Origin of the sequence: Gilvimarinus polysaccharolyticus, assembly GCF_001187555.1 — a bacterium.
GTDB classification, from domain to species: domain Bacteria; phylum Pseudomonadota; class Gammaproteobacteria; order Pseudomonadales; family Cellvibrionaceae; genus Gilvimarinus; species Gilvimarinus polysaccharolyticus.
In genome coordinates, this window is sequence record NZ_LFIJ01000001.1 from 970,555 (window position 1) to 1,028,225 (window position 57,671).

General features: G+C 49.3%; 45 protein-coding genes and 3 tRNA genes (1 of these 48 running past the window's edge). 31 read left to right on the forward strand and 17 right to left on the reverse strand.

Annotated elements, in window-relative coordinates; translation table 11 throughout:
- The first annotated feature begins 165 nt into the window (after positions 1–165).
- The 12 genes from pyrF to GILYN3_RS04090 all read left to right on the forward strand — a co-directional run bounded on the left by pyrF (position 166) and on the right by GILYN3_RS04090 (position 13,132).
- Positions 166–912 carry an orotidine-5'-phosphate decarboxylase gene (pyrF, locus tag GILYN3_RS04035; RefSeq protein ID WP_049722550.1) on the forward strand — a complete coding sequence of 249 codons (747 nt, stop codon included), beginning with the start codon at positions 166–168 and terminating at the stop codon, positions 910–912.
- Positions 905–1,579, forward strand: coding sequence for a (d)CMP kinase (gene cmk / locus GILYN3_RS04040; protein WP_049721664.1), 675 nt, complete (start codon positions 905–907; stop codon positions 1,577–1,579). The genes pyrF and cmk overlap by 8 nt, the downstream gene beginning before the upstream one ends.
- Positions 1,580–1,829: 250 nt before the next feature.
- On the forward strand, positions 1,830–3,191 hold the full coding sequence (locus GILYN3_RS04045; protein WP_232305501.1) for a phosphohexomutase domain-containing protein: 1,362 nt from the start codon (positions 1,830–1,832) through the stop codon (positions 3,189–3,191).
- Between the two features lie 30 nt (positions 3,192–3,221).
- The gene (gene galU, locus GILYN3_RS04050) at positions 3,222–4,115 is read left to right on the forward strand and encodes a UTP--glucose-1-phosphate uridylyltransferase GalU (RefSeq protein WP_049721666.1); all 894 of its coding nucleotides are present in this window, start codon (positions 3,222–3,224) and stop codon (positions 4,113–4,115) included.
- A gap of 286 nt (positions 4,116–4,401) precedes the next feature.
- A complete protein-coding gene (gene rpsA, locus GILYN3_RS04055) occupies positions 4,402–6,084 on the forward strand; it encodes a 30S ribosomal protein S1 (RefSeq protein WP_049721667.1) in 1,683 nt (560 codons plus the stop codon).
- Positions 6,085–6,283: 199 nt separating this feature from the next.
- The gene (gene ihfB, locus GILYN3_RS04060; protein WP_269745930.1) at positions 6,284–6,589 is read left to right on the forward strand and encodes an integration host factor subunit beta; all 306 of its coding nucleotides are present in this window, start codon (positions 6,284–6,286) and stop codon (positions 6,587–6,589) included.
- 39 nt (positions 6,590–6,628) lie between these two features.
- On the forward strand, positions 6,629–6,928 hold the full coding sequence (locus GILYN3_RS04065) for a lipopolysaccharide assembly protein LapA domain-containing protein (protein WP_049721669.1): 300 nt from the start codon (positions 6,629–6,631) through the stop codon (positions 6,926–6,928).
- 4 nt (positions 6,929–6,932) lie between these two features.
- Positions 6,933–8,120 (forward strand): lipopolysaccharide assembly protein LapB, encoded by a 1,188-nt coding sequence (gene lapB, locus GILYN3_RS04070; RefSeq protein ID WP_049721670.1) that lies wholly within the window; start codon positions 6,933–6,935, stop codon positions 8,118–8,120.
- Positions 8,121–8,254: 134 nt separating this feature from the next.
- Positions 8,255–9,640 (forward strand): UDP-glucose dehydrogenase family protein, encoded by a 1,386-nt coding sequence (locus GILYN3_RS04075; RefSeq protein WP_049721671.1) that lies wholly within the window; start codon positions 8,255–8,257, stop codon positions 9,638–9,640.
- Positions 9,641–9,724: 84 nt separating this feature from the next.
- A complete protein-coding gene (locus tag GILYN3_RS04080) occupies positions 9,725–11,149 on the forward strand; it encodes a mannose-1-phosphate guanylyltransferase/mannose-6-phosphate isomerase (RefSeq protein WP_049721672.1) in 1,425 nt (474 codons plus the stop codon).
- Positions 11,139–12,113: an NAD-dependent epimerase/dehydratase family protein gene (locus GILYN3_RS04085; protein ID WP_049721673.1), complete on the forward strand. Its 975-nt coding sequence runs from the start codon at positions 11,139–11,141 to the stop codon at positions 12,111–12,113. The genes GILYN3_RS04080 and GILYN3_RS04085 overlap by 11 nt, the downstream gene beginning before the upstream one ends.
- On the forward strand, positions 12,110–13,132 hold the full coding sequence (locus GILYN3_RS04090) for an MraY family glycosyltransferase (RefSeq protein WP_198147276.1): 1,023 nt from the start codon (positions 12,110–12,112) through the stop codon (positions 13,130–13,132). The genes GILYN3_RS04085 and GILYN3_RS04090 overlap by 4 nt, the downstream gene beginning before the upstream one ends.
- A gap of 23 nt (positions 13,133–13,155) precedes the next feature.
- Here GILYN3_RS04090 and GILYN3_RS04095 read toward each other — a convergent pair whose 3' ends face one another.
- Entirely contained in the window at positions 13,156–15,075 is a 1,920-nt protein-coding gene (locus GILYN3_RS04095; protein WP_049721674.1) for a polysaccharide biosynthesis protein, read from the reverse strand.
- A gap of 244 nt (positions 15,076–15,319) precedes the next feature.
- Here GILYN3_RS04095 and GILYN3_RS04100 point away from each other — a divergent pair.
- Both GILYN3_RS04100 and htpG read left to right on the forward strand, forming a co-directional pair.
- Positions 15,320–15,396: transfer RNA gene (locus tag GILYN3_RS04100), tRNA-Val, on the forward strand.
- Positions 15,397–15,783: 387 nt separating this feature from the next.
- The gene (gene htpG, locus GILYN3_RS04105; RefSeq protein WP_049721675.1) at positions 15,784–17,688 is read left to right on the forward strand and encodes a molecular chaperone HtpG; all 1,905 of its coding nucleotides are present in this window, start codon (positions 15,784–15,786) and stop codon (positions 17,686–17,688) included.
- Positions 17,689–17,787: 99 nt separating this feature from the next.
- Here the strand turns inward: htpG and GILYN3_RS04110 are convergent, their stop codons facing one another.
- From GILYN3_RS04110 to acnB, 3 genes are all read right to left on the reverse strand, one after another.
- A complete protein-coding gene (locus tag GILYN3_RS04110; protein WP_049721676.1) occupies positions 17,788–18,255 on the reverse strand; it encodes a methylglyoxal synthase in 468 nt (155 codons plus the stop codon).
- Between the two features lie 9 nt (positions 18,256–18,264).
- A complete protein-coding gene (locus tag GILYN3_RS04115; RefSeq protein ID WP_049721677.1) occupies positions 18,265–19,101 on the reverse strand; it encodes an SDR family oxidoreductase in 837 nt (278 codons plus the stop codon).
- Between the two features lie 70 nt (positions 19,102–19,171).
- Complete coding sequence (gene acnB, locus GILYN3_RS04120; protein ID WP_049721678.1) at positions 19,172–21,790, reverse strand: bifunctional aconitate hydratase 2/2-methylisocitrate dehydratase; 2,619 nt, start codon at positions 21,788–21,790, stop codon at positions 19,172–19,174.
- A gap of 278 nt (positions 21,791–22,068) precedes the next feature.
- Between acnB and GILYN3_RS04125 the strand changes: the two genes are divergently transcribed.
- From GILYN3_RS04125 to miaE, 3 genes are all read left to right on the forward strand, one after another.
- Positions 22,069–23,043, forward strand: a complete 975-nt coding sequence (locus GILYN3_RS04125; protein ID WP_084005086.1) for an SMP-30/gluconolactonase/LRE family protein — start codon at positions 22,069–22,071, stop codon at positions 23,041–23,043.
- Between the two features lie 98 nt (positions 23,044–23,141).
- Positions 23,142–23,600, forward strand: a complete 459-nt coding sequence (locus GILYN3_RS04130; protein ID WP_049721679.1) for a DUF1289 domain-containing protein — start codon at positions 23,142–23,144, stop codon at positions 23,598–23,600.
- 13 nt (positions 23,601–23,613) lie between these two features.
- A complete protein-coding gene (gene miaE, locus GILYN3_RS04135) occupies positions 23,614–24,219 on the forward strand; it encodes a tRNA-(ms[2]io[6]A)-hydroxylase (protein ID WP_049721680.1) in 606 nt (201 codons plus the stop codon).
- A gap of 73 nt (positions 24,220–24,292) precedes the next feature.
- Here the strand turns inward: miaE and GILYN3_RS04140 are convergent, their stop codons facing one another.
- Together GILYN3_RS04140 and GILYN3_RS04145 are read right to left on the reverse strand one after the other, a co-directional pair.
- Positions 24,293–24,796: a DUF934 domain-containing protein gene (locus tag GILYN3_RS04140; RefSeq protein ID WP_049721681.1), complete on the reverse strand. Its 504-nt coding sequence runs from the start codon at positions 24,794–24,796 to the stop codon at positions 24,293–24,295.
- Entirely contained in the window at positions 24,780–26,444 is a 1,665-nt protein-coding gene (locus GILYN3_RS04145; RefSeq protein ID WP_049721682.1) for a nitrite/sulfite reductase, read from the reverse strand. The genes GILYN3_RS04140 and GILYN3_RS04145 overlap by 17 nt, the downstream gene beginning before the upstream one ends.
- A 721-nt stretch (positions 26,445–27,165) precedes the next feature.
- Between GILYN3_RS04145 and GILYN3_RS04150 the strand changes: the two genes are divergently transcribed.
- Positions 27,166–27,630: a MarR family winged helix-turn-helix transcriptional regulator gene (locus GILYN3_RS04150; RefSeq protein WP_049721683.1), complete on the forward strand. Its 465-nt coding sequence runs from the start codon at positions 27,166–27,168 to the stop codon at positions 27,628–27,630.
- Positions 27,631–27,749: 119 nt separating this feature from the next.
- Here GILYN3_RS04150 and GILYN3_RS04155 read toward each other — a convergent pair whose 3' ends face one another.
- Complete coding sequence (locus tag GILYN3_RS04155; protein ID WP_049722553.1) at positions 27,750–27,977, reverse strand: DUF2970 domain-containing protein; 228 nt, start codon at positions 27,975–27,977, stop codon at positions 27,750–27,752.
- 75 nt (positions 27,978–28,052) lie between these two features.
- Here GILYN3_RS04155 and GILYN3_RS04160 point away from each other — a divergent pair, with 75 nt between their 5' ends.
- The 3 genes from GILYN3_RS04160 (at position 28,053) to nfuA (ending at position 30,323) form a co-directional block, all read left to right on the forward strand.
- Positions 28,053–28,727, forward strand: a complete 675-nt coding sequence (locus GILYN3_RS04160) for an RluA family pseudouridine synthase (RefSeq protein WP_049721684.1) — start codon at positions 28,053–28,055, stop codon at positions 28,725–28,727.
- 40 nt (positions 28,728–28,767) lie between these two features.
- A complete protein-coding gene (locus tag GILYN3_RS04165; protein ID WP_084005088.1) occupies positions 28,768–29,595 on the forward strand; it encodes an ion transporter in 828 nt (275 codons plus the stop codon).
- 140 nt (positions 29,596–29,735) lie between these two features.
- Positions 29,736–30,323: a Fe-S biogenesis protein NfuA gene (nfuA, locus tag GILYN3_RS04170; protein ID WP_049721685.1), complete on the forward strand. Its 588-nt coding sequence runs from the start codon at positions 29,736–29,738 to the stop codon at positions 30,321–30,323.
- A 97-nt stretch (positions 30,324–30,420) separates the two neighbouring features.
- On the opposite strand, the gene GILYN3_RS04175 is transcribed toward nfuA, so the two are convergent.
- From GILYN3_RS04175 to GILYN3_RS04185, 3 genes are all read right to left on the reverse strand, one after another.
- Complete coding sequence (locus GILYN3_RS04175; RefSeq protein WP_049721686.1) at positions 30,421–31,506, reverse strand: 3-deoxy-7-phosphoheptulonate synthase; 1,086 nt, start codon at positions 31,504–31,506, stop codon at positions 30,421–30,423.
- Between the two features lie 156 nt (positions 31,507–31,662).
- Positions 31,663–35,160 (reverse strand): UvrD-helicase domain-containing protein, encoded by a 3,498-nt coding sequence (locus GILYN3_RS04180; protein ID WP_049721687.1) that lies wholly within the window; start codon positions 35,158–35,160, stop codon positions 31,663–31,665.
- A complete protein-coding gene (locus tag GILYN3_RS04185) occupies positions 35,157–37,871 on the reverse strand; it encodes a PD-(D/E)XK nuclease family protein (RefSeq protein WP_049721688.1) in 2,715 nt (904 codons plus the stop codon). The genes GILYN3_RS04180 and GILYN3_RS04185 overlap by 4 nt, the downstream gene beginning before the upstream one ends.
- A gap of 186 nt (positions 37,872–38,057) precedes the next feature.
- Here GILYN3_RS04185 and GILYN3_RS04190 point away from each other — a divergent pair, with 186 nt between their 5' ends.
- The gene (locus GILYN3_RS04190) at positions 38,058–41,060 is read left to right on the forward strand and encodes an EAL domain-containing protein (RefSeq protein WP_049721689.1); all 3,003 of its coding nucleotides are present in this window, start codon (positions 38,058–38,060) and stop codon (positions 41,058–41,060) included.
- Positions 41,061–41,080: 20 nt separating this feature from the next.
- Here GILYN3_RS04190 and murI read toward each other — a convergent pair whose 3' ends face one another.
- Positions 41,081–41,917: a glutamate racemase gene (gene murI / locus GILYN3_RS04195; RefSeq protein ID WP_049721690.1), complete on the reverse strand. Its 837-nt coding sequence runs from the start codon at positions 41,915–41,917 to the stop codon at positions 41,081–41,083.
- Positions 41,910–42,383 (reverse strand): tetratricopeptide repeat protein, encoded by a 474-nt coding sequence (locus tag GILYN3_RS04200; RefSeq protein ID WP_157484852.1) that lies wholly within the window; start codon positions 42,381–42,383, stop codon positions 41,910–41,912. The genes murI and GILYN3_RS04200 overlap by 8 nt, the downstream gene beginning before the upstream one ends.
- A gap of 321 nt (positions 42,384–42,704) precedes the next feature.
- Here GILYN3_RS04200 and rmuC point away from each other — a divergent pair, with 321 nt between their 5' ends.
- Positions 42,705–44,246: a DNA recombination protein RmuC gene (gene rmuC / locus GILYN3_RS04205; RefSeq protein WP_232305502.1), complete on the forward strand. Its 1,542-nt coding sequence runs from the start codon at positions 42,705–42,707 to the stop codon at positions 44,244–44,246.
- Entirely contained in the window at positions 44,239–44,706 is a 468-nt protein-coding gene (locus tag GILYN3_RS04210; RefSeq protein ID WP_232305503.1) for a DUF2489 domain-containing protein, read from the forward strand. Before rmuC ends, GILYN3_RS04210 begins: the two co-directional genes overlap by 8 nt.
- A 23-nt stretch (positions 44,707–44,729) precedes the next feature.
- Here the strand turns inward: GILYN3_RS04210 and trmA are convergent, their stop codons facing one another.
- The 3 genes from trmA to GILYN3_RS04225 are packed head-to-tail and all read right to left on the reverse strand — an operon-like array spanning position 44,730 to position 48,108.
- Complete coding sequence (gene trmA / locus GILYN3_RS04215; protein ID WP_049721692.1) at positions 44,730–45,821, reverse strand: tRNA (uridine(54)-C5)-methyltransferase TrmA; 1,092 nt, start codon at positions 45,819–45,821, stop codon at positions 44,730–44,732.
- 26 nt (positions 45,822–45,847) lie between these two features.
- Positions 45,848–46,633: a hypothetical protein gene (locus GILYN3_RS04220; protein ID WP_049721693.1), complete on the reverse strand. Its 786-nt coding sequence runs from the start codon at positions 46,631–46,633 to the stop codon at positions 45,848–45,850.
- 35 nt (positions 46,634–46,668) lie between these two features.
- Positions 46,669–48,108 (reverse strand): two-component system sensor histidine kinase NtrB, encoded by a 1,440-nt coding sequence (locus GILYN3_RS04225; protein WP_049722556.1) that lies wholly within the window; start codon positions 48,106–48,108, stop codon positions 46,669–46,671.
- 443 nt (positions 48,109–48,551) lie between these two features.
- Between GILYN3_RS04225 and GILYN3_RS04230 the strand changes: the two genes are divergently transcribed.
- Together GILYN3_RS04230 and GILYN3_RS04235 are read left to right on the forward strand one after the other, a co-directional pair.
- Positions 48,552–48,627: transfer RNA gene (locus GILYN3_RS04230), tRNA-Val, on the forward strand.
- A 22-nt stretch (positions 48,628–48,649) separates the two neighbouring features.
- Positions 48,650–48,726: transfer RNA gene (locus GILYN3_RS04235), tRNA-Asp, on the forward strand.
- Positions 48,727–49,562: 836 nt separating this feature from the next.
- Here GILYN3_RS04235 and GILYN3_RS04240 read toward each other — a convergent pair.
- Positions 49,563–50,750 (reverse strand): lytic polysaccharide monooxygenase, encoded by a 1,188-nt coding sequence (locus tag GILYN3_RS04240; RefSeq protein WP_049721694.1) that lies wholly within the window; start codon positions 50,748–50,750, stop codon positions 49,563–49,565.
- A 480-nt stretch (positions 50,751–51,230) separates the two neighbouring features.
- Here GILYN3_RS04240 and GILYN3_RS04245 point away from each other — a divergent pair, with 480 nt between their 5' ends.
- The 3 genes from GILYN3_RS04245 (at position 51,231) to GILYN3_RS04255 (ending at position 54,707) form a co-directional block, all read left to right on the forward strand.
- A complete protein-coding gene (locus GILYN3_RS04245; protein WP_049721695.1) occupies positions 51,231–52,580 on the forward strand; it encodes a hypothetical protein in 1,350 nt (449 codons plus the stop codon).
- Between the two features lies 1 nt (position 52,581).
- Positions 52,582–53,496 (forward strand): 1-aminocyclopropane-1-carboxylate deaminase/D-cysteine desulfhydrase, encoded by a 915-nt coding sequence (locus tag GILYN3_RS04250; RefSeq protein ID WP_198147277.1) that lies wholly within the window; start codon positions 52,582–52,584, stop codon positions 53,494–53,496.
- 86 nt (positions 53,497–53,582) lie between these two features.
- Entirely contained in the window at positions 53,583–54,707 is a 1,125-nt protein-coding gene (locus tag GILYN3_RS04255; RefSeq protein ID WP_049721697.1) for a cyclic nucleotide-binding domain-containing protein, read from the forward strand.
- On the opposite strand, the gene GILYN3_RS04260 is transcribed toward GILYN3_RS04255, so the two are convergent.
- Positions 54,668–55,690, reverse strand: a complete 1,023-nt coding sequence (locus GILYN3_RS04260) for a DUF1853 family protein (RefSeq protein WP_049721698.1) — start codon at positions 55,688–55,690, stop codon at positions 54,668–54,670. The two genes, GILYN3_RS04255 and GILYN3_RS04260, sit on opposite strands and share 40 nt — an antisense overlap.
- Before the next feature lie 143 nt (positions 55,691–55,833).
- Here GILYN3_RS04260 and GILYN3_RS04265 point away from each other — a divergent pair, with 143 nt between their 5' ends.
- Positions 55,834–56,727 carry an NAD(+) kinase gene (locus GILYN3_RS04265; protein ID WP_049721699.1) on the forward strand — a complete coding sequence of 298 codons (894 nt, stop codon included), beginning with the start codon at positions 55,834–55,836 and terminating at the stop codon, positions 56,725–56,727.
- A 2-nt stretch (positions 56,728–56,729) separates the two neighbouring features.
- On the forward strand, positions 56,730–57,671 hold the 5' portion of the coding sequence (locus GILYN3_RS04270; RefSeq protein ID WP_198147278.1) for a metallophosphoesterase. It continues 15 nt past the right edge of the window; the window shows 942 of its 957 coding nt (coding positions 1–942); its start codon is at positions 56,730–56,732; its stop codon lies off the right edge, out of view.

Consider the following 57,671-nt stretch of genomic DNA (forward strand, 5'->3'; position numbering starts at 1 on the left):
CCAACCTTTTCTGTGCTTTTTTGTTTGCGCTGCTCCGCAATCCTAGACTCCTTCCTGCTCTATTTTGCTGTTATCTAGCTTACAGCTACTGCTAAGTTAGGCGAAGTTTGTTTTAATATGCTCCTGTCCGGCACCGTGCCGGTGGCAGCGCCAAACGGGGGGAATATGTCAGAGCCGGGATCGAAAATTAACCAGTTATCACTCCAGGGGCCGCGTATTGTCGTGGCTATGGATTATCAAAATGCGGACGATTGCCTGCGGGTTGCGCATCAGTTGTCGCCTCAATTATGTCGATTAAAAGTCGGTAAAGAGTTGTTTACCGCTTGTGGACCACAGCTGGTTGAACAGCTGATGACGCTTGGTTTTGATGTGTTTCTCGATTTGAAATTTCACGACATTCCCAACACTACAGCAAAGGCGGTACGCACAGCGGCCGAGCTTGGTGTGTGGATGGTGAATGTTCATGCCAGTGGCGGCCGGCGGATGATGTTGGCTGCCCGTGAGGCGTTGACGCGATTTCAATCGCCACCGCTCCTGATTGGGGTGACGGTGTTAACCAGTATGGATGCCGACGATTTAACCGAAATTGGTATTCAACGCTCGCCCGAGCAGCAGGTGCTTTATTTGGCCGATCTTGCCAAGCAGGCAGGCCTTGATGGTGTTGTGTGTTCTGCGCGTGAAGCTGCTGCGCTAAAGCAAGCTTGTGGTGCAGGATTTACGCTTGTGACTCCGGGCATTAGGCCGGTTTCGGCCGAGCAAGGAGACCAGCGTCGAGTTATGACGCCAGCGGATGCGATTGCCGCCGGCAGTGATTATTTAGTAATTGGCAGGCCAATTACTCAGGCTGCCGATCCGATGCTGGCGTGTCGCGAAATTTTGGCCGACATTGATGGAGTCTGTGACGATGTGTAGTGAATCTAGCGCTACGGTTGTGACTATCGATGGCCCGTCGGGCGCGGGGAAGGGCACCTTAAGCCAGCTGTTAGCGCAGCGTTTGGGCTACCGCCTATTAGATAGTGGCGCGCTCTACCGTTTGGTTGCCTTGGCCTCTATGAATAAAGGTATTGCTGCTGACGACGAAGCGGCATTAAGCTCTTGCGCGAGCACGCTCGACGTTGAATTTGCCCCCGCCGATGGCGGTGTTACCGTGCTGTTGGAGGGCGTTGATGTGACGATGGCGATTCGGCAAGAGCATGTCAGTATGCGTGCCTCTGAAGTGGCGGCGGTAGAGCTTGTGCGCGCTGCACTATTACAGCGTCAGCGCGATTTTGCGGTAGCCCCTGGGTTGGTTGCCGATGGTCGCGATATGGGCACTACGGTTTTTACTGGTGCGCAATATAAGTTTTATTTAACGGCGAGTGCCGAGGCGCGGGCTCAGCGCCGCTATCAACAATTGTGCGAGCGTGGTGAATCGGTCGATTTAGCTGTCCTTATTGAGGACATTCAGGCCCGAGATGAGCGCGATCAATCGCGTGCTACGTCGCCGCTGCGCCCTGCGAGCGACGCGCATGTTGTCGATAGTACCAATATGACTATCGAGCAAGTGCTCGAACAGATGCTGGCTACTATCGACGCTTAACTTCAAAAGCCCTCCTTTTTATTGTCAAGTAACTACATGTTGGTGCGGAACATGCTTGCATGTATGTAGTTGATGTAGTGAGCGCTTGTGATATTAAGGCAGATGTGGCGCTTCAAGTTGGTTGCGGCTAGCCTGGAGGTAAAAATAGCGAACAATGATGAATTTTTTACAAATGGCTTTGCCGCTGTGCAAGATTATTTGTAGTGCATAACTTGGGTTGAAAATAGATTACTCAACAATGGAGCAAGACGTGAGTTTACAAGATCTGACATGTTTTAAAGCTTATGATATTCGCGGCAAGTTAGGCGAAGAGTTAAACGAAGATATTGCCTACCGTATTGGTCGAGCTTACGGCCAGTTTCTTAAGCCGCAAACCGTTGTGGTGGGTGGGGACGTGCGTGAAACCAGCGAGTCCTTAAAAGCCGCCGTAGGTAATGGCTTGCGCGATGAAGGTGTTGATGTCATCGATATTGGTATGGTGGGCACCGAGGAGGTGTACTTTGCCACGAGCCATTTGAACGCAAGCGGCGGCATTGAAGTGACCGCGAGCCACAATCCGATTGATTACAATGGCATGAAGCCAATCCGTGAAAACTCTAAACCAATCAGTGGTGATACCGGCCTACTCGATATTAAGCGTTTAGCCGAAGAGGGCGAGTTTGCCGCTGTTGACCCAAGCAAGCGTGGCCAACTTGTGCAGCAAAGCACCCTTGATGCTTATATAGAACACTTGCTTGGCTACGTCGATATTGATCAGCTTAAGCCTTTTAAAATAGTGGTTAACGCAGGTAATGGCGCCGCAGGCCATGTGATCGATGCGATTGAAAAACACCTGCCATTTGAATTTATTAAAATCCATCATGAGCCCGACCCAACATTCCCCAACGGTATTCCCAACCCGCTGCTGATCGAGAATCGCGGCCCAACGCGGGATGCCGTATTAAAGCACGGCGCCGATTTGGGTATTGCGTGGGACGGTGATTTTGACCGTTGTTTTTTCTTTGATGAAAAAGGCGAATTTATCGAAGGTTACTACTTAGTAGGGCTTTTGGCGGAAGCGTTTTTAATCAAAGAATCGGGCGGCAAAGTTGTACACGATCCGCGATTAACTTGGAACACGATAGATATCGCCGAGCAGCGTGGCGGCCAAGCGATTCAGTCAAAAACTGGGCACGCATTTATCAAAGAGCGTATGCGTAAGGAAGATGCCATATACGGTGGCGAAATGAGTGCTCACCATTATTTTCGTGATTTCTTTTACTGTGACAGTGGAATGATTCCTTGGCTGCTGGTGACAGAGTTAATGTGTCGTAAGAATTCGACCCTTTCATCAATGATGGAGGAGTGTATTGCGCGCTTTCCATCTCCTGGTGAAATTAACCGCGAGGTCGACGATGCCAAAGTCGCTATCGCCAAGGTGCGTGCTCATTTTGCGGCGGAAGCTTTGGAGATTGATGAAACAGACGGTGTCAGTATGAGTTTTGCGCAATGGCGTTTTAATTTGCGTATGTCGAATACTGAGCCGGTGGTACGCCTAAATGTAGAAAGCCGTGCTGACCGAGCTTTGATGCAAGCAAAAACTGACGAGATTCTTGCGTTACTTGATAGTTAAACTCAATGTGAAATGAAGTAGGAGGAACGGATGCAAGTCAAAAAAGCGGTAATTCCTGTCGCCGGATTGGGTACACGTATGTTGCCTGCGACTAAAGCCATTCCTAAAGAGATGTTGCCGGTTGTCGATAAGCCGCTGATTCAGTATGTGGTTGATGAAGCCGCCGCCGCGGGTATTAAAGAGATCGTGCTGGTTACACATGCCTCGAAAAATTCCATTGAGAACCACTTTGATACCAGTTTTGAGCTTGAGGCTCAGCTAGAGGCTCGGTTAAAACGCTCGCTGTTAGAGCAAGTAAAATCTATTACTCCTCCGGGCTTGACGGTAATCTCGGTGCGCCAATCTGAGGCAAAGGGCTTGGGGCATGCAATATTGTGCGCTAAAGCGGTAATTGGTGATGAGCCTTTTGCTGTGCTGTTGCCCGATGTGTTGGTGGACAGTTACGAGTGCGACCCAAGGCGTGATAATTTGGCAGGTATGGTACGCCGGTTTGATGAGACTGGCGCCAGCCAGATATTGGTTGAAGGTGTGCCTTGGGAGTGGGTGCATAAATATGGTGTGGTCGATTGTGGCGGCGCGGATATCGGTGCTGGTAATAGTCATAAAATTAATGCCATGGTAGAGAAGCCGCCTTTAGATCAAGCCCCTTCTAACCTTGCAATTGTTGGGCGTTACATACTGTCGGCTGCGACCTGGGATCTGCTAGAACGCACTCAGCCCGGTGCTGGCGGTGAGATTCAGTTAACCGACGCGCTGGATAAATTGCTTGAGAGAGAGCAGGTCGAGGCTTACGAGTTGATCGGTAGAAGCCATGATTGCGGCAGTAAGACAGGCTACGCCATTGCAAATATTGCCTACGCTACCCGTAATAAAGAAGTAGGTGAGGGCGTTAAAGAGTATATCCGTGCTACTTATTGCAGCTAGTACTACCTGTCGCGGCTAAAATTGTGCAGCTTATCTGTACCGCAAAGCGCTTTCGGCGGTGCTTTGCGGTAATATTGCTTGCCAATAGTCATTCTCTCTGGTAGCCTGCCCGACCTGCTGAGACCCGTCGTAATTTTGCGACCTTAGTAGTAGCAAGCCGTTGCTCGCCAGTGTAAAGAGCGGTTTGCCTTAATCATCCATCAACCCGTATGTCTGGCCTTACGGTTTGCTGTAGGAGCGTCGATTTACAGATCGCCCGCAGCATTTAAATAGGTATTTTGTGACCATGAGCGAAAGTTTTGCTGAGTTATTTGAAGAGAGTTTAAAAACCGTCGATATGGTGCCGGGCACCATCGTTACTGGTGTAGTAATTGATATCGATAAAGATTGGGTCACTGTACACGCCGGCTTAAAATCCGAAGGCGTTATCCCTGCAATCCAGTTCATCGACGAAAACGGTGAAGTTAAACTGGAGATTGGTGATGAAGTACAAGTTGCACTAGAAACCGTAGAAGATGGTTTCGGCGAAACCCGCCTGTCACGCGAGAAAGCCAAGCGCGCAGAAGCTTGGAAAGTGTTGGAAGCAGCACACTCAGCAGACGAAGTGGTTAAAGGTGTTATTAACGGTAAGGTTAAGGGTGGTTTCACCGTTGACGTTGCTGGTATCCGTGCTTTCTTACCAGGTTCGTTGGTTGACGTGCGTCCAGTACGCGAAACCACGCACTTAGAAAACAAAGAGCTGGATTTTAAAGTTATCAAGCTTGATCAAAAACGCAATAACGTTGTGGTATCTCGCCGCGCGGTATTGGAACAAGCTAACTCAGCAGAGCGTGAAGAATTGCTGGCAACCTTGCAAGAAGGCATGGTTGTTAAAGGTATCGTTAAAAACCTGACCGACTACGGTGCATTCGTAGATCTGGGAGGTGTTGACGGCCTGTTGCACATTACCGATATGGCTTGGAAACGTATTAAGCACCCAAGTGAAATCGTTAATGTTGGCGATGAAATTGACGTTAAAGTACTGAAGTTTGATCGTGAGCGTAATCGTGTATCGTTGGGTCTGAAGCAATTGGGTGAAGATCCATGGTTGCAAATCACCGGTCGTTACCCAGAAGGCGCCAAAGTTAAGGCTGTGGTTACCAACCTGACTGATTACGGTTGTTTTGCCGAGCTAGAAGAAGGTGTTGAAGGTCTAGTTCACGTATCTGAAATGGATTGGACCAACAAAAACATTCACCCATCTAAGGTTGTGAATGTTGGTGACGAAATCGAAGTGATGATTCTCGATATCGACGAAGAGCGTCGTCGTATTTCTCTGGGTGTTAAACAGTGCCAAGAGAACCCTTGGGATGCATTTGCTCGCACTTGCGCCAAAGGTGAGAAAATCACCGGTAAGATCAAGTCAATCACTGACTTCGGTATCTTTATCGGCTTAGATGGCGGCATTGATGGTCTGGTTCACTTGTCTGATATTTCTTGGCACGAAGCTGGCGAAGAAGCCGTGCGTAAGTACAAGAAAGGCGATGAAATTGAGACCGTTGTTCTGGCTATCGACCCTGAGCGTGAGCGTATCTCTCTGGGTATTAAGCAGCTTGAAGCCGATCCGTTCTCTGAGTACGTAGCCGAGAACGATAAAGGCGCTGTTGTTAAAGGTATTGTTAAAGAAGTTGAAGCGAAAGCCGCTGTTATTACTCTGGCTGACGACGTAGAAGCTGTATTAAAAGCATCTGAGTTGTCACGTGAGAAGGTGGAAGACGCCCGTAATATCCTGAAAGAAGGTGATGAGGTTGAAGCTAAGATCATTAGCGTTGATCGCAAAAACCGCTCTATCAGCTTGTCTGTTAAGTCTAAAGACGTCGCTGAAGAGAAAGCCTCGATTAAAGAGCACTCTACCAAGCAGACCGAGCAAGCCGCTCCGGCCACTACTTTGGGTGATCTGATCAAGGCGCAGATGGAAGCGAAAGACTAATTCCATCCTTGCTGTAAAAAAGCCGACCTTAGGGTCGGCTTTTTTTTGCCTTTTTGGCCCGCCAATAGATGTGTGGCTACAGAAATAATAGATTTAAGATCAATAGCTTACCTTCCGTTCATTAACTCTCTGTCAAGTATTGCTTCCGTACTAATGTCGTTATAAGCTGAGATCTGCGGCTACGCCTGAACAACAACGTATACGAGAACAGGCCATGACTAAATCTGAGTTGATTGACTACATTGCTGAAAAACAGGATCATTTGCCTGTCAGGGATGTTGAGTTGGCAGTAAAGCTACTTCTAGATTACATGTCAGAAATGCTGGCTGATGGCGAGCGGATAGAGATCCGTGGCTTTGGCAGCTTTTCTTTGCATTATCGTGCGCCACGCATGGGCCGCAATCCCAAAACCGGAGATGCGGTTGAGCTTGAGGGTAAATTTGTACCGCACTTTAAGCCCGGTAAGGAAATGCGTGATCGCGTTAACGAGAGTATTCAATCCTAATCATCTTAATTTTAATTACCCATGCCTAGAGAGGTGTCTATGAAGCGTATTGGCAGATGGATCTATGCATTGGTTTTGTTGGCCGCGCTTGTTTTGGGTTTTGTATTTAACTCTGAAAATGCGTCTGAAGTTACAGTAACTCTGTTGGGTAACGTGTTGCCAACACTTAGGCTGGGCATTTGGTTATTAATATTTACACTGCTCGGTTTACTTTTAGGTTTTGCCTTAAACTTAATCCCCGCTATGGTGCTGCGCCGCTCACTTACTGCTGAGCGCAAGCGTAACGAGAAACTCGAGCAAGAAATTCAAACTCTAAGAAGTCAAAGCCTTCGGACTTAAGTAAATGGCCGATTTATTAATGTTTGGGCTTTTGCTGCTGGCTCTAGCCATTGGCTTTGTTGTAGGGCGTGGGCGTAGCTCCCGTAAACCGTTTAACTCCCCAAAAGATTACGCTCTTAATTATTACAAAGGCTTAAGTTATTTATTTAATGAGCAGCCTGATGATGCTATTGACGCCTTTATTGGCTCGTTAGCCGTTAATAGTGACACCCTTGAAACTCATTTGGCCCTCGGTAATATGCTGCGGCGGCGTGGTGAGGTAACTAAAGCTATAAAAATCCATCAAAACCTATTGGCCCGCCCAGGATTAAGTGTCCGTCAGCAACACGAAGCGCAATTAGAATTAGCGCGAGATTATATTAACGCCGGCTTACTTGATCGTGCCGAGGCTTTGCTGTTGGAGCTGGTAAAGTTGTCATCAGCCTCAAAAATGCAAGCCCTTAAGCATTTGGTCGAAATCTATCAAGATGAGAACGAGTGGGATGATGCGATCGCTATGGCGGGGTTGCTCGATCGTCCTAATAAAGGTTCGGATGCTGGGCAGGGGCTTGCGCAAATGCAGGCGCACTTTGCCTGTGAGCAAGCATTGCAAGATATGGCCGCGCACAATACAACTAAGGTACGAGCTCACCTACAAGAGGCGTTAAAGTTTGATCCTGGTTCTGTTCGAGCCAGTATTTTATTTGCACGTTTGGAGTTTTCATTAGGTCGGTATCGCGATGCGCTTAAATATTTACACAAAGTGCCAGAGCAGAATGCTGAATATCTAGTAGAGATATTGGATGTGTTGACCGAATGCTATGATCGCTTGGGTGAAACCCAAGCACTTGATCGTTATTTACAGCAACTGCTGATTGAGCACCCCAGCAATTCATTAATTATTAAAATTGCCGACCGGTTACGTTGGAGTCAAAACGATTACGTGGCCGCCGACTTTATTGCCGATCAACTTAAGCATAAGCCAAGTATCCGAACGCTTAATCGTTTGGTTGAATTGCATTTGCCGCATTCTGACGGTAAGGCGAAAGAGAACCTCGAGCTGTTAAAACAGTTGGTGGATCAAGTTATTGCGGAAAAACCTAGCTACTGCTGCAATGAATGTGGATTCACCGGTAATAGCTTGCACTGGCTGTGTCCTGGCTGTAAGTCCTGGGGCAGTGTGCGGCCTATTCGTGGTGTTGCTGGCGAGTAAATATTACCCTTTATTCTTTCAATTTCATACAACTGTAAAAAACCACTGATTTATTGTCTCTAGCGCGCAGAGTAAAGCTATCGCAATGTTGGCTGTCGTTCTGCGTTTTTTGGCAATTGACACAGGGGTTGACGATGAACGTTACAGTTTTTGGTGTGGGGTATGTCGGGCTGGTACAGGCTGCAGCGCTTGCGGAGGTGGGCCACCAGGTAATTTGTGTCGATATTGATAAGGCTAAGGTGGCGCGTCTTAATCAGGGCCATATTCCGATCTATGAGCCAGGGCTTGAGAGCGTGGTACGCGATAATTATCGCAGTGGCCGCTTAGTTTTCAGTGATGACCCCGCCGTTGGTGTGGCTCACGGTGATGTACAGTTTATTGCGGTCGGTACGCCGCCCGATGAGTCTGGCGCGGCAGACACTCAATATGTATTAAACGTGGCCAATACAATTGGCCGCTTGCTGAACAATTCTGCACTTGTGGTCAATAAATCTACTGTCCCTGTTGGCACCGCCGATAAAGTTGCGCAATGCATTGATGCTCGACTTAAGTCTCGCGGCCAGCGTTTCGCTGTCAGTGTGATTTCAAATCCGGAATTTTTAAAAGAAGGCTCAGCACTGGCAGACTGCATGAAGCCTGATCGTATTATTATTGGTACCGATGACGCTGCAGCTGAGGCGACGATGCGTGATTTATATGCGCCATTCAATCGCAATCATGAAAAAATTATCGTTATGGATGTGCGCAGCGCTGAGCTGACTAAATACGCTGCCAACTGCATGCTCGCCACCAAGATCAGTTTTATGAACGAAATTGCCAATATGGCTGAAAAACTTGGGGCGGATATCGAAGCTGTACGTTTAGGGATCGGCAGTGATCCACGTATTGGCTACCATTTTATTTACCCCGGTATCGGCTACGGCGGTTCTTGCTTTCCCAAAGATGTACGAGCGCTGATCAGTACCGCGAACTCGGTAGGGGTTAAAGCTGACGTTTTAAAAGCGGTAGAGCACCGTAACAATTGTCAGAAAAATACACTTTTCACAAAAATCTTTACTCACTTTCAGGGTGACTTGAAAGGCAAAACCTTTGCGTTATGGGGGCTTGCCTTTAAACCTAATACCGATGATATGCGCGAAGCTCCGGCCCGAGTACTGATAGAGGCATTGTGGCAAGCTGGCGCACGCGTTCAGGCCTATGATCCAGAGGCCATGGAGGAGGCGCAGCGTATTTACGGTGTACGTAACGATTTGCAGCTTGGTGGCACTAAAGAATTCGTGTTGGCGGGCGCCGATGCGCTAGTGGTTGTCACCGAGTGGCAAGCATTTCGCGCTCCAGACTTTGATGTTGTACGAGAGGCTCTAGTTGAGCCGGTGATCTTTGATGGTCGTAATATGTACGCACCAACAAAATTGGCCGAGCTGGGGTTTCATTACTATAGTGTCGGGCGGCCACATATCACGCAGATGTATCAGCCGGTATTAGGTCTCGCTTCTACAGAGCAATTGGCTGCAATCTAGTTACACGCGTTTTCTAATAGCGGCCTATATGCCAAAATAGGCGCCGATGCCCGAATGGGCGATTTAAGCTATTAGAGATACATTATGATCATACCGGTTTTGCTTGCGGGGGGCTCGGGTAATCGGCTCTGGCCACTCTCGCGGGAGTTATACCCTAAGCAGTGCATCAATTTAACCGACCCCGCTAAAACGCTGATTCAGCAAACGTTAGAGCGAGTAAGGCGCTGCGGTATAGATGCAGCTCCAGTAGTGGTGTGTAACAACGACCATAGGTTCTTGATTGCCCAGCAAATGCTCGAGCTGGGCATTTCTGGCACCATTATGTTAGAGCCCACGGCTCGTAATACGGCTGCAGCGATAGCTTTGGCTGCCCTCAAGGTGCAACAAAAAAATCCAGCGGCTAGTTTGTTAGTGCTACCGGCGGATCATCTTATCAACGATACCCAGCGCTTTTCCGACGTGGTTAACACCGCTTATGTGCGCGCAGAGGCTGGTGAGCTGGTGACCTTTGGTGTCGTGCCGAACCATCCCGAAACAGGGTATGGTTATATTGAGGCGGAACACTACGGTAAGGTCTCGCCCATTAAAGCTTTCCATGAAAAACCTAAACTTGCCACTGCGACACAATATGTGAATGCCGGTAACTATTACTGGAACAGTGGGATGTTTATGTTTACCCCTGATGCTTATTTGTCAGAGCTGCAACATTATCAGCCAGACGTCTATCAGGCGGTTAAGTTGGCCATGCTTGAGCGTTACACCGATTTAGATTTTGTGCGAGTCAGCGAATCGGCATTTTCTAAATCACCATCAATTTCTATCGATAACGGTATTATGGAGCATACCGCTAAAGGGACTGTGGTGCCTTATCATGGTGATTGGAGTGATATTGGTAGTTGGCAGACCGTGTATGACCATCACGCTAAAGATGAAGATGGCAATGTTGTCGTGGGTGATGTGCTACTTGAGGATGTGCAGAACTCATTAATTCGTTCAGATTCACGTCTGGTAACGGCCGTAGGTGTAAGTGACCTTGCGATAATTGATACCCATGATGCGCTACTGGTGATGTCGCGCAAGAATTCTCAGGCAGTAAAAACAATTGTTAATCGCTTAAAAAAGCACGAGCGCGCTGAAGTGCGGCAACATCAAAAAGTGTACCGTCCTTGGGGCAGCTATGAAACGGTTAACCTCGGCGAGCATTACCAAGTTAAACATGTAAAAGTAAATCCAGGGGCTAAGTTTGCGCTGCAAGTGCATCAACACCGTGCCGAGCATTGGGTTATTTTGCATGGCGTTGCCAAAGTTCGAATTGGTGAGCGCGAGCAAGTTTTGCACGCCAATGAATCTATCCATATTAATGTTGGCGACGTACACACGTTGCACAACCCTGGCACAACAGTATTGGACTTAATTGAGGTGCAAACGGGTGACTGTATTGATGAGGAAGATGTAGTGCGTTTTGCTAATTACTATCAAGATGATTCTGGGGGCGTAGGTGAGTCTTGACCGAAAGGTTTTGATTACAGGCGCCAACGGATTTATTGGTAGGCATCTGCGGGCAGGGCTGTTGCCTGAAGATGGCTACAGGGTGATTGCCGGTGTGCGCGATCCCGTCCGGGATGATGAGGTATTGGTGTCGGAATCTTTGAGCGTAGAGCAGTGGCGTGAACAATTACAAAGCGTCGATACTGTGATTCACGCGGCGGCTCGAGCGCATATTTTACGTGAAGATCAAGCTGATCCTAGCCGACTGTATCAACACATTAATACCGAGATGACGAGAAGCTTGGCGCTTGCGGCCTCTTTGGCTGGGGTGCGCCGGTTTATTTTTATCAGTACCATAGGTGTTAATGGCGCAGAAAATACAACCCCGTTTTCTGAGGAAGATAACCCATCTCCTGGCGATGATTACTCTTGGTCAAAATATCAGGCAGAGCTTGCGTTGTGGGAGCTCGCAAAAAGCTCTGCTATGGAAGTTGTTATTTTACGATTGCCGTTAGTGTACGGGCCTGGCGTCAAAGCTAATTTTCAATCCATGTTGCGTTGGATCGATTCACCAGTGCCGTTGCCGTTACGTTCGGTACGCAATAAACGCTCTTTACTTGGTGTCGATAATTTAGTGAGTTTTGTTCAGGTTGCGATATCTCACCGGGCAGCGGCTAATCAGTTGTTTCTATTGGCCGACTGCGACGATATAAGCACCCCTAAGTTGCTGGAGGCTCTTGCACTCGGGTTGGGGCGGCGTTCAAAACTACTTCCTTGCCCAAAAGGTTTACTGATTATGTTAGCTAAAATGCTTGGCAAAGGGGGGCAGGCGGTCAAGCTGTGTGGGTCACTGCAAATAGATGCAAGTAAAGCGAGGCGTTGTCTAGGTTGGGTGCCGCCACACTCTATTAATGACGGACTCATGCGTACGGCACAAGCATATCGTGATAGCACCGAACGTAAATGCCCGAGGGGCTCAATATGATTCAGCCTTTAATGATGGTAGGTTTGATGGTTGCGAGCTTTATGCTGACCGCAAGTTTGACCGGTGTTGTTCGTTTTTATGCGCTGCGCCGCGGCCTTCTAGATGCACCAAGCAATCGCTCATCACATACAGTTTCCACTCCAAGGGGCGGTGGCCTGGCTATCGTCATCGTCATGCTGGCGCTGTTGCTAACACTAGTCGCGGTCAGTGCTACAGACATTAGCGCTCTTGTCGTTATCGTTATGGCGGCTCTCTTGGTTGCGGCTGTAGGGTTTTGGGATGATCACGGCCACGTCCGTGCTGGGGTACGTTTATTGGTGCACCTTTTAGCGGGGGGCACGCTGGTTTTGTTCTTGCCTCGTTTTCATGTGAATTTTTTAAGCATTGATATAGCGGCTGGGCTATTGGGTGTCTGTGTCTTAGCGTTGCTTGTTGCCTGGTATATCAACCTGTTCAATTTTATGGATGGGATTAATGGCATTGCCGCGTTTCAGGCCATGTTTGTATTTTCCGGTTATGCCTGGCTTGCTTATAGTTTTGGTGCGCCCGAATTAACTGCGCCTGCTTTGTGTGTTCTGGCAAGCACGGCTGGCTTTACATGGTGGAACTTCCCACGTGCACGAATTTTTATGGGTGATGTCGGTAGCGGTTTTCTTGGCGCGCTCACAATGGGTTTTCTTTTTGTACTAAGCGGGGCTGCAGAAGGGTTGTTTTGGGCCGGGCTGTTATTGTCGGGGGTTTTTATTGTTGATTCGACATTAACGCTAATGCACCGGCTGTATCGTGGTGAGACGGTTTACAAAGCTCACCGGACCCACGCTTACCAATACGCAGCTCGCCGTTATGGCTCGCCCACCTTAGTGACGCTGGCACTGGCTGGGGGAAATGTCGTCTGGTTGCTGCCTGTGGCATGGGTGGCAGCGGCGGGCTTGTTGCCGGGTTGGGTTGCATTGCTGATTGGCTACACACCTTTGATTATACTGGCATGTGTTTTTAAGGCGGGAAGTGCCGAGCGTTAGGTTAGGTCGACACTTCCTAAATACTACTTGATGACTCGTAATTGAGCGCTCTTAGTCTTGTGGAGCCACACCGCATCGCCCAGGGCCTCTTCTGTGGCGTAACCCGTAGGTGCGCGCATTAGCAGTTCGCGCACGCGGTCACAGGCGTAGTCATGGCAGGCGCGGTCAAGCTCGGTTAGCAGCGCCTCTGTGTCGGGCCAGCTAAGGCAAAACTCCTCGGCGCTCATGATTCTATCGTGCGCTGTTCCTGTGACGTTATCGCCTATCAATAATTCTTCGTAGAGTTTTTCACCGGGGCGTAAGCCAGTATAAGTAATCTCGATATCGCCATCGGGCAGCTCGGGGCTTTTAACGGTTAAGCCCGACAAGTGAACCATACGCCTGGCCAGGTCGACGATTTTAACGGGCTCTCCCATGTCGAGTACTAAAACGTCGCCACCAGTACCCATTGCGCCGGCTTGAATAACCAGCTCTGCAGCCTCAGGGATGGTCATAAAATATCGGATGATTTCTGGGTGAGTTACTGTGACTGGGCCACCGAGTTTAATTTGTTGTCGAAATAGTGGCACGACCGATCCCGAAGAACCCAATACATTGCCAAATCGAACCATGCTAAAACGCGTGCCTTTCTGGCGGTGTGAAAGGCCTTGCAGAACCAGTTCGGCCATACGTTTAGACGCGCCCATGATGTTAGTGGGGCGTACGGCTTTATCGGTGGAGATTAAAACAAACGACTCTACCCCTGCACGTATCGCGGCTTCGGCTGTGTACCAAGTACCGTAAACGTTATTGCGAACGCCTTCGACAATATTGTGCTCAACTAAGGGGACGTGCTTGTAGGCGGCGGCGTGATATACAGTTTGCACGCCGAAGGTGCGCATAACTGTTTCAACCCGATGTTCGCGCTGTACCGAGCCAAGCAACGGAATAATTTCGGTCGTGATTTTTTTTTCGGCCAATATCTGTTTAAGCTCGGATTCAAGTCGATAAAGGCTAAATTCATTAAGCTCAAACAGTACGATACGCTTTGGCGCCTGCAAAACAATTTGTCGGCACAGCTCGCCGCCAATCGATCCGCCTGCACCGGTGACCATCACCGCTTTTCCGGTAATGCAGGAGCTGAGCAGGTCGGTGTTGGCTTTGACTGGGTCGCGGCCCAAGAGGTCTTCAATATCGACATCGCGAATATGTTCGATCCGAGCGCGGCCACTAATTAAGTCGGGAATCGCAGGTGCCGTCTGCACGGATACACCCATTGGCTCAAGCCCTTTAATAATTTGGGCGCGACGTGAGTGGGGGGCACTACCAAGTGCTAGGAGTACTCGGGTAGCGCCAAATTTTCGGATGATATGAGGTAGTTGGGTTGGGCTTTGAACCTTGAGATTGGCAAACACCGAGCCTTGCCGAGCGATATTGTCGTCGACAAAAGCAACCACCTTATAATTTGTTGCTTTAAGTGCTAAACGTAATTGGTGGCCGGTATAACCAGCGCCATAAACGATTACGGGTTCACGTTTGCCTTGATGGGTGCCGTTTAGCAGCATTACCAAGTGATGCACTAATAAACGCGGCCCGCCGATTATGATGAGGGTAATCGTCAAGTAAATAAGGGGTACAGAGCGGGGAATGAATGAGTGTGTGAAAAAGCTACCTACAGCTAAGATAAGCGCTGAAAAACAGCTGCCTAGGAATACCGTATTGAGTGCCTGTGGTGTCATGTAGCGTAAGATTGCACGATACATACCCATGCGTATAAATGCGCCAAGCGTGCAGACAACAGTGATGGCTAAAGTGGCGAGCTCGCGCTGGGTGATCGGTATTTCAAAGCTGCCAAGACGTAGGCAAATTGCGATATAAAACGAGCAGGTGATCGCCAGAGTGTCGTAGGCAAGAGAGATGATCCTCTTGGTCGTTCTGGAGGACTCGAAAAGCGCTTTAAGCATGTTGTACGGCCTTAGGGTGAGCGTCACGCTGTGCTGATTCCTTATCGGTGTAGTATACGTGCTTTTCTGGGCAAAAGTGAGATGTTACGAGCAATAATCAGTATTATTCAATAACTTAGGCTCGGAAGCTGTTAGAAATTGTTACCTGCTATCAACAAAAAAAACTTGCGTGCTGTTAATCGGGCTGATAAAGTTCGCGCCCAGTTGTCGGGCACTATTGCCTCTGATGGCTCTTGTCTATTGTACGACCGTAGCTCAGTTGGTTAGAGCACTACCTTGACATGGTAGGGGTCGGTGGTTCGAATCCACTCGGTCGTACCAATTCCCTTTCTATATCAATATCTTGCGTTTTTCGTGCGGTAAACAAAACCAAAGTGTTTGTTGCTGGCGGCGGCTAATACACGATTTTAGTGTTTGCAGTATTGAGCGCAGAACCTTAACGAGCCCTGAATGGTTTTTTCTACACTGGCGGCGTAGGTATCCCTAGGAATGCTGTCTGCAGCGCTGTTGTTGTCTTACGGCATACTTCCCATTACCGCCTGCTTTCGCCTCTTAAGCTGTCGAATCTAGTGAGAGGCCGCTGGTACGATTTGCCGCTTGAGTTTCTTGTTCGCGCTTGAAAAGCAAAAAATAGCCCCCAGTTACACAACCTGAACTGAACAGTGCCGCCATTAAGCGGCTGGTTATTTTGTATACAGGAGTCGTACCATGACCGTAGCAGCGCAAAAAGAAACACGAGGCTTTCAGACTGAGGCAAAACAGCTTCTACACCTGATGATTCACTCGCTTTACTCCAATCGCGAAATATTCTTGCGCGAGCTAGTTTCAAACGCTTCCGATGCAGCCGATAAGCTGCGCTTTGCTGCGGTAAAAAATGATAGCTTGTATGAGGGTGATGGCGACCTAAAAGTGCGAGTAAGTGTTGATGCCGAGGCTAAGACAGTGACCATTAGCGATAATGGTATCGGTATGAGCCGCGAAGATGTGATCGAGAACTTGGGTACTATTGCCAAGTCAGGCACTGCTGCATTTATGCAGAATTTGACCGGTGATGAGAAAAAAGATGCCCAGCTTATTGGTCAGTTTGGGGTGGGTTTTTACTCCTCTTTTATTGTTGCTGACAAAGTGGTTGTGACTACTCGTAAAGCGGGCGCCCCAACAAGCGAAGGTGTGCGTTGGGAGTGTGATGGCGAAGCCGAGTTTGATATTGAAACTATCGAGCGGGCCGAACGCGGCACTAGTATTGTATTGCACCTAAAAGACGATGCGGTTGAGTTTGCCGACGACTGGCGCTTGCGCTCTATCATTAAAAAATATTCTGATCACATCGCGATTCCCGTTGTGATGCAAAAGCAAGAGCCTGCAGCCGAAGGTGAAGAGCCGCCTGCGCCCGAAGATGAAGTGGTGAATACGGCTAAAGCTTTGTGGACACGCTCGCGCTCTGATGTGAGCGAAGATGAATATCATGAGTTTTATAAGCATGTCAGTCACGATTATGCGGCCCCATTAACCTGGAGTCACAATCGTGTTGAGGGCAAGCTCGACTACACCAGTCTGCTGTATGTACCGGCTAAAGCACCGTTTGACTTGTATAACCGTGAAGGTGCGCGCGGCTTAAAATTGTATGTGCAGCGCACCTATATTATGGATGATGCAGAGCAGTTCTTACCTTTATATTTGCGCTTTATTAAAGGCGTAGTCGACTCCAACGATTTGTCGCTTAACGTTTCTCGTGAGATTTTGCAAAAAGATCCTAATATCGACAGTATGCGTTCGGCATTAACCAAGCGCGTTTTAGATATGCTGGGTAAGCTTGCCAAAAACAAACCAGAAGAGTATGCAAGCTTTTGGAAAGAGTTTGGTGAGGTGTTAAAAGAAGGCCCGGCCGAAGATTTTGCCAACCGTGAAAAAATCGCTAAGCTGCTGCGCTTTTCAACCACGTTGAGTAACTCTCCAAATCAAGATCAATCGCTGGAAGGCTATGTTGAGCGTATGCAGCCCGGTCAAGATAAAATTTATTACATCGCTGCCGAAAATCACAATACCGCCAAAAATAGCCCACACCTTGAGGTGTTTCGTAAAAAGGGTATCGAGGTGTTGCTGTTGTCAGATCGCGTCGATGAGTGGTTGATGAGTCATTTGGCTGAGTTTGATGGCAAGGCGCTGCAAGATGTAGGTAAAGGTGAGCTCGATTTGGGTGATCTAGACTCTGAGGAAGATAAAGAGGCGCAAGAAAAAGTCGCCGAAGCGCTTAAGCCTTTACTTGATCGGGTAAAAGTAGCGTTAGGTGATGAGGTTGCTGATGTGCGCCTTACCCATCGTTTAACAGAGTCTCCGGCGTGTGTTGTTGTAGCTGAGGATGAAATGGGTGCACAGATGCGGCGTTTGCTAGAGTCGGCCGGTCAAGCCGTGCCTGAGTCGAAGCCTATTTTTGAAGTTAATCCCGATCACCCCTTGGTACAAAAGCTCGATCAAGAACAGGATGAAGATCGTTTCGTTGACCTAAGTAAGGTCTTGTTTGATCAAGCAAGCTTAGCGGAAGGGAGCCATTTGAGTGATCCAGCCGCTTATGTGCAACGCCTGAATAAGCTATTGCTGGAGCTTAGCAATTAAAGTTTTTAATCCGGTCGTTGATAAAATTTTTGTTTAAAGTTTTATCGATGATACAAAAACGCCCGCATTGTTGCGGGCGTTTTTGTATCTGACTATAAATTATTTTGGGGTGTTATCGCGTGTTTTTAGATAACTTTGATAGTCGGGGACGCTGCGCTCAAAGGCGTCATTAAAGAGCGGTGATGTCACCATAAAGTCAGCGCTAATAGGGTTGCAAGCAACCGGAATATTCCAGACGGCGGCGATTCTTAGTAGGGCCTTTACATCAGGATCGTGAGGCATTGGCTCGAATGGATCCCAGAAAAATATTAAAAAATCGACTTTACCTTCGGTAATTAAAGCCCCTACCTGTTGGTCGCCACCTAGCGGGCCGCTGATTAATTTTTCGATATTTAGCCCTGTCGCCGCACTAATTACCGTGCCGGTGGTGCCGGTGGCGTAAAGCTTGTGATTGGCAAGGTCGTCGCTGTGTTTTTTGCACCAGCGAACAATATCCGGCTTTTTATTGTCATGGGCGATGAGTGCGATGGACTTGTTGGCCGGTAAAGTAATTTTTTTATATTCCATAACGGGCTCCTAGTTTTTAATTTTTCCGAGTATTCTATCCATTGCTCGGGTGGTTAGAATACGCTTTAGTGCACCCATTAAATAGGTGGGGAAAGTGACATAATAACGTGCTTTGGGGCGTTTTGCGGTTAGTGCATGATGCAGCTTTTTGTACACAGCTTCTGGCCCTAAAGTAAAGCGCGATACTGGCCCCGGCGTACTTAATCGCGCTATGGCTGAGGCGTATTGAAAGCCAAAACGACTACTGTTTATATCGATATTGTCATTTAGTGCACGCAAAGCGTTGGGGCGAAATTCACTGCTTATTGGGCCTGGCTCAATCAGACTAATGCGGATATTGGTGTCGGCCAGCTCGAGTCTCTGTGTGTCGCTGAGCCCTTCAAGAGCAAATTTGCTGGCATTGTACGCGCCGCGAAAAGGCATGGCCGCAAATCCGAGTACTGAGCTGTTGTGTACGATCCGCCCAGAGTTTTGTTGATGCATGATTTTTATGACGGCATTAGTTAGTTCGCACCAGCCAAAAAAGTTGGTCTCGAATTGTTTACGTAGCGTGTCGCGGGTTAAGTCTTCTACCGCTCCCGGCTGGCCGTAAGCGCCGTTATTAAAAAGTGCATCAAGCTTGCCGCCTGTTAGCTCTAAGGTTTTGGCTAATCCAGTACTAATACTGTCACTGCAAGATACGTCGAGCTGAATGCAGCATAGCCCTTCGGCTTGCAGGCGCGATACATCGTCGAGCTTGCGGCAGCTGGCGACAACCTGCCAACCATCTTTTTGTAGTGCGTGTGAGCAATAGTAGCCGATGCCGCTGGAGCATCCGGTGATTAATATGCTGGGTTTGTTCGTCACAGTTACAGCTCCATAGTAGATACAAAAAAGCCCACCAAAAAGGTGGGCTTTTTGACAAAACGTGCGGTTATTATACCGCTACGTTTTGAATTTCTACCGAGGCAATACGCTTACCTTCGTCGGCAGATTTTTGGTACTGTTCAATCTCATTAAAGTTGAGGTAGCGGTAAATATCCGCGCTCATGCTGTCAAGATCGTTGGTGTAGCTTAGATACTCTTCTTTGGTTGGAATCTTACCCATGATTGCTGCAACCGCCGCCAGCTCGGCAGAGGCCAAGTAAACATTGGCGCCTTGTCCCAAGCGGTTGGGGAAGTTGCGGGTAGAGGTAGATACCACGGTAGAGCTAGGAGCAACACGTGCCTGGTTGCCCATGCACAAAGAGCAGCCGGGCATTTCGGTGCGGGCACCTTTGCGACCAAAGATGTTGTAGTAGCCTTCCTCCATCAATTGGTGCTCGTCCATTTTGGTGGGCGGTGCAATCCAGAGGCGGGTTGCCAGCTCGTCTTTCGACGCGTCAAGCAGTTTGCCCGCTGCGCGGAAGTGACCAATGTTGGTCATACACGAACCGATAAACACTTCATCGATGTTGGTGTTTTGAACTTCGGCCAGGGTTTTAACGTCGTCTGGGTCGTTAGGGCAGGCGAGGATAGGCTCTTTAATATCGGCTAGGTCGATCTCAATAACCGCAGCGTATTCGGCATCGGCATCGGCTTCCATCAGTTCCGGGTTGGCCAGCCATGCTTCCATTTTTTGAGCGCGACGCTCTAGGGTGCGAACATCGCCATAGCCTTGTTCGATCATCCAGCGCAACATAACAACGTTGGATTTTAAGTACTCAATAATAGGCTCTTCGCCGAGCTTAATGGTACAGCCTGCAGCCGAACGCTCGGCAGATGCATCTGAAATTTCAAATGCTTGCTCAACTTTAAGGTTAGGCAGGCCTTCCACTTCGAGAATGCGACCGGAAAAAATATTCTTTTTGCCTTTCTTGTCGACGGTAAGCAGGCCGGCTTTAATGGCATAAAGCGGGATGGCGTTTACCAAATCACGTAGAGTGATTCCCTTTTGCATTTCGCCTTTAAAGCGTACGAGTACGGATTCTGGCATATCCAATGGCATAACGCCGGTGGCTGCAGCAAACGCGACTAGGCCCGAGCCTGCGGGGAATGAAATACCCAGCGGGAAGCGAGTGTGTGAGTCACCACCAGTACCTACGGTGTCGGGCAGTAGCATACGGTTTAACCAGCTGTGAATAATGCCATCTGCAGGGCGTAGAGAAACGCCGCCGCGATTCATAATAAAGTCGGGCAGGGTGTGCTGGGTTTCAATGTCTACAGGCTTGGGGTACGCCGCGGTGTGACAAAAAGACTGCATGGTTAAATCTGCCGAGAAGCCGAGGCAAGCCAAGTCTTTTAGTTCGTCGCGGGTCATGGGGCCGGTGGTGTCTTGCGAGCCAACGGTGGTCATTTGCGGTTCGCAGTAAGTGCCGGGACGCACGCCTAGTGTGCCGCAGGCTTTACCTACCATTTTTTGCGCTAAGGTGTAGCCTTTGCTTGAATCAGCTGGCTGCTCTGGCAGGCGAAACATGTCACCTGCATCTAACCCTAAAGAGGTGCGTGCTTTGGTGGTTAAGCCACGGCCTACAATAAGAGGGATACGGCCGCCGGCTTGAACTTCATCCAAAAGTACGTCTGATTTAAGTTCGAATTCGCAAATCACATCACCGGTTTCGGCGTTGAGGATTTTGCCATCGTAAGGACGTACTTCAATAACGTCGCCCATGTTTAAATTGTCAACCGGGGCTTCAAAGACTAAAGCGCCAGCGTCTTCCATGGTGTTGTAAAAAATAGGGGCGACTTTGCCGCCAATACATACACCGCCAGTACGTTTGTTGGGGACGCCTGGAATATCTTCGCCGATGTACCACAGAACCGAGTTGGTGGCCGATTTACGCGATGAACCAGTGCCGACGACGTCGCCAACAAATGCCAAAGGGTTGCCTTTGGCTAATAGCTCGTCGATCAACTTGATCGGGCCAACATTACCTTCGTCTTCTGGGACAATACCTTCGCGGCCTATTTTAAACATGGCGCGGGCGTGCAGCGGAATGTCGGGGCGTGACCAGGCGTCTTGAGCGGGGGAAAGATCATCGGTGTTAGTTTCACCGGTGACTTTAAATACCGTTAGTTTGATGCTCTCTGGAACATTGTTGCGACCGGTAAACCATTCGGCATCGGCCCAAGATTGCACCACTTCTTTGGCGTGAGCGTTGCCAGCTTTGGCTTTTTCTTCCACGTCGTGAAACGCATCAAACATAAGCAAGGTATGTTTAAGCTCGGCGGCAGCTAGCGGTGCTAGGGTTTTATCGTCCAGCGATTTTACCAGCGTCTCTATGTTGTAGCCGCCGTGCATGGAGCCTAGCAGCTTAATAGCGTGAGGCTTGTCGATAAGAGGTGATTGAGCTTCGTCGTCAACCAGCGCACTTAAAAACGCGGCTTTAACATAAGCGGCCTCGTCCACACCGGGTGGAACACGATCGGTGATCAGCTCTAGCAGAAAGTCTTCTTCTCCAGCGGGTGGATTTTTTAATAGCTCGACCAAGCCTGCAACTTGTTCAGCGTTTAATGGTTTTGGTACAACACCTTCTGCTGCGCGTTCTGCAACATGTTTGCGATAAGCTTCAAGCACGATTGTGATCCTCTGATTTTAATTTGATGTACTCCGCCAGCAGGATCGCTGCTTAGGAGGCTATCCATGACCCACATGGATGAGGTGCCCTTTAGTGGGCGAATCGGGCGCGAATTATACATCATGACGACCTAACTGTTAACTACTGCCTTTGTTGATATGGTTTGATATGCCTCTGTGGTAGCGCAATCATTCATGTTATTATGCTTCAAAACCCGTAGCCTTATGTTGTTTGGGGGCCAGTATGGGGCTTTATAAATAATACGAGATAGAATTTTATGCAAAAATTATTGTGTAGTGTGGGCCTTATCTTATCGGCTACGGCTTGCACCCAATCGCCAACGCAGAATATAACCGAAGCTCAAGCTGTTAGAGCGAGCCACTATTGTGCGGTTGCTGCGGACTACCAAGCCCCTGCAGGCACTTTAAAGGCGGCGCGAATAGCCGCAGCCGACTTCAGTGAACCTGGTTTATACGAAGGGCCAGTGTGGACGAATGGTAAGTTGTTGTTTTCACGCTTTGGCTTTGAGGCGGGCTTTCCTTCAAATATTTTAAGTTATGACGGTCAACGCGTCAGTATGGCGCTGGCAGATGCTGGCAGTAATGGTCTGGCGCTCGATAATGCCAATCAGCTGCTCGCAGGAACCCACAAATACAAGGCGGTGGCACGGTTTGATCTAAACGGTGCGGCGCGCAAAGATCTCGCTCGCGAATATCGCGACAATCGCTTTAACTCGCCCAATGATTTGACCATGAGTTCCCGTGGCGATGTTTATTTTACTGATCCAGACTTTCAGCGCGCCGCGGCTCCTGGCGGGCAGGATGCCACAAGGGTGTATCGTATTGATGGTACAGGGCAGGTGAGCGTGGTGGACGACTCTATCGCCAACCCCAATGGTATTTCGCTGTCTCCCGATGAGCAAACCCTCTATGTCGCCGGTGGCGGCGAGCAGGGTTTTATTCGCGCCTACCCGCTAAATCAGGGTGAGGCCGGTGCCGGGCGAACGTTCTTAGCGGATGTCACTGTGCCCGATGGCATGGCGGTCGATTGTCTGGGTAATATTTACGTGACTGAGCACACCAAGCAGCAAGTGCGAGTTATTAGCCCAGAGGGGGATGAGATTGCTGTTATTAAGGTCGATGCTAATGTCACTAACGGCGCATTTGGTGGCGAGGATGGTAAAACGCTGTATTTAACCGGCGCTGGAGCGCTCTGGTCTATCAATCTGGACGTTGCCGGCCTGCCATACTAGCCTCTATTATGCGGGGCGGCGGCATCTTTGCTGTCGCCCCCTCCCATCGGTAGCATTCCCGTGTAAAATACCGGCCTGATTCATCGTATCGGACTGACATGGCTGTATTTAAATCTGTAAAAACCCCCTGTGTTGGCATCTGTTCGACGGGTATTGGTGACAGTGTTTGTCGCGGTTGTAAGCGTTTTACCCACGAAGTCATTCACTGGAATGGCTATGCCGAAGAGCAGCGTCGCATTATCGCCGAAAGACTTGAGAGTTATCTTACCCAAGTGGTTGATAACCGTATCGAGGTGCTCGATCAAGCGCTGCTGTTAACCCAAGTTAAGCATCAACAAATACAGTTTAATATCGAGCAGACGCCGCAGTGCTGGGTGTTTGATTTGTTGCGTGCCGGCGCCAGTCAAATTACCTCATTGGCCGATTACGGTATTGCCGTGCGGCGCGAGTGGCAAGACTGCTCGTTAACAGTGATTCGCGACGATATTGATAAAGATTTTTATGCGCTTTCATGCGCCTATTACGAACGGTATATTGCGCCGGGTTTGCCGGGGTAAGCAGGGTTATTTTATGAATGATTTACAGGCTATTAATGATTTTTTGTATTGTGAAACACCGGATAGCTGGATTGCCGGCGCGCTTGCCAATATAGATCTGTTGTTACTTGATCACGCTAACTGTGAAAAAAAAGCCGCGTCTACAGCGTTAAACTTAATGTACCGCTATGTGGACGATTTTGAGCTGTTAAATAAAATGTCGCGTTTAGCGCGAGAAGAGTTACGTCACTTTGAGCAAGTGATCGCGATTATGCAAAGCCGGGGTATTGCCTACGAGCAAATCGGCGCGGCCAGTTACGCGGCTGATTTGCGCAAGCCTGTGCGTACTCATGAACCCGCTCGTCTGGTTGATACTTTAATTGTCGGGGCTATTATTGAGGCGCGCTCTTGTGAACGATTTGCCAAGTTGGCGCCGCACTTGGACGATGAATTACAGCGGTTTTATTTGTCGCTATTGAAGTCTGAAGCGCGCCATTTTAAAGATTATCTAAAGCTTGCCCAAAAAGGGGCGGGTGGCCCGATTGATGATCGTCTGGAGGTGTTTTTAACACTGGAGAAAAGCTTGGTGCAAACAGTAGATGCTGAGTTTCGTTTCCATAGTGGGGCTGTCGCCAGCTAAGCTGCAGGGTCGCTTAGTGCCAGCCATAAAAAAGCCCTGCAATAGCGGGGCTTTTTTATGGCTGGATTGGCGCTTAAGGGTTGCGGCGCCTAAATAAAGGTATCGGCTGATTTACGCAGGCTTGATAGTATTCAGTAAAATCATTCAAAGATTTCACTTCCTCAGTCAGATCCAGCTCTGCATCTGCAAACTGAAACGCATTTACGCCACAGCGGCTAAGGTAGCACAGCTGGTCGCGCATAAAGTCGCCAATTGCGCGCAGCTCGCCGGTAAAGCCAAAACGCTCGCGCAAGAGCCGCGCTGTAGAAAAAGCGCGGCCGTCCATAAACGTGGGAAAGTTAACAGCAATGACGGGCAGGGTGTTTGCCTTCGCACCGATTTGCTCGGCGGCTTCGTCAGCATCAAGCCAAACGCCTATATCATCTCGTGCTTGTAGCTTATCTTGCTGGGCGAGCCAAACAGACAAAGGCACAATAAATTGACCGGCGGGCACATTGAGGCTCTCGTCGGCTTCTGGTTTTGGCAACACTTGCCATTGGTCGTCGACGATAACGCCGTCTTTAACTAGCTTTGGCATAGACGCGCTCCTTAAATGGCGTAAGACCGATACGGTTATAGGTGTCGATAAACAACTCTTCCTCATTGCGATGTTCGAGATAAGTGTCGACGACGTTTTGCACCACGCTGGGCATTTGCTCTGCACTAAAAGCGGGGCCTAATACTTTGGCCAGCGAGGCACTGTTGCCTGAGTTGCCACCCAGCATCACTTGATACCACTCCTCGCCTTTTTTATCGACGCCGAGCACACCAATATGACCTACATGGTGATGGCCGCAAGCGTTCATGCAACCAGAAATGTTGACGTCTAAATCGCCTAGGTCGTAAACGTAATCTAGATCGCTAAATTGACGCTGAATGGCCTCAGCGATGGGGATGGATTTAGCGTTGGCGAGCGAGCAAAAATCGCCGCCGGGGCAGCAGATAATGTCGGTTAATGTACCTATGTTGGGGGTTGCAAAGCCGGCTTTTTTGGCAGCTTGCCAAACGCTGAACAAATCTGATTTTTTAACGTCCGCGAGCACAATATTTTGCTCGTGAGTGGTGCGAACCTCAGAAAAACAATACTCATCGGCTAGCTCAGCAATGGTTTCTAACTGCGTGTCGGTGATATCGCCAGGCGCAATACCCGTGGGTTTTAGCGATAGAGTCACCGATGCGTAGCCAGGCACACGGTGTGCCCGGACATTGCGGGTAAGCCATTTGCCAAAGGCGATGTTGTCGGCCCTTAGAGTGTCTAGCTGTGTTTGCGCGGCGGCGTCGTCAATAGTCTCGTAGGCCGGCTCGGTAAAAAATGCTTTAGCGCGGGTTATGTCTTCTGGGCGCAGCGTGCTTGGCGAGTCTTTGATGTGTGCCCAGTCTTGCTCGACTGCTTCGGCAAATGCTTCGGGCGTCATGGCGCGCACTAAAATTTTAATGCGGGCTTTAAATTTGTTGTCGCGACGGCCGTGTAGGTTATATACCCGAATGATAGATTCTATGTAAGTCAGAATATGGGCTTCGGGTAAGAACTCACGAATAACACTGGCGATTACCGGGGTGCGGCCTAGACCGCCGCCCACCATAACTTTAAAACCAATCTCACCGGCCTCATTTTTAACCAGCTGTAAGCCAATATCATGGATGGCAATGGCGGCACGATCGCTGACAGAGCCTGAAATAGCAATTTTGAATTTGCGTGGCAAAAAGGCAAACTCGGGGTGAAATGACGCCCACTGACGGATGATCTCGCAGTAGGGGCGCGGGTCGATGATTTCATCGGGGGCAACACCGGCAAATTGATCGGAGGTAATGTTACGCACGCAGTTACCACTCGATTGGGTGCCGTGCATCTCAACCTCGGATAGCTCCTGCAAAATATCCGGCACACGCTCAAGCGCCGGCCAGTTAAATTGAATATTTTGGCGGGTGCTGACGTGGCAGTAGCCTTTGTCGTAATCGCGGGTGATGCGGGCTAGGCGACGCAGTTGCGTGGTGTTGAGCATGCCGTAAGGCACATTAATACGCAGCATCGGGGCTAGGCGCTGAACGTATAAACCGTTTTGCAGGCGTAGCGGCAGAAATTTTTGTTCTGATAACGAGCCTTCAAGATAGCGTCTTGTTTGATCCCTAAACTGGGCGACACGCTGCTTCAAAATGGTGTGATCATACTCGTCGTAAATATACATAAATCTGTTACCGTCTACTTTTGCCGTCTGCTTAATGAAAATAAAGAGAATATGAGGCCGACCCCCACATCTGGCAGGCGCGCAAGGATACACTAAAACCCCATTGGTCGCGAGATATAAGGCCCCGAGTGCGGCACATTACCAATTTGTTCTTGCCTTGCAAACGAATCATTCTGTCTAAGTTCAAGCCTTTTAGTTATAAAGCTTTGGGTTGCATGGTCGCGAAGTTTTAGGTATAAGAGGGTGTTAACGGTGGCGGTAAATATAAGAATCAGTGCCAACGCTTATCTCAAACATTTGGGTTGTGCTTCGTTAGAGGCTTATTTGATTGGACCGCTCGCCGTATATTAAACACAGCATATCTTTTTAAAAGGCGTTAATAAGCCACGAGGCTTAGGCCGTTTTTACTGGAGAATAACAATAATGAATGAACAAATCGAAATGCAGGAACAAGGTGATAGTGTTGCAGATGCCATTGCCGCCGTTTCACTGGTAGCCATATTTGTAGCAACTTGTATATTTTGGGTCAGCGGCCAATAGTATGGTGTAAGGCTGTCGTATTGGTGCCCTTATTGTAATGCACACAGTTGGTAGAGATTGATGGGTGGTCGTGTAGGCAGTTTTTGTTAGCTTGACGCACGGCCCACACAACCGCTGATGATTTAATGACCAGTTTACGCTGGTTGTTAGTGTTGCCGTTTTGAATTAATAAGGTAGGTCCATGACCCCGAGCTTTGAGCTACACGGCAGTTACACTTATTGGATTAGCCGCTTAGCGAGCTTGATGCGTGAGAGTTTTAATCATGCCCTTAAGGGGGCTGATGTTAGCTGGCCACAGTGGATGACTCTGAATTGTCTTTATCATCAGCAGGCTCATACCCCCGCGCAAATCGCCGAGTGCTTGGGGATTGATCGCTCTGCGATTACCCGATTGCTAGATCGCTTGGCTGAAAAGAACTTGATACTTCGGGTTCACGATGACGGTGACCGCCGCAGCGTACAAGTTACCTTGACAGAGCTTGGGGTATCGCAGATGGCCGCCATTGATGCGGCAGCCCGCGAACACCAAAATAGCTTTCTTAGTCACTTGCCTGCTACGGAGGTAAGGGCGTTTAAAGGCAATTTACAAAAATTGCTGCGCGCCGGCGGTGTCGACACCACCTCTCTGTGGCGTAGCTTAGATTGACGCCGTTTTCGGTCTTTAGTCTTAATCTCGCCATTGTGCGTAGGCGCGCACGTCTGCTGCCAAACATCTCACCCAGTACGATTCATTAATGTTTGACTGTTGCCTGGCGCTTTGCTGGTTTAGCTGGAGGCCAGTAAATGCTGCACCCAGAACACTAGTCCTGTAATAAAAAGCGCTGCAAATATTAACCCGGCGGCAATATAAATCAATAGGTTGTTACCGCTGAAGTCACGTTCGCGATTGCGGCTACTTTGTACGCCTACTGCAGCGGCCAATACGCTTATTACTATTTGGAAAAAATTTAATTTAGAGGCAGGCTTGTTGTTCTCGGTGTCTTTTATAGTCATAACGGGGCTCTTATTACCTTTGTTGCTTGCAACCCGTATACTACCTGCTTTTGCCATAAATCGGTCAACCAATGCATGAATAACTCCACGGATCATTTAGCGGTGCTACCTAAGTGCCACGAGCCTGTTGATATAATACGCGAGGATGAGGGGTTTGTGCTGGTGGCTAAACCGCCAGGCTTGCTTAGCGTGCCTGGACGCAACAGGGCAAATTACGATTGCGTGTTAGCACGTTTACAGCTGGAGTATCTTAATGCTTCGATGGTGCATCGGTTAGATTTTGACACCTCCGGTATTATGGTGGTGGCTCGTCATAAACGGGCCCACGCCGCCATTGCTAGGCAATTTGAACAGCGTGAAACTCGCAAAACCTACACGGCGGTAGTAGCGGGACGGTTGGATCAGGATTCTGGTGAGATTGCACTGCCTATCGCCCCCGATAAGCAGCAGCGACCCCGCTATAAGGTTTGTGAACTTACCGGGAAACCGTCTCTTACACGCTATAAATTACTGAACTATGATGCTGTGGCAAATGTTAGTCGGCTAGAGCTATACCCGGTAACTGGACGCTCGCATCAGCTTCGGGTTCACCTCAGCGCCATTGGTCACCCAATATTAGGTTGTCAGTTTTACGCCCCTGAAGCTATTCGCGATGCGGCTCCGCGCTTATTGTTGCATGCGACGGAGCTGCAGTTCATTAGTCCCGATGACGCGAGTAACGTATGTGGCCGGGTCGAATGTCCATTTTAGCTTTGGTGTTATTAATCTTTATGTCACAAAGAGCTTGAGCATGCTTCGTAAAACATGGCGTCACCGCGTACATGTCCAGTTGGAACCAACGGCCTGGGGGTACGGACTGTCGCCAGTTAATTGGGTGTTGTGCACGCTGATATTGTTATCGCTGTTAGGTGCAATACTCGAAACCGAGCCGCGTATTAGCGTAGGCCAAGAGCGGCTAATCCGAGAGCTCGAGCTGCTGTTTAGTTCGGTGTTTATGCTTGAGTATTTACTGCGGCTTTGGGTGTGTGTCGAAGATAGGCGTTATCAGCGTCCTATAATTGGCCGCTTGCGTTACCTAGTGACTCCGGCGGCACTGATTGATCTTGTGGCGGTGCTACCATTATTGCTAGGTTTTGTTGGGGCGCAATCGCTGATGTTACGTTTTATTCGATTGCTGCGGGTCGCACGGCTGGCTCAGTTCGGTAAGCTGTCTCGCTCGGTGCATTATTTGTTTGCCGCAATAGCGTCTCGTCGTTACGAGTTGTCGATCAGCGTTGTGTTGGCGGCGACTATGATTTTATTTGCCTCTATCATGCTTTATTTACTGGAGAAGGATGTTCAGCCCGAGGCTTTTGGTAGTATTCCGCGAGCTATGTGGTGGGCCATTATTACTTTTACCACGGTAGGTTATGGTGATGTTTACCCCATTACTCAGCTTGGGCGGGTATTTGCGGCTTTGTCGGCCTTGGCTAGTGTCGCTATGGTGGCAATGCCCACAGGTATTATGGCAGCGGCATTTAGTGATGCTATGCAACGCGGTCGCCATGAGCTGGACGATAGCGCGGGGCAATCTCGAACTTACTTAGATAAAGTCCCTAAGAAACATAAAGATAGCTAGTTATATTCTAGTGAATTCTAGCTGTAGCTCGAGCGCGCAGATAAAAATCGATGCCCGTGGGTGTTTTTCTTTATGCTGGAGATGGGGTAAAATACCCGAGTAAATCAATCAGGTATATCAAAGGGGTAGTACGCACCAATATGGCCAATGTAGAAATTACCGAATCCGCACAAACCTACCTCAAAGAGTTGCTCGACAAACAAGAAGATAATGCTGATATAGGCATTAGAATGTTTGTGGCTAACCCCGGCACCGCGCAGGCAGAAACTTGTATTGCCTATTGTCGTCCTGGCGAGGTGAAGGAGGGGGACGTAACGCTCGCACTGGAAGCCTTTACAGCCTACTTTGAAGAGCGCAGCTTACCCTATTTAAAAGACGCCAAAGTCGATTATGCCGCCGACCGTATGGGTGGCCAGTTAACGATCCGTGCGCCTAATTCAAAAATGCCTCAAGTTAATGACGATAGCCCGCTAGAAGACCGTATTAATTACGTGCTATTTAACGAGGTAAATCCAGGCTTGGCGGCTCACGGTGGTGAGGTTAGTTTGGTAGAAATTACCGATGACGGCTTTGCTATCTTGCGTTTTGGCGGTGGCTGCCAAGGTTGCAGTGCCGTTGATATGACTCTGAAAAATGGTGTTGAAGTCGCGTTAATGGCAAAACTCCCTGAGCTTAAAGGGATTCGTGACATTACCGACCACACGGATCGCACCCAAGCTTATTATTGATTGGTGTCATCCTAAAAAAAGCCCCGCATTGCGGGGCTTTTTTTAGGGCTTTACGTTTTAGGGGCGCAAAAGCGAGCCGTCAGGTAATTGCCAGTTTTTAGCTGTTGCGCTTGCTCAGTATAGGCTTGATTTTATCGCGCATAGCGTGCAAGGCTTTTACCGTGCTGTCCCAATCAATACAGGCATCGGTTACCGATACACCGTATTGGAGCTGGCTTAAATCTTCGGGAATGCTTTGGTTTCCCTCGCCAATGTTGCTTTCGATCATTAGCCCGATAATAGATTTATTACCCTCAACGATCTGGTTGGCAACATTCTCCATTACCAGAGGCTGTAGGTTGTGATCTTTGTTGGAGTTGGCGTGGCTGCAGTCGACCATAATGTTAGGTGTGATTTTGGCTTTGTTGAGCTCGCCTTCACACATAGCAACGCTAACTGAATCGTAATTAGGCTTGCCGTTACCGCCGCGTAATACTACGTGGCCATAAGGGTTGCCGCGAGTACGGATAATAGAAACCTGACCCTCGGTGTTAATGCCCAAAAAGCGGTGCGGTTTAGAGACCGACTGCAATGCATTAATGGCAACGGTTAAGCCGCCATCAGTGCCATTTTTAAAACCTACCGCCGACGACAGGCCGCTGGCCATTTCTCGGTGAGTTTGCGACTCAGTGGTGCGTGCGCCAATGGCTGACCAGCTTATTAAGTCGTGCAGATACTGAGGTGAAATCGGATCGAGTGCCTCGGTTGCCGTGGGTAGACCCAGTTCGGCAATGTCCAGCAATAATCTGCGACCGATGTGCAAACCTTCTTGAATCTTAAAAGAATCGTTGAGGTAAGGGTCGTTGATCAGTCCTTTCCAGCCTACAGTGGTGCGAGGTTTTTCAAAATACACGCGCATAACCACATAAATGCTGTCGCTCACTTCATCGGCCAACGTTTTTAATCGAGCGGCATAATCTTTGGCCGCTTCTACGTCATGGATAGAGCAGGGGCCGATGACCACAAAGATACGCGGATCTTTACGGTCGAGAATATTGCGAATAGTGTCGCGGCCTTCGGTAATCGCTTGCCGGGCCTTATCGCTTAAGGGCAGCTCGCGCTTAAGCTCGGCTGGCGAGATCAACAGCTCTTGCGAGACGACATTTAAATCGTCAACGGCAGCATCTTGTGTTGCATTAGACATCAGCGTTCCAGTCATTAATATGTGATGGTTAAGTAGGGCAGGTTACACCCTTTTTTTGATTAATAGTGATCAAGAGCGCCTATTGTACTGAAACTTCTCACCTTTTTGTGGATGTTGTGGATGTTTTTTGTTATTGCCTCGATAGAAAACCTAAATCTATGGTGTGTCACCGATAGGTATTTCGATAAGCTGTTGGTCGCTTGCCAAAAATGGGCAGTAAAGCGCCATCGTTAATGGCAGTGATTCTTCGTTAAATAGGTCGCGATAGCGCTCTAGCTGTTCGCGATACTCCGCTATCAGTGTTTCCTGAAATGCCTCTGTGCTTTGGCCGATTGCAGGCTCAGAGGTTTTGTAATCAATAATCCAGCGTCGATTATCGGCGATAAAGGTACGGTCGATAATTTGTTGCGCAAAACCTTTGCCGCGCGGACTGACATAGCCAGCTTCACTGGCGGCTTGTTGGTGCTGCGCCAAGACCCAGCGGCCAGTGGGGCTGTTGAGTGTATTGTTAATGGCGCGAGTAACGCGTCCAAGAGCCTCGGGTAAAGCATCACTGCCAACACCTTGATGCAGCAGTAGCAGCCGCCAGCGAGAGTTTTGCGCTTGGCTGTACGCACTGCTGTTATCGGGCAGTGGTTGTTTCGAGAGTGCGTCATAAATACTGTGAATAACCGTGCCAGTTAAGCGCGCCGTGGTATTGGCGCGGGTTTCTCGGCTGGGGATGTTGTCTTGCTCGGTGTGCTCGCGGCCGCGTAGATGTGCAAGCCGGGTATTATCTTGCGCGTTAGGGAGCTGCCAATCACCAGCTAAGCGACGAATAAAACCTGGCTCTATTGAGGTTGTCACAGAGTCCGCAGTGACGTTGCTTAGCAATTCATCGGCACTGCGGGCCGCCTGTGCCACCTGTGGCCAAATGTGCTGCAACATACCGCCTGGGGTGGTTTCCGCTAGGCTTTTATCAGATTTTCGGCTACTACAGCCCAATAAGTACAGTCGTTCTATCGCGCGGGTGCAGCCCACGTACAGCAGTCGTGTTGCCTCGTAGTTGTCTTGTTGGCGCTGTTCGTATTTTAAATGCTGGTACAGGGCACCGTGATTTTCCCCTGCGGGGGCCAGTGGGCCTAACAGCAGTTGTGGCTCGCCTGCTGCCGATAGGCGTTCACGCCATAATAATAAAGATTTGCCGTCTGATCGGGTGGGGCGATCCAGCCCCGGAATAATAACAGTGTCGAACTCCAAGCCTTTTGATTTGTGCAGCGTCATAATTTGCACCGGATTTTGCTCGTCACTAGCGCCAGTATCTGTGGCCATCGGTGCGGCAAATAAGCGATTAAGGCCTCGATCAAATCCGGCCCAGTCTTCGATGCCCGCGGCGCAGTCAAACTTGTCGATCAGTGTAAAAAATGCCTCGGCATCTTCGTGATCCGTGGCATTTAACAAGCCCGCCGGGCCGCCAAGCTCTGCCCATGCCCCCCACAGCCATTCGCGTAAACTTAAACGGCCGGCGTTATTTAATGTGGCCTTCATAATCGCGGCAACGCGCTCTAACCGGTGGCGCCCCGCAGCGCTTAGAGCGGTTAACGCCTGAGGGTTTTGTAACTGTTGCCAGATGAACGGCAACTCCATCGCATCGCGCGGACCGGGCTCGGAGTAAGGTGCGTGGGCGAGTGTATGTAGGTCGTGCAAGTCCAAGCCACACCAAGGTGCACGCAGCATTGCCAGCCAAGCAATTCTGTCATCGGGGCGCAGCAGTGCCCGAGTTAGCGAGGTTAAATCTCGTATCACCATTCGGCTTGCCAGTGAGTCGATAGAGTTTGCCTGATACGTAATGCCGGCGTTGCTCAACTCACTGATAATAAGCTGCAAATGGCTACGGCCGCGCCCTAACACGGCAATGCTACCATTTGGATTGCGTATCTTTGCTTGGCGTATCAGCTCAACCGCGGCGCGAGCCTCACATAGTCTGGCAAGCTCTGCACTGCGGGCACCGGGTTCATCTTGCTCGGCTTTAGGGGCAAAGGTGCTGATATAAACCTCGACCGCAGCATCAGGCTGGCAAGGCTTAAACGCACTAGAGGGGGTGTAGCTAACCGCGCCGCGGGAAATATCGTCAGCCGCTGGAAATGCAGATTGGAATGTGTCGTTAACCCAATTGACCACCCCGCCATAGGAGCGGAAATTCACCTCTAAATCCACAGCATTTAAGGCAACCTGACCGATACCCTCGTGCCGAGCTTGCAAAAAAAGGCCTACATTAGCGTTGCGAAATCCGTAGCACGATTGCATACCATCACCGACGATAAACAATGTGCGGCCGTCGTCGGTTTGCCAGCCAGCGGTGAGTTTTTCCAGTAAATGCAGTTGTGGCAGCGAAGTGTCTTGAAACTCGTCAACTAAAATATGTTTGATTTGATAATCCAGTTTAAGTGCTAGCTCGCTCGGATCATCACTGTCGCCCAGCGCTTGTAGTGCCGCTAAGGTGACTTGGGTGAAGTCTGTTGCGCCCAACTCGGCAAAACTTAGCCATAGTTGCGCCGCCAGCTGCGGCAATAATCGTGTCAGGCAGGCCAGCACTTGCCACTCGTCGTCTTGGTATTCAGTGGGCGGTAAGGTGTTCAGCTCGTTAATCAACTGCAACGCGTCTGGTGCCAGAGTCAGCTGCTCAATCAGCTCTTTAAAGCGCTCTTTAAGTGGTTTGCCGGCAGCTCCTGCAGGAATTCCTTGAGCGACGGTGACGGACTTGCGCCATTCGCCTTTGCCGGTTAATAAAAAATCGGCAAGCAAGCACCACTCGGCTAAAGCGCTTGGTTCGGCCGCCGGTAAAGCTTTAATGCCCGCTAGTGCGGCGAGCGGCGCATCGGGTTTGTGTTCGCTTAAATAGCTGGCGGCGCTGTCGAGTAATAAACACAGTTCGCTCGCGATGGGTTGTAATGTGCGCTGCAAACGCTGCAAATGCTCGCGGCATAACTGCGTTAAGGTCGCCTCTAAAAAGCGCCGTGCTTGCTCGCTGGAGGCCATAATAACTGGGCCGAGCCACTGTTCGCGTTTTTGCAGTAGGGCTACAAACAGTGCCTGCAAACTGTCGAGGTTATTATCGAGGTGACGGCAAAGGTGAATTAAATCGTCGCGGTAACTAACGTCTTGCTCGATTGATTGCAAAAATGTCTGAGCTGCTTCGCGGTAAGCTGTTTCGGCATCCTCTAATGTTGGTGGTATGGCGCCTAGCTCACTGTCAAAAGGCAGTTGTGAGGCAATCGAGCGGCACAGGCCGTCGATGGTTTGGACCCGCAATCTATTAGGGTTGTGTAGCACTTGCCAATTAAGTTGTTTATCGCGCTGCATTACCGCGCGAGCGCTGTGCCACAGTGCTCGCTCATGTTCAGATTCAGGCTCTATATCACTCTCGGCACGTTCAAGCGCGGCCAACAGGCGCTCTTGCATCTCGCTGGCGGCTTTATTGGTAAAGGTGATGGCCAAGACCTCTTCGGGCGCATCGACCGTGAGCAGTAATTTAAGAATACGGTGTGTCAGTAGCCCCGTTTTCCCCGAGCCGGCCGGCGCAGCGACAGCAAACGAGTGGCGCGGGTCAAGTGCTTGTTGGCGCACATGGGCATCGCGCGGTTCGTTAACGCTGGGGGTATTCGTTACGGTCATGGTAAGCATGCTCCTGAAGTCTGCAACCACTGGGAGATGTCTGTCAGCTCATCGGCGCGGGTGAGGCCCTCTAGCTCGCTGTCATAGGCGCGCGCACTTTTGTTGCGATAATCAACCACTGCCCAAGCGTCGCGAAACTCTTGGGCAAGTTCGGCCAGTCGCCGCTGCCAATCGTCTAATTGCTCGCGCCATTGCTCGTCGGGTAGGTCTTCTATACCGTCAATTCCGGTGGCGTGGCCAAGACCGGCAAAGCGCAGAGCGTTGGCATTTATTTGCGCAAAAGCGATAGCTTGAGCGCCACCTTCGGCGAGGGTGCAAGCGTATAAGGGCAGTTGAGGGTCGGTAAATTTATGGTTCTGCCAGTTAGCGGTATTTACTTGGCCGGTTTTGTAATCAATGATGAGTGGCCCATTGCCGCCTTCAAGCTGATCAATACGGTCGACCCTAACGCTTAACTCTAAACCTTCAAAGTTCAGTGTGTGTTGGGTTTCTATTTCTTGAATGACAAATGGCTCGCGAGTGCGCTCAAGCGCTAACCAGTCACCCAGCAGTTGTGTTAAACGCTCTGTTTCTAGCTGGCGGAACATCGCTCCGATTTCAGCGCCACGGCTTTTCCCTGTGTTGTTCACGGCGTTACTGCAGGCGCTTACCACGATAGCTTTCAGTGCGTCGTTAGTCAGTGTGGCTAGTGCAGCAGAATTTTGTAACTGCTGCCATACCTCGGCTAGCGCATCGTGCAGTACGTTACCGCGTTCGATAGCTGAAAACCCCAGGGTTGCTTCACTTGGGCTGCTGGCTCCTAAGCGATAGCGCACAAATGCGATAAACGGGCAGGTTGCTTGAGCTTTAAATAAGCCGGCACCGCCGCGTACTTTGGGATTGCTCAGCGCCGGGCCGTAGCGGCAGTCGACGGCCTCGAATTTGCCCGAGGCCGTCAGTAAGCGGTAGTACTCGGCACGCATAGATTCACCGGTAATGCCTAATGCCTGTGGCTCGATGGCGCTTAGCTCGGTAATTAAGCTGCTGGGCTTAAGTGGTTGGTCATCGGCATTGGCGCCATGACTAAACACTACTTGGGGGGCACAGTGCTTAAAGTTTTCGGTAAGACGCGCAGCGTAGGCCAGCTCGCGCTCGGCGCTGGCGTTGGGCATTTGCCAGTCACGCTGCAGGTTGATTGGCAAAAGTGGATTGGGCGCAGGAGCTGGGGGCCAGGCGCGGTGGTTCATTCCTAAGATCCAGCAGTGACTAAAACTTAGCCCAGATGCCTCAAGTGCTCCTAAAATCTGAATAGGTGAGTCGGGGGTTTGAGCTTGGAAATGCGTTTTGTCGGCGCTGCGACGCAGCAAGTCGGTCACCTCATATAAGCTAAAAAGAGGCTGTACTTGAGTCAGGCTTAGCAGTTCATTGTGCAGCTCGTACCACTGTTTAATTTGCTGAAACTCAATGCTGTCGAGTGCCCGAGTGCCGGGCCAGCCTAGCTGATCGAGGTAGCCCATGGCGCGCTCTAGCCAATGTGACAAGTTGTGTTTATGATGCCGCTCGCGCTCGATTTCGCTGGCGATTTGCAGTTGCCGTGATAACCCCGACTCCAGCTCAGGGTGCTTTTGTGTCAACTGCTCCAGTAGATAGCGCAGGTTGGCGATACTAAGCTTTTGCCTGCCAGTGTGACGGATGCGCTTGATCAGTGCCGCGCGCAATGCTCGCTCAGTGCTTGAATCACCCCAAAAATCATTGTTCAGTAATCGGCAAATACGCTCTATCGGCTGTGCCTGAAGTGCAAAAGCCAGCCAATCGAGCGCTGTACGAATGACTGCTGCGCTGCCTAGCGGTGTGCCACTGGAAAAGTTAAAAGGCGCTACAGTACGGGGTTTACCTGGTTGACAGGCCAGCGGCTCAAAGATTTCTTTAAAAATACGCTCTACCCGAGAGCGTTGTTGCCCTAAGTCGGGCACCACAATGCCGATTACGGCCTCGGGGGTTGCTGCAAGAATAGTGTCGGCCCAATGAGCGGCGGCGCGGACTTCAGCATCAAAATCGTTTAATGCGCATCGCACCGGTAAGGTTTGCTTATATAGTTGGCTGTTAACTTGGGTGGCGTTTGGCAGCGCGCCATCAAGTAAGCGTTGTGCCAGCGGTGTCAAATTGTCAAAACCATACAGTAAGGCATTGGTCTCGGGGGTAAGCTCGCCGCTGATGAAAGCCCGTAGTAGCAGAGTTTGAGCTTGTTCTGGGCTCACCAGCTGGCAGCGCGTTAGCGCTTGCCGATATTGTGCCAGCCAGCTTATAAACGTGCCGGCATTGGGGCGATGTTCACTCGCAGCCAGTAGCTCGGCATCTGGACAGCACCAGGCATCTAGGCTTTGACGGGCAGACTCGGCGGTACTGGCAAGCTCACGCTGACGCAGTAGACGGCCGGCATTACTGCCTGCTATTACTTGCTCCCACAGCGCTAGGCTTTGCCAGCTGTTGGCAATAGTGCCCTCAAGCTCGGTGTTGCCATTTAATAACAGAGCCTGCCACTGCTGCTCGATCCATTGGCGCAAACTAAGGATGCGCGGTTGCGGCCACACTTTAAGGCCTTGTTGTTGTGCTTTAAATTGATGAAAAGCACGTAGGATTTGATTGCGCTGGCGGTTGTTAGCGGTTAACACTAAAGTGTCGTGCTCTAGCGCTTCGCGAAGCGGTTCTATGTTAAATAGTACGGCCGCCATAACATCTCCTTGGGCTGGGTGGGCCGCAGCAGTTTACGTTGTCATAAGCCCGTCGGGCAAGCCGCTTGAGCTAGGCGTTGGTCGCGGGCATTAATCGTGTAAAATGACTTTTTTGATGCCAGTAGGTAAATCTCTAAAGGCGCCAAAGCAACAGCGATAACCCTATTGTTTCATCCAGGAGGTCTATTGAAACCTTTTATCCGCTCATTAAACGCAAAGCTTTTGCTGGTGGTTTTCGGCTTTGTCGTCCTTAGCGGGATTATAGGCGCTATTCGGGTGGGCTTTGGTGAAACCCAGCGGATTCAAGCTTTATACGACAATCGTTTACAGGCTCTCTCTACCCGTTATAACAGCTACCTTGAAAGTGAGTTAGACAGCCGTCTACAGGCACTGCAAGCGGCCCGGCAAGTGTTACAGGAAGATTTAGCTAAAGATTTCTCTGGCTCGTTAAATATTGCGAACTATCGTGACGTCGATGGTGCTTACCGGCTTTACTCTGCACGCTCCGCGGTTTTTGTTCCCCCCGATACCGAGGTGACGGATCTACTGAATCATCAAGTTGCTGCGAGCGGGAAAAGTTGGGATTACATTGCGCCGGTGTTAACCCACGCTTTCAGTGGGTTATATTTTATCAGTACCGAACGGGTATCACGGGCTTGGCCAAGTACTATTGTGAGCGCTCACCGGCCAGATCATGATGTGACCCAAGAGATATTTTTTACAACAGCGACCCCGGCAAATAATCCCGAGCGTGAGGCGCGTTGGACACCCATCTATTTTGATGTTTACAGCAAAGTTTGGATGACCTCTTTAGTGCTGCCGGTTTACATGGATGATGTGTTTGTCGGTGTCGTTGGGGGCGATATTAATGTCACTTATCTGCTTGAAAAGCTGGATGACCTCGATGCCGACGGCAATCAGATTGAGGCATTTATTTTTAATCGCCAAGCCGAGCTTATTTTGCACAGCAAATCGTCAACCCATGACGATGCAAATGCTGCTTATCCGGCTTTAAAAACCGACAGCCGTCAAGACCAAATTTTAGCTGAGTACATGCATAAAGTTGTCAATAATGACTTGCTGTTGGGCACTATATATCGTCAAAAAATTACCGGCGGCCAGTTGAATGTTGTGGCTAATCGCTTAACTCAAATGGATTGGATCATCAGTTTTTATTATCCGCAATCTGTTATTGCTAACGCCTTTCAGCAATCTATGTTGGCGGTGTACGCCAATATTATGATGTTGGCGGTGTTTTTGTTTGTTGTGTTGTTTTTTAGTATTCGGCGCCTTGTTACTTATCGTATTCGGGCGCTGGCAGACGCTACCGAAAAAATTGATAGAGATCGTTGGTATTTGAGCGTGCCTGAGGTTGGCTATGATGAAATAGGCCGGCTGGGTAGAAGTATCAATAATATGCTGGATCAAATTAGGCATTTGGTGCGAGGTCTCGACGATAAAATTGTTTTGCTGGATAAGGCTGGGGCTGAGTCGCGCAAGTTAATGAGCGCGATTGAAAACAGTGTTAGCTTAGTGGCCATTTTAAATAAAGACTGGCAGTTGGATTATGCCAATACGCAATATTGGCAAGTCACCGGTTACAACCTTGATGAGCACTGCGAGAAGTATCAAGCGTTGTTGTTGTCTCCGCAAAATACACAGCAAATCACTATCGAGAATATTAAAACCGAGATTCTGTCGGGCAAGCCTAGAGTGAAAGGTGAGGACACCGGGCAGTGGCAGGCTGAGTATTTAGCTGAAACAGGGCGTGGCGAACAGTTTTGGATAATACAAACGATCACCGCCATTATGGGGGACAACCAAGAACCCGAGTTCTATGTTTGTGTCGGCCAAGATATTTCTGATTTAAAAGCGCAGCAGCAAGAAGTTGAAAAGCTCGCTTACTACGATCATTTAACTGGCTTAGCTAATCGTACAGAGTTTAAGCGGCTGTTAGGCCGGGCGTTACAGCGCGGTCAGCGTGTTGGCAACAAAGTGGCGCTTTTCTATCTTGACTTGGATCACTTTAAACGCATAAACGATACTTTTGGTCATGAAGCTGGCGATCAGCTATTAACAGAAGTTTCGCGTCGCTTAAAAAGAGAGCTGCGTGATGATGATGTGGTTGCGCGTCTTGGTGGGGATGAGTTTGCGGTATTGCTCGATCAGGTCGAGAGTCCACAGTATGCTTATGTGGTTGCAAACAAAATTATCAACACACTCAATAAGCCTATTGAGCTGCAAGGTAAAGAGGTGGTGGTTGGCGTTAGTATTGGTATTACCATGGCGCCCGATGACAGTAATCATATAGATAATCTGATGAAAAATGCGGACTTGGCTATGTATCAAGCTAAGTATAAAGGCCGCAATGCTTTTCAGTTTTACACCTCGGATATGAACCTTGCCGTAGAGCAGCGTTTAACCGTAGAGCGCGAAATGCGCGCGGCCCTTAAAAGTGGCCAGTTCGAACTTTATTACCAACCTGTTGTTGATTTGGTCACAGGTAAAATTGTGGCAGCCGAAGCCTTGGTTCGCTGGAATCACCCGACCCGAGGCCTAGTACTACCTGGGGAGTTTATTCCCGCAGCAGAAGATTCGGGCTTAATTGTACCTTTGGGTAAATGGGTGTTAAAAACGGCTTGTTATCAGGCCAAGCTTATTCAAAAGTCGATGCAGCGTAAGTTTAGTATGTCGGTTAATTTATCGGCGCGGCAGCTAAATGATACCAGCTTTTTAGATAACTTAGATCGAATACTTGAGGCGACCTCCTTACCCCCTGAAAGCTTAGTGCTTGAGGTTACTGAGAGCACGTTAATGGAAGATGCGGAAAATGTAATTCCTAGATTAGAAAAGTTACGCTTAAAAGGCTGTTCGCTGGCGATTGATGATTTTGGTACAGGTTATTCGTCTCTGAGTTATTTAAAGCGTTTACCGATCAATAGTTTAAAAGTAGATCGGAGTTTTGTTAAAGATTTACCCGATGATGAAGAAGATAGAGCGATTACATCGCTGATTGTTGCGATGGCTAACTCACTGCGTTATAGAGTGGTGGTAGAAGGCGTTGAGACCGATCAGCAGCACCGATTTTTAACCGAGTGCGGTTGTCATTTTGGCCAAGGTTACCTTTATAGTCGCCCATTGCCCGCTGATCAGTTGATGGCGTTATTGTTTGATGATGTCACCTATTAAGAGCTCATCATTGGTGATGGCTATGGCAAAATCCTACTGGATTTAAAGCCGAATAAAGCTAAGGTTGGCGCAAGCTCGACGATGTTTTGATCATCCCGAGTAAACCAAGCGTAGGTGGGCTGCTGGCTGCTGTAGCCCGCAGGCACGATACGCTGAGCCCAGTATTCAATACGTCGAGCAATCGCCGCGCCCGAATCTATTAAGTAAATGTCGCTGCCCACTACTTGTTGGATTTCAGCGGCAAGTAGTGGGAAGTGCGTACAAGCCAGCACTAAAGTGTCTAACTTATCTGGGCTAGGATTCGCTTTCCCGGCGGTTAAAAAGGGTTTTAAAATGGGCAGTAATTCATCGGTTGTGATTGGCAGTTGGCGCAGCTTACGCTCGGCTAACTCAACCAATGCCGATGAGCCTACACAGACCACTTGACAGTCGGCGGCAAACTCTTGGATGAGGCGTTTGGTGTAGCTGCGTTTAACTGTACCGGGTGTGGCAAGTAGACCGATATAGCGATTTTTACTGTTTAGAGCGGCAGGTTTAATGGCGGGAACAACGCCTACTACTGGTCGGCTAAAGTGGCGGCGCAAGCGTGGCAGTGCGAGGGTGCTAGCGGTGTTGCAAGCGATCACATAAATATCAACATCTTTTACCTGTTGGGTAAAAGATGTTAGTACGTGACAGGCGCGATCAATAACCTGACTGGCGGGTTTGTTGCCGTAAGGAAATCCGGCGTTATCCGATAAATAACTAAAGCGGCAGTGGGGCAGTTGTTGCCGCGCGGCTTGTAAAATACTTAACCCACCTACGCCCGAATCAAAAATAACAATGTGCGGCACCGCTTGCTGGCAAGGTTCAGTCATGAGGCAGTAAGTCTTCAATCGCTTTGCGGTAGCATTCAAGCTCTGTGGCAAAAAGGTTTTCGCCTTGGCTTTGATAGGCGTGGAACAGGCACTTACGCGCCTCGGCGTGCCGGCCTATTTGCCATAAACATTGCCCCAGTCGCAACTGCACAAAAGGACTTTGCTCGGCGGTAGGGCAACACAGCGCAGACTGCAGTGACTCTGCGCCTTGCTCGTATTGCCCAAGTCGGAAGTAGCTATCGCCAATAGCGGTTAACACCCAACCGGCCTCGATGTGTTGGGTTTGTGGCTTGGGGATTATTAGCCAAGCTTGATAGAATGAGCGCAGCGCGAGGCGATACTCGGCGCTATCGTACAATCGGTAACCATCGGCGCATAGGCGCCGTACCTGGCGGGTCAGCCCGCTGATTTCAGATGAGGGCTCCGAACAGTTATCGTTCGTTGTGTCGTCGTGTGAACGGCTCATGTGTAAGTACAGTACCTGCGTGCTGGCGATTGGATATAATTGGGTGCCGATATATTCATCGTACAGATTGCTCAATATACCTTATTCCACGTTAATTTTAATGTTGTTTGGCTTGGTAATTTATCCAATTAGTCGTTGATATGATAACTTGCCTGTTGCATTTTTGGCCTTTCGATCAGCTTAAGGCTTGTTGGTTAAAGCTTGCTCAATTGAGGGTGTATCAATTTTGCAGTATAGCGATGATTGACCTTATCGTTGAATTGAATAGGCTCCCAATGCTCAGACTGCGCCCGAGAGACGTTGTTTTAGCTGACACCTCATATGAGTAAAACACTAGTTATGTCCGATTTTTTGGCAAGTCCCCCAACATCGCTATTTGCGCTTGTTGTTGTGATAACGGCAGGTATTACTTTGTTGGTGGGCTATTTTGCATCGGTTCGTCCGCGCGCGCGGCGAGTGCGTGAGCTGGAAGAGCAGTGCGCTCAGTTAGACCATAGTACAGCTCTTGCCGAGAGCGAGTGGAATCACAAGCTTGCCGAGCGCGATCGGCAGCTGGCAAACCGTCAAGAGCTGCTGCAACAGTTGCAGCAGCGCAGTCTTTTGATGGAGCAAGCGCGCGATAACGCGCAAGTTGAGGCGGCTCGGCTGCAGGAGAGGCTGAGCCATTTTGAGCAGCAGAGTGAGCGGATCGAGCTACAAGAAGCGCGCATTATAGAGCTAAGTCAACAGCGCACAGAATTGCAAACGCTACTGGCAAGCGAGCGTGAATCACTGGCCGAACAGAGCCGCTTTTTAGAGCGCGCGAAGGTTGAGTTAAAACAAGAGTTTGAGCTTACCGCCAATAAACTGTTTGAGCGAAAAAGCGAACAGTTTAGTGTTGCCAGTCAAGGCCTGTTGGAGGGCACCTTAAGCCCCTTTAAGATTCAGTTACAGGAGTTTCGTAAAAAAGTTGAAGATGTATACGAAAAAGAAAATGCCGAGCGCAGCAGGCTATCGGGGCAGATTATCGAGCTGCAACGTCAGGCGCATAAAATTGGTGAAGATGCGGTTAATCTAGCCCAAGCACTCAAAGGTAATAATAAAACGCAAGGTGGTTGGGGGGAGATCGTTTTAGAGCGTCTGTTGGAGCAGTCTGGGTTGCAAAAAGGTCGTGAATACGACACGCAGGTGAGCTTGTTGGCCAATGATGGTAGCCGCCGAGTGCCTGATGTTATTGTGCATTTGCCCGAGGGTAAAGACATTGTGGTGGATTCCAAGGTGTCTTTAACCGATTACGAACGCTATTGTAATAGTGACAACGAGACAGAAAAGCAGCAGCATCTACAGCGCCATATACAGTCGCTACGAACCCATATAAAAGATCTAAGCGCAAAGGATTACGAGCGTTTGCCAGGTATTAAAGCGCTCGATTTTGTGTTTATTTTTATTCCCATAGAGGCGGCTTTTATGCTTGCTATGCAATGTGATGCCAACCTTTATAAAGAGGCTTACGAGCAAAATATTATTCTTGCGAGCCCATCGACACTGCTGGCTATTTTACGTACGGTGGAAAATGTTTGGCGCTATGAAAAGCAAAACAAAAATGCTGAGCGTATTGCTACCGAAGCCGGTGCCTTGCATGATCACTTTGTACGGCTGTTAGAGGCGCTAGAGACGGTTGGCTCGCAACTGACAAAAACTCAAGAAGCTTATCAGATGGTATACAAGCGCTTGGCCTCTGGCCGTGGAAACCTAATTAAGCGTGTCGATAATATCCGTAAGCTGGGCGCTAAAACCAAAAAAAATATCAATACCCCATTACTTAAGCATGCGGCCGATACGTATGCTGAATACGACGATCAAATCGAGGAACCTAATGAATAGCACATTGTTTGTAATGCTGATAACGCTGGCGATCTTAATTGTTGCCGTGTTAACCGCCGTTGCGGGTTATTATTTATGGCAATTATATCGCTTGCGGCAACTTCAAAAAACGCAGTTGGAGCAGGTAAAAGCCGAATCTGCTGCGCAGCGCCAACGTATTAATACCAGTATTCAAGTTATTGCCGGTTCGGTGGGGCGCGAGGATTTATCGTTTACTGAAGCGAGTATTCGGATATCAGTACTGCTGGACTCGCTATCGGTGGACGATAGCGTGCGAGAGGAGTATTCGGCATTTTATCAGTTGCGCGATGCGACCTCGCATATTCCTATTTTAGAGCAGTGGAAAAAGCTGCCTGTGGCCGAGCGCCGTAAGCTTGAAAAAGAGCGTCTTCGGCACGAGCAAACTTACAGTGCGTTCGTGTTAGCGGCAGCCGAGCGTATTCGCGGTAAAACGTTTTAATTATATTGATGCTAAAACGGCGCTTAAATGCGCCGCTTTAGAATAGCTCCGCATTCGATATGATGGGTGAACGGAAACTGATCAAACAATGCAAAGGCTGACACTTGGTGGGTCTTGGTGACTTCTTGTAAGTCTCGATGCAATGTCTCTGGGTTACAAGATACGTAGACAATTGTATCGTAGCGCTGAGTGATGGCCGTGGTGTGAGGGTCAAGGCCGGCGCGCGGCGGATCGACAAAAATAGTCGAGAAGTTAAAACTGTCTAGGTCAATGTCCTTGAGTCTTCGGAACTTGCGAACCTTGTCCATTGCTTGAGAGAAATCTTCGCTCGACATGCGCGCGATATCAATATTGTCGATGCCGTTTAGCTGCATGTTGTAACGCGCGGAATTAACCGATGATTTGGCAAGTTCGGTTGCCAAAACGCGGTTAAAATTATTAGCCAGTGGTAGGGTGAAATTACCATTGCCACAATACAGCTCGACTAAATCGCCGCCGCAATCGCGAGTATGGTTAACAGCCCAGCCGAGCATTTTCTCGCAAACTCGAGCGTTGGGTTGAGTAAAGCTACTCTCGATTTGTTGATAGCGGTATTGACGCTCGTTTACTTGCAAGGTTTCGGTGACAAAATCTTGTCCCAGCACTAATTTTTGCTTGCGGCTGCGGCCAATTAACGACACCCCCAGCCGTTCCCGTAGGGCTTCGGCCTTAGCCTGCCAGCTGTCATCGAGTTTTTTGTGGTAGATCAAGGTGATTAAGGCCTCACCCGATAAGGTCGTTAAAAACTCAACCTGAAACAGTTTACGTCGGATCAGCTCACAGGCATTAATCTCACTAAGCAGTACCGGCATCAACTGGCTAATGGTTTCGTGCGCCTGCGGGAAATTGTCGATGCGGTAGGGGGTTTTATATTCTCCCGGGCGGTACATGGCGTAGAACGATTCATCACCCTCGTGCCAAACCTTAAATTCGGCACGCATCCGAAACCCAGTGGGGGTCGAGCCGTAAACTTCAGGTTCGGGAATATTGCTATCAGCAAACAAGGTTTTAATACGTTGTGTTTTTTCTTGCAGCTGGTCTTGGTAAGCATCGAGGGTGAAACGTTGTTCGGTCATGCGGGCTCTCGGCAGCCCGAGAGCTATTAGCGCTCGGGTGGTTCGGTTAATAGGACACTACAAGCACCCCATTCACATTGGTGTAAACCGACCGGCACGGCGTCGCAGTATTGTGCATAGCGCTCGTGGGGCCAGTTGTTCTCAAGCGTGATTATACGCGATTGTGTCGGGCATTGGGCCCTTACTGATTCCACCAGCGATATATAGCTGCGTCCCGGCTTAGGCCAGTGTGCCCAACGCGTTAAAATATCAGCGACTCCGGTTTCCAGCTCGGCCAATGACTCGGCTTGTTGGCTCAGTGCTGAGCTTGTGCGTGGGTCAGACAGCTCTGCATAAGTGTCTGTTTCGATACGCATAAGCTCGCGATTACAAACGTACTTTTGACCGTTTGGGTTGCGCCCAGCTAAATTGAGCGATTCATTGGCGCTGATCGATAAGTCGTGTACATCAGCTATGGCTGTAAGCGAGTAGGGCAGTGCGTTTATGGTCACTTGGTCGGCTCGAGTGCTGTTTAACCAGCGCTCTGCCGCGGCCAGTAATTCTTGATTGGAAAACTGCCACGACTCTCTGACCGCTTCGGCATAAGAACCCGTTGGGCCACCTAGCGCGCTACAGTGGTTCATTATCGTCACATCGGTAACGGCGGCGGCTTGTATGTCGGTGGCAAACTGGCTAATGGCAGCGTTAGTCGGTGGTGGCAACTCGGTGGTTTGGCAGGCGCTAAGCCCCAGAGCCAACACTAATGGCGAGAGTAAAGTCTTTAATGGTCTGGTTTTTATGAACGCTACAGTATTGTTGCTATACACCATCATTTAAGTTTCCGTGAGGTAACGTCTTATAAAGAATATTAATGCAGCTCAGATACCTGTTTGCTAGAGTTTGGCGTATCTTGCTGCGCGGTGGTTTTAGGCAGTTTAATGGTAAAACGTGTGCCTTCTCCTTCGCTTGAGTCGACATCAATAGTCCCTTCATGATGCTCAGTAATAATAAAGTAGGATACCGAAAGGCCGAGGCCTGTGCCTTGACCAATTTCTTTTGTTGTGAAAAAGGGCTCAAAAATATGTCGTGCTACCTCGTCTGCTATACCTGGTCCGTTATCTGATACACGCACAATGGCGTATTTGTCAGACTGACTCACCTGTATGTTAATTAATGGAGCGTCGCGTTGAGACTCTGTCAGCGCTTGAGCGGCGTTGCGCACTAAGTTCAGTAATACCTGTTGAATTTCAGCGGCACAGCCGACTATCTTCTCGAGGGTTGGGTCAATGTCGAGCTCAATAGCCGGTAGGTTGACTCGCTCGGCAGCCAATAACTCGACCCCGTGGCGTACTACGTGGCCCAAGTCAAAAAGTTGTTGGCTGCGCGAACTGGTGCGAGAAAAGTCCAGCATATTGGTTACGATATCGGCAGATCGCTCTCCGGCCTCGCGAATATCCTCCAAAAACTGAGTGATATGTCGGTCGTCGAGGTAAGCGTTTAATTGCTGCAACGTTATTTGGTGTCGTTTAGCTGTGCTTTGATTGGTGGCCAATGTCGGCGAAATACGTCGATAGATATTTTGTATGCCGTGCAAGATGGTGCTTAACGGGTTGTTGATCTCGTGGGCCATACCGGCTGCCAGTTCGCCCAGCGATAACATTTTTTCATTTTGAATCATCATGTTCTCGACCCGCACTCGCAAGGTAACGTCATCGATCCGAATCACAGCGCCAATCGCCTGGGCTGCAATCAGCGGGTAAATGGTCAGATCGCTGTAGTGCAGTTCGCCGTCTATAGTGTCTTGGATGTTTTGGCTTAAGTAAGGCGCGCCAGCTTCGATGGTTTCGCTGATAATGTCGCCATCGACGGGGAGGGTAGGATAGATGTCGCCCAAGTGCTTGCCCAGTGCGGTTGCCGCGTCAATGCCTGTCTTGTCGGTAGCGGCAGCATTCCAGTGGGTGACAAAGCCTCGGTGTGTCACGCCAATAATCACCGATGGCATCGAATTGATAATACTATGGAGATATTCTTGGGTTTCACGCAACAATAGCTCGGTGGCTTCGTGCCGACCGATCTCCTGATACAGCTGGTCATTTGTGACATGTAGCGACTCTGTGCGGTCGCGGACTTTCGCCTCTAACTCTTTTTGTGATTGGCACAATGCAAGACGAGCTTGCTTGTTGGTCAGACGGCTGCGTTGTAAGCCGATAATCAATACCGATTGTAGCCCTAGCAAAATTACAATGATGACTAACAGCCAATTCTTTTCAGACAGTGACGTGGCGGCCAAGGCTGTGCTGTGCCACATAAGCCCGCTAGTTAACCAAGCGACAAGAGTGGTTGCTCGTAAGGGGGTGCCTAACCCTATTAATTTTGTACCGATAAAATTCATAAAGTAAAGGCTAAGAAAGGAGAATTGAATCGGCATGTTAGCTTGTATTTAAGCGATGAGGCAACCGCAGTAAAGCTGCACGAGTCGCCATTTGGTACGTAAAAAGCTTTCCGTTACTGTTGATTTAACCACCGCAAGAAATAAGTGTTCCATTAGGCGAGAGGGGCAATCTGGGGGAGCTTCCTGCGCCCAGCTTATTCATGCTTAACGTTAAAAACAGCTGGCGGGTGCATAAGAGATCGTCAAATCGTCCATATTTTATAAAAAGTGTATGCAATATAAGCACTTAGAGATGTTTTTATAAAAATAGTTTGACACCATCGTGCGATCCAGTAGAATGCCCAACTTCTGAACGACGCGGGTGGTTAGCTCAGCTGGGAGAGCATCGCCCTTACAAGGCGAGGGTCACAGGTTCGATCCCTGTACCACCCACCATATCGTTTATACCGAGTTTTGCGGACCGGTAGTTCAGTTGGTTAGAATGCCGGCCTGTCACGCCGGAGGTCGCGGGTTCGAGTCCCGTCCGGTCCGCCACTATTTCAAAAGGCTCCTCATTCGTGAGGGGCCTTTTTTATTATCCGCTTTCAGGGCGCTCGCCTTCAAATGCTTTAAATCTGCCGTGTTCGTGTTGTTTGCTTGGCTATTTGGGTTAGTCGTCAGGTAAAAGGCTTCTCTTAGCTCTATTGTCTAAATTCTGTCACCATCGCCATAATTCCGGATCATCGGTTATGTTTTAGTGCGAATCTTTAACTTCGGCGGCCAACCCATCATCTATTTGTCATAAATCTATGAGAATCTAATTTCAGCTGAACAAATAGCTCAGCTTAATGTCTTTAGATGGCGCATAACGCGTAATTTATTAAATATAAATGAAAAAGGTACTAATAATGCAAGATTATCTTGAAGAGCTGCTAGAACAGTCTATTGACGATTGTGATGAAGATTATGGTGATGATTATTTTGAGGTCTAATGCGGACAATCCGAGCGTAGGCTCGGCAATTGTTCGCAGGGCCGGGCAGATTAATAAAAAAGCTAGATTGATAAAACCTAGACTAACAGAGCAGTAGAATACACAAAGCTTAATCAAAGCCTTTTATCTCCGCTAACGATGTAACCTCCACGTTTGCCGTTTGATCGATACTTCTCCTATTTTAGAGACTAACCCCTTTTGCTTTGGGGGCAGCGTCCTGCTGCCGCAAGCTTTCGTAATACAGTAAGTTATACAGGCTTGGCCTTTAGTTCGGCTTACTCGCCAGAAGAGGCTCTCTGTACGGTGTGTCCTGTACGTAGTAGTCGGAAACCTAATTTAAAACTAAAAACCCCACCTTCAAGGTGGGGTTTTTAGTGATAGGAGACTGATTCTCGGCTTTTAGTTACAGCTACGTACTAGCGCCCAAGCGTTGTTCCAAGCCCAGCCTGTTCCGGGTGCGTAAGGCCCGCCTACGGTACACCAACCGCCTACAGTACAGCTGTATTCATTGCCGCCGTTTTGTACCAGTGCACCATTGGCGTAGGTGCTGCCGTCAATATAATTGGCTGATGTACAGTTGCCGGTAGAGCTAACAAAGGAGCTACTTGAGCTGGTCGCCGAGCTGCTTGTCGAGCTAACTGAAGATGAGCTGCTAGAGGATATTGGGGTGCCACCACATGCCCCTAAATCTAGCCATACTCCATTGCTATCGGAGTTGCTGACGGGGTTCGCCCCTTGTGTCCACCATTTGGCCTGATAACGCTTATCGATATGCCTGACTTGCATTGAACCGGTATACACGCTGTCGCTATCCCAGTCCGTCAATGCCGCACAGGTGTCGCCTGAGTCACTCGAAGAACTGCTGGATACACTGCTTGATGAACTTGTGCTGGAGCTTGAGTTATTGCCGCCGCCGTTGCCAAAATCTACGTCAATACACTGATAAAAGCCCTCGGCTGCATCTCTTACCCAATCGCGCTGCCAGATGCTGTAGACAACATGACGACCGGTACGATAAGGCAGGTTTACATTGTGAGTTGATACGGCTTCTTGATCGGCAAAGCCGGAATCGTGAATTAACTCTAAATCATCCCAGCGCAGCGGGTGACTAAAGTCATGGCCTTCGCGAGTGATGTAGTAGCGGAAGTAGGTGGTTTTGTGCGCGGCGGTGTTAGTCCAGACAAAGTTCATCAGACCTGGATTAACACTTGTGGCAGGCCAATCGGTACGATTCAGGTCCATGCCTGCAAGATTACTGCGGCCAACGCTACATAGCTTGCCGTCAGGAATGAAATCTCGATGATCATCGCGTACGCCGCCCACGGCGACTTCTTGTGGTGTGTATAAACCGCCGTTGCCAGCCGCTTTAGCGGCGATACAAGCTGGCAGCGTTGGGTTTTCAACGCCGTCCTCTTTACATTGGATGACGCGACTTTTGGGCGAGGATACATACCCATGGGCCTGAGCATCAACCGTCGAAAAAAGCGCTACAGTGCTCGTCATTATGGCGGCAAAAGTCATAATGTTTTTAAGCGGTTTGAATAAGATAGCTTTAGTGGTTACAGGTTGCTGATTATTGGTGTTCATGTTGTTGCCTCCAGAGGAAGATTTATTGTTGTGCAATAACAGGTGTGGCGTAAGCACTTAAGCGGTATCTTCTGGCAATAAACATTATTGTCATGTGCGGTCTTGTTATCGGCTTATAATGCCCGTGTATGTTACTAACTATCACGGGCTATACTGTTAACTGTCGCACAAATGTTATTAACTATCTTTTTGGCGGAAGGTTTAATGGGAGTCGGGACACGATTCAACGGTTTTGGTAAGGGCTAATGGCGCTATTACTTCCGAGGTGAAAGTTGAGGAATCAAAACAGCTCATGATTGAATTAGGCCTGCGGATATAAAACCTGAACTAAGCCTCACATTTCTCTGTTTATTGTTGAATACCCTTCATTTTTGCTGATTTCTTTGTCTACTAACCCTATACTTTTAGCATTAGCCGACTCGCTGATAATGCCATCAGCAATAAAAACGAACGGCAGTAAAGCCATTGGTAGGGATATGTATGGGTAGCAAGAGCGACATTCAGCTCGAAGCGGTTATTGTGTTTGCTAACGGTCGAATAGATCGACAGCTGCAATACCCAGAATTTGAGGCCGTAATGGACGGTTTTGTGCCGATGCAAGATTTTGCTGGATGTCGCGCTCAGGCTGTATACGTTCGTATTAATGCCAGCTTTCAAATCACCACGGCGGTATTTTTTTACATCGACTTTGACCCGCGGGGAATGGTCGCAAAACGTTGGAATGTACCGTTTCAGCAATTGGCTGAAGCTGCAAGTAGAGGCCCCGATTTAGGTGCCGGACCAATAGCCTTAGCGTGTTATAGCCAGTGTCCTATTGACTGGCAAAAAAACAATTTGTGGGATCCGTTAATGGACCCAGGCCGCAACAGTTTTGTACTGATGAAAAAAGCGGTGGCTAGCAACGTCTTAGGCTTGATATTTCCTGAAGCTGAGCCTGAACCTAATGTAACGGCCGCGAATAATAATGCCTCCGAATTGGCCGCCTCTGAGCTAAAAGCCGCACTAGAGCGTGAGTACGCCCAAACAATGCGCACTCGGCTCGCGCATACATTAAAAGAGCAGCGTTTACATATTAATACGATACGCAGTCATATGCGCCTAAAGCTAGACGAGCTTAAGCGCGATCATCAAGAGCGTATTGGCGAGTATCAACAAGCGTTTAACGCACAGGCGCAACAATTGGCCGACTTGCAACGCGACAACCAAGCGTTGCAGCAACGATTAAATATGCAAGAGGATAAATACGGTGGCTTGCGTGAGTATTACGAGCACAAATTAAGTACCGCGCAGCTAGATGAAAGCAGCCAAGTGCGCGAGCTGGAGCAAGAGTTTGATGCACGCATTGAAGCTGCGGTAAATGAGGCCAAAGAAGAGCTTCAAGAACGCTTAGATATGCGCGAAATGGAGCTGTACTATCGCCAGCAACAAGAAGCCGCGGTACGCGATGAACTTGAAATTCTGCGTGCTGAACACGAACAGCTGTTAGAGCAGGGTGCCACACAGATATTGACACCGCTGCAAAAAGCCGGCATTAGTTTTGTGGTGTTTGTGCCAGGGCTTGGGCAAACAACCTTACCCGCGGCCAGTGTGGCCGATTATATCGCCAATCCAGAGGCTTACTTTGCCAAACTGTGTGGTTTAACCGAGGCGCATTATCGCTTGTGGCTAGATCACTCGCACTCACCTTATTGCACCGCAACCGATAGCGACGGCGAAGAGTGCGGTGTCGGTGTTAACCGAGTCTCTCAGCCTACCGACTTTCATGATGGGGAGTCCAATCGCTGTGCCGAGCATCGCTCTATAAACCCCTCGCGTGCGCTGGGTGGTTAACGTGCAAACCGTGCTTGACACCTGGTTGCTTACTCGCGCATTAAGCGTTACACATCAACCTATAAATTTACCTAATTGTCGCGCAGCAGGTGTTAATGTTTTACTGCGGCGCGATGACCAGTTGCCCGGCGGCAATAAATTTTACAAGTTATTTTTTAATCTTAAGGCCGCACAAACTGCCGGCAAAGATACGCTAGTAAGCTTAGGCGGTGCTCACTCCAATCATCTGCATGCGTTGGCATTGGCGTGTAAGGCTGAGAAACTCAAGAGCCGTATGTTGGTGCGCGGTTATGCAGCGGCCGCTGATACGCCCACCTTGCAAGACGTGAAAGCGGCCGGAGGGATGATAGAGTTTGTCGGACACGGTGAGTACCGGCGTTTATGCCAATCGCAACAGGTGGCTCTTCAGCCTAATGAACACCTAATCCCGGAAGGCGCTGCCAACCCGCTGGGCGAACAGGGGGCGAGTTATATTGGCCGCGCGGTTCAGCAGCAACTAGGTACTGATGTGCGTCACATTATTATGGCGGCAGGGACCGGCAGCACATTGGCCGGAGTGGCAAGTGGGCTTTCGGGTGCAACCGAAGCGCTGGGTGTTAGTGTCTTAAAAGGTCCAGCAGGAGGGAGCCTCTATAGCAACGGCCAAGGGCAAAAACCCCGCTGGAAAATGCTTTGGGGTTTTTGCGGCAAAGGCTATGGGCGACCACTGAGTACTGCAATGCTTAGATTTTGGCAACAATTTGAACACGATAACGGGGTCTTGCTGGATCCTATTTATACTTTGAAAATGCTTTGGGCTATTAATCAGTTGGCGAAGCTTGGCTATTGGCGCCGGGGCGATCAAGTGGTGGCGGTACACACGGGTGGCTTACAAGGTCGGCGCGGCTTTGCGCAACAGCCGGAAGCTGCTAGATAAATAAAATTATACTGAATCGGTGCCAGCGGCACAAAATAACTGACTGTATTTAATGCTATCGCGGTATAAACGCATGGATCGAAACTATGTCCAACCCTAATTTGTTTGCGACAAATCACCCCAGTATTGATTTGGGGCAAACTCGTGCATTGATTCCGCTAAAGTATATGAGCGAGGCGCATTTAGATGTCCTGCTGACAAATGCGCAAGTACATTATCTTTACCCTGGGCAACGTTTATGGCGCCGGGGAACAATGGATGGACGCAGTTACTTTTTACTGTTTGGTGATCTGCAACTCGAGGACGCTAACGCTGAATCATCACTGATTAAAGGCCGTGATATCGCAACGCCTATTACCCCTGCTGAACCTCGGGAATACTGTGTTAGCGCGATTAGTGATTGCGCTTTACTCTCCTTTGATACAGAGCAAGTCGATAAGTTGTTGTGCTGGAGTCAGGTGTCGGACTACCTGCACACGGTTATTGCTCGCGACCGAGATATGGATGAAGACGTTGAGTGGATGATGCAAGTACTGCATTCCAATTTATTTTTTAAAGTGCCACCGATTAATATAAAAAAAATATTCAAACAAATGTTGGTGCGTTTGGTCGAGCCCGGCGAGTGTATTATTCGTCAAGGTGAAGTGGGCGATCAATGTTACTTTATCAAAGAAGGCAGTGCTGAAGTTGTCCGTACAGGCGCCAGTGGTAGTAAGCATTTGGCGACTGTTCATGCCGGCCGCTGTTTTGGTGAGGACGCTCTTGTCAACGAAGCACCGCGCAATGCATCGGTCACTATGGTCAGTAAAGGTGTGTTGATGTGTTTGCCAAAACAAGATTTCTACCGTTTGCTCAAAGCACCGGAAGTACCTTGGGTCACGCTAGACGAGTTGAGTTGTGCAGTCGATACGGTGGTTGTGGATGTTCGCAGCGAAGAGGAGTACAGCGCGGGACATTACCCCGGCGCTGTTAATTTGCCGTTAAATTTGTTGGCTATTAAATCTCGGTTATTAAAGCCCGCGGTAAATTATATTATTTATTGCAGTACCGGTCGTCGAGCTGAGGCGGCAACATATTTATTGTTAGAAGAAGGCTTGTCGGTTAAAGCCTTGCAGGCAAGTCAGCAGCTGTTTGCTAGTGAGAAGAGAAAAAATTTAGAAGTCGATCTTAATTATGTGTTGCGCGACGGCCGAGCTGTTTCTGGCCATTGATCGGCCACCACAAAAAAGCGGCGTACTTCGTACCACTGGTTCTCGCTGTGACGCAAGCCAACCACCATAATGCCTTGTGGGCGCCAAGCCATTTGCTTTGTCAGGGCTTGTTTGATTGTTGTAAAACTTAGCGGTACTAAGGCGCTCGGGTAGCACGCGGGAGCCAGCCAGTGGTTGCGAGGTAAAACGGTAAAATACTCGCAATCGGTTAACCTATCCATTTGTAAAAAATCGGCTAAGCGCCACCAATGGCCCCTGTTGGCATTAGGGTTAATATCCTCATTAAGGCCGGGCTTTGTAGTACTGGCTGGGCCGATTAGGTTGTCTGATGCCGGCCAAAATAAGCATCCACGCAGTAAAAATTGTGTTCTAACAGGCGCTTCTTTACCACACGCTCTAGCAATGGCTTGGCGACTCTCGGGTTGCGAGCTGAGAGGTAATTGATGACGCCGCATATGATCGAGCTTCCAGGCTAAGCGGTCATTGGCGTTGGGGCCGATCCAATCTAGGGTTTCCGAGTGCCAAACTGAGTGTGACGCCGATGCTGCTTTTGTGTCGATAGCGTCTTTGGGGATGCCTAAAAAGAACTTTGCAGCGGCTTCAATATGCACCAGTTGACCGTCTTTTGTTTCTATAACAAAGTCCATTGCGCCCAGTGTTTTGCCATTTCGGCTCAGTTGATGGTTATGCAGTAGCAGTCGACTTTGATCAATATATTGCCAGTAAAAACACCACAAAGACTCAAAATAAAGTCCTAGGCGAGTACTGGTCCGTTTGGCTAAATGAGCCATAAGCGGTGCGGGCTGGCTGTCGAGTTGGCGCAGCCAACGCTTGGCGCTAGCGTCAAATGTGAGTGCGTAGGGGGTCGCATTACAATCGTGCATATGTCGCAATAATGATTCACTATAAAGACTAAAAGCCAAGTCTCGTACGCAGCGATGATGTAACTGACGGCAAAATTGATCGAGCAGGTAAATGGGCATCTCCCGTTGGTGGCTGGTTGGCGTTTAACTAACGCTTGGGCATAATGTGCCCACAACCATAATAGTGCAGCGCTATACACTCATATTATGCGAGTAATGCACGCGCAAATTGCCGCTTCGGTAATTTGGCATAGGAGCAAATGATGACACAGTTTTCTACTATTGGCCTTATCGGTAGGCTCGACAACGATCGCGCGCGTTACAGCGTCGAGCGTTTAATTCGATTTTTGGCCACCCGTAACGTACATACCATTATCGAGGAGCAAACCGCTGAGTTGCTTGGCGGTGGCGTCGGCGATGTTCAAGTTGCTGATATGGATGAGCTGGGCAGTAGTTGTGATTTAGCGATCGTCGTAGGTGGCGATGGTAGCTTACTGAGCGGCGCCCGAGATTTAGTACAATATGGGGTGCCGTTACTGGGGGTTAATCGCGGTCGGTTGGGGTTTTTAACCGATATTATCCCCGAGGCAATCGAGCAGAAAATGGGCGAAGTCTTGGATGGTAAGTACACCATGGAGAGTCGTTTTTTACTGGATATGAGTGTTGTACGCAATGGCCAGCCGGTTAGTACCGGCGATGCTCTCAACGATGTAGTGCTGCACCCAGGCGAGTTTATTCGCATGCTCGAGTTTGAGTTATACGTAGATGACTACTTTGTGACCAGTCAGCGCTCTGACGGTATGATTGTCTCGACTCCTACCGGCTCTACCGCTTATGCATTAAGTGGTGGTGGCCCCATTATGCACCCAAAGCTTGATGCTATTGTATTGGTGCCTATGAATCCTCACACACTGAGTAGTCGGCCGATGGTGGTGACTGGCGACAGCGTTATTAAAATTTTAGTGGGCGAGTGCGACGGCAATAGCGCAACCCCTCGTGTCACCTGTGATGGTCAAACACACGACGTAGTCACAGGCGGCGATGAAATCATCATCAGTAAAAAGCCTCAGCAACTGCAATTACTGCATCCTCTAAATCATAATTTCTATGAGCGTTGTCGTTCAAAGTTAGGCTGGGGAGGGCATTTGCTCGAATAACTATGATCAAAACCTATTTGTCTGACATGGCTGATCGGCTGGATATCATCGGCGATATACACGGCTGCGAACAAACCCTTATACGGTTGTTGACGCAACTCGGCTATCAAAAACACAATGGGGTTTACCGTCATCCAGAGCGCCTAGCGGTTTTTTTAGGAGATATTATCGATCGTGGCCCACGTATTCGCGAAGCATTAAACCTAGTGCGATCTATGGTTGAAGCCGGTTGTGCGAAAATGATTTTGGGCAACCATGAAGTTCATGCCCTTTGTTATTGTTCGGCGCACCCCAGTGCACCGGGTAACTATATACGGCCACACACCCCGCGTAATACTCATACTATTGCTGCTACACTCGAGCAATTTGCCGCTTACCCCGACGAGTGGCAAGATCACCTGCAGTGGCTTAAAACTCTGCCGTTATATCTTGATTTTGGCCAGTATCGCGTGGTGCATGCCTGTTGGGATGATGCTTTGATCACGGCTCGTAGCAGCGCCCGGCTGAGTGAGGATGAGTTAACGGCAATGGCCGACCCAGCCAGTGCCACGGCCCAGGGCATCAAGCGCTTAACCTCGGGCTTTGAGCTTGCATTGCCGGATGATTGTCGTATGTTTAGCGCCGAAGGTTATCGGCGGCGCAGTTTTAGGGCTAAATTTTGGGTTAATAACCCAGCTTGTCTGGGCGATTTAGAATTCCAGCCCGATGCGCTGCCTGATGCAGTGGCTCAGCAGCCGGTGGATAGCGACCTGAAAGCGCGCTTGGTGGTGTATGATAGCGACCAACCGCCAGTGTTTGTGGGCCATTATTGGCTGTCGGGCAAACCCGCGCCGGTTGCCAGTAACGTCGCCTGCCTAGATTACAGCGCCGTAAAGTTTGGCCGTTTGGTGGCATACCAAACCGATGCGAGCGGTGTTATTAATAGCGAAAACTTTGTCTGGATC

What these genes read in the sequence shown, in the direction of transcription:
- pyrF (WP_049722550.1), top strand. Translation starts at nt 166, where the DNA reads ATGTCAGAGCCGGGATCGAAAATTAACCAGTTATCACTCCAGGGGCCG.
- cmk (WP_049721664.1), top strand. Translation starts at nt 905, where the DNA reads ATGTGTAGTGAATCTAGCGCTACGGTTGTGACTATCGATGGCCCGTCG.
- galU (WP_049721666.1), top strand. Translation starts at nt 3,222, where the DNA reads ATGCAAGTCAAAAAAGCGGTAATTCCTGTCGCCGGATTGGGTACACGT.
- rpsA (WP_049721667.1), top strand. Translation starts at nt 4,402, where the DNA reads ATGAGCGAAAGTTTTGCTGAGTTATTTGAAGAGAGTTTAAAAACCGTC.
- GILYN3_RS04065 (WP_049721669.1), top strand. Translation starts at nt 6,629, where the DNA reads ATGAAGCGTATTGGCAGATGGATCTATGCATTGGTTTTGTTGGCCGCG.
- lapB (WP_049721670.1), top strand. Translation starts at nt 6,933, where the DNA reads ATGGCCGATTTATTAATGTTTGGGCTTTTGCTGCTGGCTCTAGCCATT.
- GILYN3_RS04075 (WP_049721671.1), top strand. Translation starts at nt 8,255, where the DNA reads ATGAACGTTACAGTTTTTGGTGTGGGGTATGTCGGGCTGGTACAGGCT.
- GILYN3_RS04080 (WP_049721672.1), top strand. Translation starts at nt 9,725, where the DNA reads ATGATCATACCGGTTTTGCTTGCGGGGGGCTCGGGTAATCGGCTCTGG.
- GILYN3_RS04090 (WP_198147276.1), top strand. Translation starts at nt 12,110, where the DNA reads ATGATTCAGCCTTTAATGATGGTAGGTTTGATGGTTGCGAGCTTTATG.
- GILYN3_RS04095 (WP_049721674.1), bottom strand. Translation starts at nt 15,075, where the DNA reads ATGCTTAAAGCGCTTTTCGAGTCCTCCAGAACGACCAAGAGGATCATC.
- htpG (WP_049721675.1), top strand. Translation starts at nt 15,784, where the DNA reads ATGACCGTAGCAGCGCAAAAAGAAACACGAGGCTTTCAGACTGAGGCA.
- GILYN3_RS04110 (WP_049721676.1), bottom strand. Translation starts at nt 18,255, where the DNA reads ATGGAATATAAAAAAATTACTTTACCGGCCAACAAGTCCATCGCACTC.
- GILYN3_RS04125 (WP_084005086.1), top strand. Translation starts at nt 22,069, where the DNA reads ATGCAAAAATTATTGTGTAGTGTGGGCCTTATCTTATCGGCTACGGCT.
- GILYN3_RS04130 (WP_049721679.1), top strand. Translation starts at nt 23,142, where the DNA reads ATGGCTGTATTTAAATCTGTAAAAACCCCCTGTGTTGGCATCTGTTCG.
- miaE (WP_049721680.1), top strand. Translation starts at nt 23,614, where the DNA reads ATGAATGATTTACAGGCTATTAATGATTTTTTGTATTGTGAAACACCG.
- GILYN3_RS04140 (WP_049721681.1), bottom strand. Translation starts at nt 24,796, where the DNA reads ATGCCAAAGCTAGTTAAAGACGGCGTTATCGTCGACGACCAATGGCAA.
- GILYN3_RS04145 (WP_049721682.1), bottom strand. Translation starts at nt 26,444, where the DNA reads ATGTATATTTACGACGAGTATGATCACACCATTTTGAAGCAGCGTGTC.
- GILYN3_RS04150 (WP_049721683.1), top strand. Translation starts at nt 27,166, where the DNA reads ATGACCCCGAGCTTTGAGCTACACGGCAGTTACACTTATTGGATTAGC.
- GILYN3_RS04155 (WP_049722553.1), bottom strand. Translation starts at nt 27,977, where the DNA reads ATGACTATAAAAGACACCGAGAACAACAAGCCTGCCTCTAAATTAAAT.
- GILYN3_RS04160 (WP_049721684.1), top strand. Translation starts at nt 28,053, where the DNA reads ATGAATAACTCCACGGATCATTTAGCGGTGCTACCTAAGTGCCACGAG.
- GILYN3_RS04165 (WP_084005088.1), top strand. Translation starts at nt 28,768, where the DNA reads ATGCTTCGTAAAACATGGCGTCACCGCGTACATGTCCAGTTGGAACCA.
- nfuA (WP_049721685.1), top strand. Translation starts at nt 29,736, where the DNA reads ATGGCCAATGTAGAAATTACCGAATCCGCACAAACCTACCTCAAAGAG.
- GILYN3_RS04175 (WP_049721686.1), bottom strand. Translation starts at nt 31,506, where the DNA reads ATGTCTAATGCAACACAAGATGCTGCCGTTGACGATTTAAATGTCGTC.
- GILYN3_RS04180 (WP_049721687.1), bottom strand. Translation starts at nt 35,160, where the DNA reads ATGACCGTAACGAATACCCCCAGCGTTAACGAACCGCGCGATGCCCAT.
- GILYN3_RS04185 (WP_049721688.1), bottom strand. Translation starts at nt 37,871, where the DNA reads ATGGCGGCCGTACTATTTAACATAGAACCGCTTCGCGAAGCGCTAGAG.
- murI (WP_049721690.1), bottom strand. Translation starts at nt 41,917, where the DNA reads ATGACTGAACCTTGCCAGCAAGCGGTGCCGCACATTGTTATTTTTGAT.
- GILYN3_RS04200 (WP_157484852.1), bottom strand. Translation starts at nt 42,383, where the DNA reads ATGAGCCGTTCACACGACGACACAACGAACGATAACTGTTCGGAGCCC.
- rmuC (WP_232305502.1), top strand. Translation starts at nt 42,705, where the DNA reads ATGAGTAAAACACTAGTTATGTCCGATTTTTTGGCAAGTCCCCCAACA.
- GILYN3_RS04210 (WP_232305503.1), top strand. Translation starts at nt 44,239, where the DNA reads ATGAATAGCACATTGTTTGTAATGCTGATAACGCTGGCGATCTTAATT.
- trmA (WP_049721692.1), bottom strand. Translation starts at nt 45,821, where the DNA reads ATGACCGAACAACGTTTCACCCTCGATGCTTACCAAGACCAGCTGCAA.
- GILYN3_RS04220 (WP_049721693.1), bottom strand. Translation starts at nt 46,633, where the DNA reads ATGATGGTGTATAGCAACAATACTGTAGCGTTCATAAAAACCAGACCA.
- GILYN3_RS04225 (WP_049722556.1), bottom strand. Translation starts at nt 48,108, where the DNA reads ATGTGGCACAGCACAGCCTTGGCCGCCACGTCACTGTCTGAAAAGAAT.
- GILYN3_RS04240 (WP_049721694.1), bottom strand. Translation starts at nt 50,750, where the DNA reads ATGAACACCAATAATCAGCAACCTGTAACCACTAAAGCTATCTTATTC.
- GILYN3_RS04245 (WP_049721695.1), top strand. Translation starts at nt 51,231, where the DNA reads ATGGGTAGCAAGAGCGACATTCAGCTCGAAGCGGTTATTGTGTTTGCT.
- GILYN3_RS04255 (WP_049721697.1), top strand. Translation starts at nt 53,583, where the DNA reads ATGTCCAACCCTAATTTGTTTGCGACAAATCACCCCAGTATTGATTTG.
- GILYN3_RS04260 (WP_049721698.1), bottom strand. Translation starts at nt 55,690, where the DNA reads ATGCCCATTTACCTGCTCGATCAATTTTGCCGTCAGTTACATCATCGC.
- GILYN3_RS04265 (WP_049721699.1), top strand. Translation starts at nt 55,834, where the DNA reads ATGACACAGTTTTCTACTATTGGCCTTATCGGTAGGCTCGACAACGAT.